The organism is Phaeodactylibacter sp., assembly GCF_022763345.1.
Lineage (GTDB): Bacteria > Bacteroidota > Bacteroidia > Chitinophagales > Saprospiraceae > Phaeodactylibacter.
Map to the genome: position 1 here is coordinate 1 of NZ_JALEGS010000066.1, position 57671 is coordinate 57671.

General features: G+C 45.2%; 60 protein-coding genes (1 of these 60 running past the window's edge). 49 read left to right on the top strand and 11 right to left on the bottom strand.

Going from position 1 to position 57671, the window contains the following annotated elements; genetic code table 11:
• Positions 1–169: 169 nt before the first annotated feature.
• From MRY86_RS18130 to ppgK, 4 genes are all read left to right on the top strand, one after another.
• Positions 170–541 carry a hypothetical protein gene (locus MRY86_RS18130; RefSeq protein ID WP_293566380.1) on the top strand — a complete coding sequence of 124 codons (372 nt, stop codon included), beginning with the start codon at positions 170–172 and terminating at the stop codon, positions 539–541.
• A gap of 10 nt (positions 542–551) precedes the next feature.
• Positions 552–1214 carry a peptidylprolyl isomerase gene (locus MRY86_RS18135; protein ID WP_293566379.1) on the top strand — a complete coding sequence of 221 codons (663 nt, stop codon included), beginning with the start codon at positions 552–554 and terminating at the stop codon, positions 1212–1214.
• Entirely contained in the window at positions 1214–2101 is an 888-nt protein-coding gene (locus MRY86_RS18140) for a peptidylprolyl isomerase (RefSeq protein WP_293566378.1), read from the top strand. The genes MRY86_RS18135 and MRY86_RS18140 overlap by 1 nt, the downstream gene beginning before the upstream one ends.
• Positions 2102–2214: 113 nt before the next feature.
• Entirely contained in the window at positions 2215–2970 is a 756-nt protein-coding gene (ppgK, locus tag MRY86_RS18145; RefSeq protein WP_293566377.1) for a polyphosphate--glucose phosphotransferase, read from the top strand.
• 17 nt (positions 2971–2987) lie between these two features.
• Here ppgK and MRY86_RS18150 read toward each other — a convergent pair whose 3' ends face one another.
• The 6 genes from MRY86_RS18150 to MRY86_RS18175 form a co-directional block, all read right to left on the bottom strand.
• The gene (locus MRY86_RS18150; RefSeq protein WP_293566376.1) at positions 2988–4403 is read right to left on the bottom strand and encodes a tetratricopeptide repeat protein; all 1416 of its coding nucleotides are present in this window, start codon (positions 4401–4403) and stop codon (positions 2988–2990) included.
• Positions 4404–4747: 344 nt separating this feature from the next.
• Positions 4748–5215, bottom strand: a complete 468-nt coding sequence (locus MRY86_RS18155) for a hypothetical protein (protein WP_293566375.1) — start codon at positions 5213–5215, stop codon at positions 4748–4750.
• 19 nt (positions 5216–5234) lie between these two features.
• The gene (locus tag MRY86_RS18160) at positions 5235–5723 is read right to left on the bottom strand and encodes a hypothetical protein (RefSeq protein ID WP_293566374.1); all 489 of its coding nucleotides are present in this window, start codon (positions 5721–5723) and stop codon (positions 5235–5237) included.
• The gene (locus MRY86_RS18165) at positions 5720–6277 is read right to left on the bottom strand and encodes an RNA polymerase sigma factor (RefSeq protein WP_293566373.1); all 558 of its coding nucleotides are present in this window, start codon (positions 6275–6277) and stop codon (positions 5720–5722) included. The genes MRY86_RS18160 and MRY86_RS18165 overlap by 4 nt, the downstream gene beginning before the upstream one ends.
• Before the next feature lie 62 nt (positions 6278–6339).
• A complete protein-coding gene (locus tag MRY86_RS18170) occupies positions 6340–7959 on the bottom strand; it encodes a VWA domain-containing protein (RefSeq protein WP_293566372.1) in 1620 nt (539 codons plus the stop codon).
• A gap of 42 nt (positions 7960–8001) precedes the next feature.
• Positions 8002–8922: a hypothetical protein gene (locus MRY86_RS18175; protein ID WP_044220232.1), complete on the bottom strand. Its 921-nt coding sequence runs from the start codon at positions 8920–8922 to the stop codon at positions 8002–8004.
• A gap of 194 nt (positions 8923–9116) precedes the next feature.
• Between MRY86_RS18175 and MRY86_RS18180 the strand changes: the two genes are divergently transcribed.
• From MRY86_RS18180 to MRY86_RS18195, 4 genes are all read left to right on the top strand, one after another.
• Entirely contained in the window at positions 9117–9434 is a 318-nt protein-coding gene (locus MRY86_RS18180; RefSeq protein WP_293566371.1) for a YbaB/EbfC family nucleoid-associated protein, read from the top strand.
• A gap of 55 nt (positions 9435–9489) precedes the next feature.
• A complete protein-coding gene (locus MRY86_RS18185) occupies positions 9490–10728 on the top strand; it encodes a LamG-like jellyroll fold domain-containing protein (RefSeq protein ID WP_293566370.1) in 1239 nt (412 codons plus the stop codon).
• Positions 10729–10841: 113 nt separating this feature from the next.
• Positions 10842–12275 carry a hypothetical protein gene (locus tag MRY86_RS18190; RefSeq protein WP_293566369.1) on the top strand — a complete coding sequence of 478 codons (1434 nt, stop codon included), beginning with the start codon at positions 10842–10844 and terminating at the stop codon, positions 12273–12275.
• Positions 12276–12461: 186 nt separating this feature from the next.
• On the top strand, positions 12462–12743 hold the full coding sequence (locus tag MRY86_RS18195; protein ID WP_293566368.1) for a hypothetical protein: 282 nt from the start codon (positions 12462–12464) through the stop codon (positions 12741–12743).
• 23 nt (positions 12744–12766) lie between these two features.
• Here the strand turns inward: MRY86_RS18195 and MRY86_RS18200 are convergent, their stop codons facing one another.
• The 4 genes from MRY86_RS18200 to MRY86_RS18215 form a co-directional block, all read right to left on the bottom strand.
• A complete protein-coding gene (locus MRY86_RS18200; RefSeq protein WP_044220218.1) occupies positions 12767–13219 on the bottom strand; it encodes a PIN domain-containing protein in 453 nt (150 codons plus the stop codon).
• A gap of 14 nt (positions 13220–13233) precedes the next feature.
• Complete coding sequence (locus MRY86_RS18205; protein ID WP_044220215.1) at positions 13234–13467, bottom strand: hypothetical protein; 234 nt, start codon at positions 13465–13467, stop codon at positions 13234–13236.
• A gap of 164 nt (positions 13468–13631) precedes the next feature.
• Positions 13632–15617 carry a 4Fe-4S binding protein gene (locus tag MRY86_RS18210; RefSeq protein WP_293566367.1) on the bottom strand — a complete coding sequence of 662 codons (1986 nt, stop codon included), beginning with the start codon at positions 15615–15617 and terminating at the stop codon, positions 13632–13634.
• A 33-nt stretch (positions 15618–15650) separates the two neighbouring features.
• The gene (locus tag MRY86_RS18215; RefSeq protein ID WP_293566366.1) at positions 15651–16994 is read right to left on the bottom strand and encodes an FAD-dependent oxidoreductase; all 1344 of its coding nucleotides are present in this window, start codon (positions 16992–16994) and stop codon (positions 15651–15653) included.
• A gap of 159 nt (positions 16995–17153) precedes the next feature.
• Between MRY86_RS18215 and MRY86_RS18220 the strand changes: the two genes are divergently transcribed.
• The 10 genes from MRY86_RS18220 (at position 17154) to MRY86_RS27215 (ending at position 23533) form a co-directional block, all read left to right on the top strand.
• Positions 17154–18284, top strand: a complete 1131-nt coding sequence (locus MRY86_RS18220) for a hypothetical protein (protein ID WP_293566365.1) — start codon at positions 17154–17156, stop codon at positions 18282–18284.
• A gap of 410 nt (positions 18285–18694) precedes the next feature.
• Complete coding sequence (locus MRY86_RS18225; protein WP_293566363.1) at positions 18695–18979, top strand: nucleotidyltransferase family protein; 285 nt, start codon at positions 18695–18697, stop codon at positions 18977–18979.
• Positions 18979–19173, top strand: coding sequence for a HepT-like ribonuclease domain-containing protein (locus MRY86_RS27205; RefSeq protein ID WP_363325400.1), 195 nt, complete (start codon positions 18979–18981; stop codon positions 19171–19173). The genes MRY86_RS18225 and MRY86_RS27205 overlap by 1 nt, the downstream gene beginning before the upstream one ends.
• Positions 19174–19198: 25 nt before the next feature.
• Positions 19199–19327, top strand: a complete 129-nt coding sequence (locus MRY86_RS27210; protein WP_366145570.1) for a HepT-like ribonuclease domain-containing protein — start codon at positions 19199–19201, stop codon at positions 19325–19327.
• An 85-nt stretch (positions 19328–19412) separates the two neighbouring features.
• A complete protein-coding gene (locus MRY86_RS18230; protein WP_293566361.1) occupies positions 19413–19592 on the top strand; it encodes a hypothetical protein in 180 nt (59 codons plus the stop codon).
• 326 nt (positions 19593–19918) lie between these two features.
• On the top strand, positions 19919–20200 hold the full coding sequence (locus MRY86_RS18235; RefSeq protein ID WP_293566359.1) for a hypothetical protein: 282 nt from the start codon (positions 19919–19921) through the stop codon (positions 20198–20200).
• Positions 20181–21830, top strand: coding sequence for an Omp28-related outer membrane protein (locus tag MRY86_RS18240; protein ID WP_293566357.1), 1650 nt, complete (start codon positions 20181–20183; stop codon positions 21828–21830). The genes MRY86_RS18235 and MRY86_RS18240 overlap by 20 nt, the downstream gene beginning before the upstream one ends.
• 185 nt (positions 21831–22015) lie before the next feature.
• Positions 22016–22744, top strand: a complete 729-nt coding sequence (locus MRY86_RS18245) for a T9SS type A sorting domain-containing protein (protein ID WP_293566355.1) — start codon at positions 22016–22018, stop codon at positions 22742–22744.
• Between the two features lie 219 nt (positions 22745–22963).
• A complete protein-coding gene (locus MRY86_RS18250; protein WP_293566353.1) occupies positions 22964–23200 on the top strand; it encodes a DUF433 domain-containing protein in 237 nt (78 codons plus the stop codon).
• A gap of 3 nt (positions 23201–23203) precedes the next feature.
• Positions 23204–23533 (top strand): DUF5615 family PIN-like protein, encoded by a 330-nt coding sequence (locus MRY86_RS27215; protein WP_363325398.1) that lies wholly within the window; start codon positions 23204–23206, stop codon positions 23531–23533.
• Between the two features lie 667 nt (positions 23534–24200).
• Here MRY86_RS27215 and MRY86_RS18255 read toward each other — a convergent pair.
• The gene (locus MRY86_RS18255) at positions 24201–24608 is read right to left on the bottom strand and encodes a 6-carboxytetrahydropterin synthase (RefSeq protein ID WP_293566351.1); all 408 of its coding nucleotides are present in this window, start codon (positions 24606–24608) and stop codon (positions 24201–24203) included.
• 168 nt (positions 24609–24776) lie between these two features.
• Here MRY86_RS18255 and MRY86_RS18260 point away from each other — a divergent pair, with 168 nt between their 5' ends.
• From MRY86_RS18260 to chrA, 31 genes are all read left to right on the top strand, one after another.
• A complete protein-coding gene (locus tag MRY86_RS18260; RefSeq protein ID WP_282782923.1) occupies positions 24777–25250 on the top strand; it encodes a glutathione peroxidase in 474 nt (157 codons plus the stop codon).
• Between the two features lie 39 nt (positions 25251–25289).
• On the top strand, positions 25290–26438 hold the full coding sequence (locus MRY86_RS18265) for a hypothetical protein (protein ID WP_282782921.1): 1149 nt from the start codon (positions 25290–25292) through the stop codon (positions 26436–26438).
• A gap of 40 nt (positions 26439–26478) precedes the next feature.
• Positions 26479–27858, top strand: a complete 1380-nt coding sequence (gene ricT / locus MRY86_RS18270) for a regulatory iron-sulfur-containing complex subunit RicT (RefSeq protein WP_293566347.1) — start codon at positions 26479–26481, stop codon at positions 27856–27858.
• Between the two features lie 123 nt (positions 27859–27981).
• Complete coding sequence (gene lpdA / locus MRY86_RS18275) at positions 27982–29385, top strand: dihydrolipoyl dehydrogenase (protein ID WP_293566345.1); 1404 nt, start codon at positions 27982–27984, stop codon at positions 29383–29385.
• A gap of 252 nt (positions 29386–29637) precedes the next feature.
• Entirely contained in the window at positions 29638–30840 is a 1203-nt protein-coding gene (locus MRY86_RS18280) for a molybdopterin molybdotransferase MoeA (protein WP_293566343.1), read from the top strand.
• Between the two features lie 12 nt (positions 30841–30852).
• Positions 30853–31332, top strand: coding sequence for a cyclic pyranopterin monophosphate synthase MoaC (gene moaC / locus MRY86_RS18285; protein WP_293566342.1), 480 nt, complete (start codon positions 30853–30855; stop codon positions 31330–31332).
• A 73-nt stretch (positions 31333–31405) separates the two neighbouring features.
• A complete protein-coding gene (locus MRY86_RS18290; protein ID WP_293566340.1) occupies positions 31406–32569 on the top strand; it encodes an NTP transferase domain-containing protein in 1164 nt (387 codons plus the stop codon).
• A complete protein-coding gene (gene modB / locus MRY86_RS18295) occupies positions 32570–33244 on the top strand; it encodes a molybdate ABC transporter permease subunit (RefSeq protein WP_293566338.1) in 675 nt (224 codons plus the stop codon). It abuts the gene before it with no gap.
• Between the two features lie 3 nt (positions 33245–33247).
• A complete protein-coding gene (locus MRY86_RS18300) occupies positions 33248–34120 on the top strand; it encodes an ATP-binding cassette domain-containing protein (RefSeq protein WP_293566336.1) in 873 nt (290 codons plus the stop codon).
• Between the two features lie 400 nt (positions 34121–34520).
• Positions 34521–36668, top strand: coding sequence for a DUF6089 family protein (locus tag MRY86_RS18305; RefSeq protein ID WP_293566334.1), 2148 nt, complete (start codon positions 34521–34523; stop codon positions 36666–36668).
• A 146-nt stretch (positions 36669–36814) separates the two neighbouring features.
• A complete protein-coding gene (mnmE, locus tag MRY86_RS18310; RefSeq protein WP_293571776.1) occupies positions 36815–38203 on the top strand; it encodes a tRNA uridine-5-carboxymethylaminomethyl(34) synthesis GTPase MnmE in 1389 nt (462 codons plus the stop codon).
• A 216-nt stretch (positions 38204–38419) separates the two neighbouring features.
• Positions 38420–38824, top strand: a complete 405-nt coding sequence (locus MRY86_RS18315; protein ID WP_293571778.1) for a helix-turn-helix domain-containing protein — start codon at positions 38420–38422, stop codon at positions 38822–38824.
• A 4-nt stretch (positions 38825–38828) separates the two neighbouring features.
• Positions 38829–39935: a site-specific integrase gene (locus MRY86_RS18320; RefSeq protein ID WP_286493004.1), complete on the top strand. Its 1107-nt coding sequence runs from the start codon at positions 38829–38831 to the stop codon at positions 39933–39935.
• 1 nt (position 39936) lies between these two features.
• Positions 39937–41007 (top strand): DUF6617 family protein, encoded by a 1071-nt coding sequence (locus MRY86_RS18325; RefSeq protein ID WP_286493006.1) that lies wholly within the window; start codon positions 39937–39939, stop codon positions 41005–41007.
• 121 nt (positions 41008–41128) lie between these two features.
• Positions 41129–41431 (top strand): helix-turn-helix domain-containing protein, encoded by a 303-nt coding sequence (locus MRY86_RS18330; RefSeq protein WP_042292012.1) that lies wholly within the window; start codon positions 41129–41131, stop codon positions 41429–41431.
• A 71-nt stretch (positions 41432–41502) separates the two neighbouring features.
• On the top strand, positions 41503–41715 hold the full coding sequence (locus MRY86_RS27220) for a helix-turn-helix domain-containing protein (protein ID WP_286493473.1): 213 nt from the start codon (positions 41503–41505) through the stop codon (positions 41713–41715).
• On the top strand, positions 41708–43993 hold the full coding sequence (locus tag MRY86_RS18335; RefSeq protein WP_286493011.1) for a DUF3987 domain-containing protein: 2286 nt from the start codon (positions 41708–41710) through the stop codon (positions 43991–43993). The genes MRY86_RS27220 and MRY86_RS18335 overlap by 8 nt, the downstream gene beginning before the upstream one ends.
• 104 nt (positions 43994–44097) lie before the next feature.
• The gene (locus MRY86_RS18340) at positions 44098–44391 is read left to right on the top strand and encodes a helix-turn-helix transcriptional regulator (protein WP_286493014.1); all 294 of its coding nucleotides are present in this window, start codon (positions 44098–44100) and stop codon (positions 44389–44391) included.
• A gap of 4 nt (positions 44392–44395) precedes the next feature.
• Complete coding sequence (locus MRY86_RS18345; RefSeq protein ID WP_293571786.1) at positions 44396–45412, top strand: virulence RhuM family protein; 1017 nt, start codon at positions 44396–44398, stop codon at positions 45410–45412.
• A 2-nt stretch (positions 45413–45414) separates the two neighbouring features.
• A complete protein-coding gene (locus MRY86_RS18350; RefSeq protein WP_286493017.1) occupies positions 45415–47736 on the top strand; it encodes an N-6 DNA methylase in 2322 nt (773 codons plus the stop codon).
• Positions 47730–49121, top strand: coding sequence for a restriction endonuclease subunit S (locus tag MRY86_RS18355; protein ID WP_293571789.1), 1392 nt, complete (start codon positions 47730–47732; stop codon positions 49119–49121). The genes MRY86_RS18350 and MRY86_RS18355 overlap by 7 nt, the downstream gene beginning before the upstream one ends.
• The gene (locus MRY86_RS18360; protein WP_286493022.1) at positions 49118–49576 is read left to right on the top strand and encodes a hypothetical protein; all 459 of its coding nucleotides are present in this window, start codon (positions 49118–49120) and stop codon (positions 49574–49576) included. The genes MRY86_RS18355 and MRY86_RS18360 overlap by 4 nt, the downstream gene beginning before the upstream one ends.
• A gap of 6 nt (positions 49577–49582) precedes the next feature.
• Complete coding sequence (locus MRY86_RS18365; protein ID WP_286493024.1) at positions 49583–51100, top strand: AAA family ATPase; 1518 nt, start codon at positions 49583–49585, stop codon at positions 51098–51100.
• A 1-nt stretch (position 51101) separates the two neighbouring features.
• Positions 51102–51779, top strand: a complete 678-nt coding sequence (locus MRY86_RS18370; RefSeq protein ID WP_286493026.1) for a hypothetical protein — start codon at positions 51102–51104, stop codon at positions 51777–51779.
• A 7-nt stretch (positions 51780–51786) separates the two neighbouring features.
• Positions 51787–53814 (top strand): Piwi domain-containing protein, encoded by a 2028-nt coding sequence (locus MRY86_RS18375; RefSeq protein ID WP_293571791.1) that lies wholly within the window; start codon positions 51787–51789, stop codon positions 53812–53814.
• A 9-nt stretch (positions 53815–53823) separates the two neighbouring features.
• Positions 53824–54636 (top strand): helix-turn-helix transcriptional regulator, encoded by an 813-nt coding sequence (locus tag MRY86_RS18380; RefSeq protein WP_293571792.1) that lies wholly within the window; start codon positions 53824–53826, stop codon positions 54634–54636.
• A 77-nt stretch (positions 54637–54713) separates the two neighbouring features.
• Positions 54714–55190 carry a hypothetical protein gene (locus MRY86_RS18385; protein WP_225604074.1) on the top strand — a complete coding sequence of 159 codons (477 nt, stop codon included), beginning with the start codon at positions 54714–54716 and terminating at the stop codon, positions 55188–55190.
• Positions 55190–55768, top strand: a complete 579-nt coding sequence (locus MRY86_RS18390) for a phosphatase PAP2 family protein (RefSeq protein ID WP_225604075.1) — start codon at positions 55190–55192, stop codon at positions 55766–55768. The genes MRY86_RS18385 and MRY86_RS18390 overlap by 1 nt, the downstream gene beginning before the upstream one ends.
• 1 nt (position 55769) lies before the next feature.
• A complete protein-coding gene (locus MRY86_RS18395) occupies positions 55770–56198 on the top strand; it encodes a DoxX family protein (RefSeq protein ID WP_225604076.1) in 429 nt (142 codons plus the stop codon).
• Positions 56195–56740: a phosphatase PAP2 family protein gene (locus MRY86_RS18400; protein WP_225604077.1), complete on the top strand. Its 546-nt coding sequence runs from the start codon at positions 56195–56197 to the stop codon at positions 56738–56740. The genes MRY86_RS18395 and MRY86_RS18400 overlap by 4 nt, the downstream gene beginning before the upstream one ends.
• Positions 56719–57671: the 5' portion of a chromate efflux transporter gene (gene chrA / locus MRY86_RS18405; RefSeq protein ID WP_225604078.1), read on the top strand. The gene runs 163 nt beyond the window's last position; only the first 953 of its 1116 coding nucleotides appear in the window; it begins with the start codon at positions 56719–56721; the stop codon falls past the right edge of the window. Before MRY86_RS18400 ends, chrA begins: the two co-directional genes overlap by 22 nt.

Consider the following 57671-nt stretch of genomic DNA (forward strand, 5'->3'; position numbering starts at 1 on the left):
TAATCTATGAAATTTTCAAAGAACTTGCTCAGATGCTAAACATAGCATCTGACATTGAGTAGGTTTGCTGTGGCAAACCACTTAATCGTCAGTATAATTCAATTATTGCAGGTTTTCTGTAGCACAAAACCAAATCGTGTAAAGTATATTTACGCCTCAAAAAAATGACATGAAGGAGTGGGAGCTGGATTATGAGTGGCTGCGTGTAAGGCACCTGGTCAAGAAAACCTTCGACCGGGCAGACCTTCCGGACCTTAATGCGATACTGTTCCTGATTGGCATTCAAGAGCTGGGGCGCTGGCAGGAAGCCTTCACCAAAGAAGAAAAGCAGGACCTGATGCATATCGCGGTATGCCGGCTGCTGAGTTACGGCGGGCATTATGCCTTTAAGGGCAGAGATGCTGACGGCTGGCCTCACTACGAGCTCCGGCGCCCGGTGGAAGCGCAGGGGCTGAAAGCTCAGGAAACCTTACTCAAGGCATATGCCATTCAATACTTCCGGGAACTTGAACTGGAAAATGGCGGATTAGAAGACGAATAATACCAAATTTATGAAAAGTTACCTTCTTATTTTCCTTACTACGCTGGCTGTTTCAACCGGCCTTTTGCAATGCGCACCGAAAGGTGATGGCTTCACCTACGCTGTTATTAGCACCGAATATGGTGATATGAAAGTCAAACTGTACAATTCCACGCCGGAGCACCGCGACAACTTCATCAAGCTGGCGAAGGAAGGTTTCTACAATGACCTGCTTTTTCACCGGGTCATTCAGGACTTTATGATTCAGGGTGGCGACCCGGACTCTAAAACGGCAGGCCCAAATCAGATGCTTGGGCAAGGCGGCCCTGGCTACACTTTGCCTGCTGAAATCGGCGCGCTCCATTTCAAAGGCGCATTGGCTGCAGCGCGGTTGGGTGACCGGCAAAACCCACAGCGCAACTCCTCAGGTTCTCAGTTCTACATCGTGGACGGGAAGCCACTCACAGAGGAAAACATGGACAACCTGGAGCAAAACTTTGGTAAAAACTACACACCAGAGCAACGGCAGCGCTATCTTGAAGTCGGTGGTTCTCCCGTACTTGACGGCGAGTACACCGTCTTTGGTGAAGTCGTGGAAGGGCTGGATGTAATTGATAAAATTGCTGCGGTACCGACTGGTCAGGCTAACCGCCCGGTCAGAGATGTCCGCATGACTGTAAAATTGGTTGATTGATGAAAAGGACACCTTTATTCTATGTAGTGCTGGCCATTATCCTGAGCAGTTGTGCACGGCCGGTGGCCAATTTCACACTGGAGGGCGAAACGCAGGTGCTCTCCCCCATCGTTTTTGACAATCAGTCAGAAAACGCCACGGCTTACGAGTGGGATTTCGGAGACGGCAACACTTCCGAACGGGCAGAACCCAGTCATACTTACCGGCAGTCCGGCAACTACACCATCTCCTTAAAAGCCATCAATGAAAAGGGCAAGGCGAGGGTGACCGAAAAAGCAATTTCTATTGCCCCGCCAGCAATCTGCCTGGTCGAAATTGAAACCATACACGGTAGTATGCTCGTAGAACTATACGATGCGACCCCTCAGCATCAAGACAATTTCGTCAAACTGGTACAGGAGGGCTACTACGACGGGCTGCTTTTCCACCGGGTCATCGAAAACTTCATGATACAAGGTGGCGACCCCAAGTCGAAGGATGCCCCCGCTGGGCAGGCATTGGGTTCCGGTGGCCCGGGGTATACCATCCCTGCAGAGTTTGTAGACTCCCTGGTCCATATCAAGGGTGCTATAGCTGCAGCACGTACTGGTGACGCAGTGAACCCGCAAAAGCGGTCCTCCGGTTCCCAGTTTTATATTGTACACGGGCGCAACGTGACGGAACAAGACCTTGCTCAATTGGAAGCACAGAAAGGCTTTAGGTATACGACCCGCCAAAAGGAAGCTTATCTGGAGCACGGAGGCACGCCATTTCTCGATCGGGACTACACGGTGTTTGGGCAAGTCGTGGAAGGCTTTGAAGTCTTGGACAAACTGGCAGCAGTGCCTACAGACCCAAGAGACCGCCCCAAAGAGGACCTGAAAATGAAGATACGGCTCATCCGATAAGCGAGCCGTCACCACTCAACTGGGAAACCGTACCCCCCGAGTTTCGGGGCTCCGGTTTGCTCATTCGAACCTAAGGCCCCATAAGGCTTTTATGCAGGAAAAATGAAAAACATATGTACACAGGTAATCTTATTTTGGGCGTAGACGTAGGTGGCTCCGGCATTAAAGGTGCTGTAGTAGACGTCACTACCGGTGCCCTCCAAACCGAGCGGCTCCGGCTGGAAACCCCACAACCGGCTACCCCCGAAGCGGTGTCTGAAACGTTCGCGGAGCTGGTTCGCATGCATAACTACAAAGGCATCATCGGTTGCGGATTCCCTGCCATCATTAAACAAGGTGAAGCGCATTCTGCGGCTAATATCAGCAAGGAGTGGGTTGGAAAGAATGTGATTGAATCCTTTTCCCTGGCGTGCAACAACCCGGTAGAGGTGCTCAACGATGCGGATGCGGCCGGTTTGGCAGAAATGCGCTTCGGCCTTGGCAAGGGGCAAACTGGCGTGGTTGTCTTAATTACAATAGGCTCCGGACTGGGCTCCGCGATGTTCATCAACGGTAAACTTGTCCCCAATACCGAATTCGGCCACATGCGGCTGCACGGCGACATCGCAGAAGCTTATGCATCGAGCAAAGCCCGTAAGATCAATGACTTAAGCTGGACGGAATGGGGCGAAAGGTTCAACGAATACCTGCACTATCTTGCCCGGGTAGTCAACCCCGATTTGATCATTCTGGGAGGAGGGGCCAGCAAGAAGTTCAGTAAATTCGAAGAAGTTATTGACGTGAAAGTTCCTGTCAAACCAGCTGAACTACGTAACGCAGCAGGTACGGTTGGCGCGGCCGTTCATGCGTATCAGATTGCCCGGAGCTAATTCTCAGCGGATTAGCGCTAGAGGGCAAAGTTTTTGATCATGGCCATGACCTCGTTGTCCGCTTGCAGGTCTGGCATCAGGTCAAAGAGAGAAGGGTACATCCCGAAATCCTCCTGAAGTGCTTCTCCCAGCCAGTAAAGTGCTGCATTGCGCTGCCCGATCGCGAATAAGCAGGCAATCCGGCAATAAAGGATCTCTGTTCCTGGCACCGCTTCCATTCCGGATTCCAGTACGTCCATAGCGGCTTCTGCCTGACCGTTTTCCATGAGGAAGGTCGCCAGCAGTATCCAATACCGGGCTTCGAGTTCGTTCAGCGCGATCGCTTCCTCGAGGTGCTCGACAGCCATCTCCGTATTGCCCATATTGAAGTAGGCCTCGCCAAGCGCGGCGTAATATTCTTCCTGCTCTCCTTCCACTTCAATCGCCTTTTCAAAGTACTGAATGGCATTCATCCACTGCCCCTCAGCCGCGTAGCACTCCCCTATTGAGAAAAAGATCTCATCATTCAGCGGGTCCAGCTGTGCTGCCCGGATATAGAAAGTCACTGCGGCTTGTGGGCAGTTGAGCCTCAGGTGGCACTGCCCGATTTGAATGTACAGGTCGCTGTCCGCATCAGATCCCTCCTGTTCCAGAAGTTCCATGTAGTACTTTAGCGCGCGGTTGAACTGTTGCAGTTCCAGGCAGAGGTCAGCACAATCCCGGCAGGCCTGCAGAAAATCCTCATCGATGGTAAAAGCTAAATCATAGGCTTCAATAGCACCTTCGTAGTTGCCAATGTACAGGCGAGACTGTGCAAGGTTGTACCACGCCAGTGCCTGATAAGCATCTTCAGCTAGCAGGGCTTCGTGGAGGGCGATGCTCTCTTCGTATTTCTTACTTTGCACCACACAGATGCCAATGCGCTCCAATGCAGCCTGATTGGAAGCGTCCACAAGCAGAGCTTCGCGGAGGGTATAAAACATTCGTTCGTAAGACTCCTCCTGCTCGTAAGCCAGAGACTCCACCAAAAGAATGCTGCTCATTTCCTCATCATTGGCTTCTTCTCTCAGAAAATCCAGTATCCGAAAACCTTCCTCCGTTTGGTGGTTTACAATTAGCGCCTCTGCGTAAAGTAACTCCACTTCAATTTCACCGGGCGACAGGACACGGGCTCTTTCCAGGAATGGAAAAGCCGCTTCAACGGCTGAGTTATCAAGTAAAAGCTGCGCATGCTTGAGCAGCAGGTCTATTGATAAAGGGTGCTGCTCCATACCCCGCTCAGAAGCTTCCAAAGCTTTAGAATACTGATGGTCCGTCTCAAAGTAGCTGATGATTTGCAGGTAAGCCGCTTCTTCGAAGTAAGCGTGATGATCCATGCTAAATTGCGCTTCGTACCGTTGCAACAACTGCTGAATCGTAGATTTGTGGAAATGAAATTCGTTTTCAGGATACATGGTCGATCTGCTTATTTCGGTGCAGGCTTATTTAGGATAATGATTTGTGCATTACAATTATTTTAAAGATATGGAATTCTTCTCCGGAAAAGCCAGAATTTAACACCCGCATTCATGGCCATTAATGGAACGGTAGGTTTTGAAAAGGAAGTGGCAAATTTTTAACGACAAAACCAGGATAAATCAGATAAAAAAACTTTTAATTTATCATAAACCACATATATTTATTTTTTGATATCAAAAAACAACGAATATGTGCCCGGCTCATAAGCACACCGCTAAAGCACAAAACGCCTCCCCCGAAGTTCAGGGCAGGCGCTTGCTGATTTTACTTTGATAATGGTTTAAAACCGGCCTCCGGGACGGCGGTTTTCCCGTACTTTCTTGAGCAACTCCAGACGGAATTCCCGCTCCGCCTGCTGGAAAAGGACCAGCTTTCGCGGAGGGAGGACCTCCCGGAAGCGGGCGTGGTATTTTTTCCGAAGGTCCAGTAGCTCGGTTTCTGCCTTCAGGCGGTCTTCCAGGTGCCTGCTCGCCTGCTCGTTTGTCATCTGCCCGGGTGCAACGTCCGGCTTATATTTTTCCTCAATGGCTCTTTGTGCAGTCTCGTATTCATTGTTGAGGGCCCAAAAGGCTGAAGATTCCTGAGTGGTCAAACCTAATCGCTGAGTGATATAGGCCACTCGGGCAGCCTCCACCCGTTCATTGCGGGGGCCGTTCCTCATATCGAACGGGCGGCCGGGCTGGGCATAACCTATGGTGCCAACGAGCAGTAGCAGGTTTAACAACAATAATCGATTGCTATTTCTCATGTGCTTTGGATTGATCGGGTTAAAAGTAAGCTTCAATGTCCTCGTACTCCAGGTCTTCCAGGTAGTCCTCCAGCGGGATTTCCTCCAGTTGCGGCAAAACATCCATGTTTTCCACTGTTGCTTCATCCAACAGGTCTGCCTCTTGCATCAGGCTCAGCTCAAAATTACGGATGTTGGAATGGATGTAGGCCGCTGCTTCTTCTCGCTTTAAATCTGCCAGGCTAACTGTTTGCTCTGAATCAGAAGCTCCAAATGGCCAAAGCCCGGCCGCTGCCACCGCCAAAACGGCTACAGCTGCAGCAATCTTAAGCCCGCGCGTCCATTTTTGGTCTCTTTTGGTGTGCACAACCTGGAGAGGTGATGTCTGCTTCTCGCTTGCAGCCGCCAGCACCCGGTCAGACAGGGTGTCAAAATAGCCTTCCGGCACCGGTCCCTTATTTTTCCGGACCTCCGCAAGCAACGGTGCATGCTGGTCCAGCTCTTGCTGTATATTTTCCTTTTCTTTCATAGTCCCTCTTTTAATGCAGCCTCCACTTTCCGGACAGCATGGTGGTAAGAAGCTTTAAGTGCGCCCTGTGAGGTTTTCAGCCTGACCGACATATCCTTATAGCTCATCTCTTCGTAATACCTCAGCCGGAAAACGAGCTTCTGCTTTTCAGGCAATGCCTCGATTGCCGCATCTAGTTTTTGCAACAGCTTGTCGCCGTCAACCGAAGCTTCTGCCTGCAGCTCAAACACAGCAGCCTGCCCGTCAATGGAGTCGGTAGCGCGGCGTTGTGCCTTTTTCAGAAAGGTCAGCGCCTCGTTGGTCGCGATGCGGTAAAGCCAGGTGTACAACTGTGATTTACCCTCGAAACGATGGATGTTGCGGAACACCTTGATCAGGCAGTTTTGCAGCACATCATCCGTATCGCTATGGGTACCGACCATCTTGCGGATGTGCCAGTACAGCCGTTCCTGGTATACCGACATTAACAGGCGGAAACCCTGCTCCCGGCTGTCGGGTTGCTGCAAAAGGACCAGGATTTGTTCGTCGGTTGCTGCTGTCAATGTGGCTTGCAAATTGTTCGTTTTGAAGGTAAGACTTTCAAAATGAACAGGGGTTTAATGCCGCACAAAAATTATCAGTGCCGAATATCCTGCAGTCCTGCGGTCAGCTCCCGGATAATGCCCTTTTGTTTGGGGTTGTACACCCAGTTGGTATCAAAAAACTCCAGGACTTCCGGGTTGGCCTCTTTGCTGAGCGTGAGGCTGTGGAACTGCGTGCCTTTGTTCTGCTGAAAAAAGCGGACCTCACGCAGCACGTCATCGTCGATTTTGTACATGATGAAGTCGGAAATAATGAGCACATCGGCATCTTCGTAGTCGTTGCCTTTGAGCTGCCGGATGGTTTCATACAGCGCCAGGCTGACATCCGTACCTCCGTAAAAGGACATGCGCAGGAAGGCGGCAATTTCATCGATGGAGTCGGCGATATTGTAAAGGTCCAGGGTTTTGATGCCCCTTGAGAAGTTGATCAGGTAGGCTCTGCGGTTCTCATTGATCGCCATTTTGAGAATGCCCATGCACAGGACTTTCGCAATCTGTTCCGGGCGGCCGGTCATGCTCTCGCTCGTATCCACACATACGATGAAAGGCCCTTTCTCTTTTTGCCGCACCCGCTGGTTGATTTCGGTGAGCTGATCCTCGCTGCGCACCAGTTTACGGTCTTCGTAGCGGAAGGTCATCAGGTTTTTGTCGGCGTATTTTTTCAGGAAGAGCAGCTCTGTATCTTCATCACCAAGCAAGCTGGCTTCGGCGCTCAGGAGGTTGTTGAGGTCGTCGCTTTCGTGTACGCCGACGATCTCGGCCTTTGCCGTTTCGTCTACTTCCCATTCCTGCCGGATGATGGTTTTCTCGAAGGTTTCTTCCTCGATTTCGATTTCCGCCTCCCGCATCCGGCCTAGCATTTCTGCCAGTTCCTTCAGGGAGCGCTCATCTTCCAGCAGCTCATTGTACTGCTCCAGGATATCGAAGGAGGTTTCTTCCCAGAGCTCACGGGACATATCCCAGCCTAAGTAGTCCGAAAAGGGCGAGACCAGCTCATAAAGCTTTTGGTATTCATCCACCTTTTTTTCCACCAGTGCGGTGAAGGCTTCTTTTTCCTCGTCCAGCTTTTTGAGTTGGAAGTCCAGGATTTTCGCATGCAGGCGGGCATCCCACTGAGCGAGCACATCTTTGAGTAGGCGTTCGGCACCAGCTTTTTCATCAGCGTTAAGTTCATCGAAAGCCTTGTTCCCAATCAACTGCTGGAACCGGTCCTGATAGAAATTCGAATCAATCTCCTCCCGGCTGTACTGCGTGCGCAGAAAAGTAGGCAGGTTCGGCCAGCGGCGCACAAAGACATGCATGGGGGTTATAGCCCAGCCTTCCAGGCGCTGCAGCTCGTCCTCATAGGGATTCTTAGCACGGGCTTTATCATAGGATTTGCGCAGCCAGCGCAGGATATCCAGCACCACCTGTTTGGTAATTTTGGCATTGCCCTCTGCCAGGTCCAGCAGCCCCGGTATGGAGAACAGCTCATCCAGTGCCTGCTGAAAATAAGCATAGTATTGGTCATTCAACTCTGGAATGATGTGCCGCCCGGGCTCCAGCTTATTCTGAAGGTAGTGCACGAGGTAGCGGCGCATTTTGCGGTCCAGCAAATGGCCAAACTCCACAAATCGCTGATACTCCTGCTCCAGTTGTTCTTGTATCTCTGTCATTGCCATACGCTATGCGTAACACTCAAAAAGGCGTTGTGTTGATTAAGTGAGCTCCCGGGATTCATTGGCGCGATCAGCCTCCAGCCGCCCCATTTTGTTGTACAGGGCCAGCATGAGCGTACCAAACAGCACCCCGATCGTGATCAGCACCGGATTGAACAGCCCCTCGGCCGTAAAAGACAGGCGGATGAGGACCGTTGAAATCACAAAGCCGGCGTTGCGGATGAGCTGACTGTAATTATCGGTATACTGCAGGGAAATCATCAGGATGAGCACGTCAAAGAGGATCATCAGAGTGAAAAACTCGTTGTAGAACACCTTATTTATATCAGGCAGCTCCTCCAATTGCCCGATATTGAATTGCTGCAAGTCAAGTATCCAGGTGCCAAAGCTGTAAATGGCCAGTACGAAGAGCGTTGGGGCCAGTATGCCACTGATGCCCTTTTTCTTCACTACAAACTCATCAATTTTAGAAGGCTGTTTGAGCCGGGGCCGTTGCTGCCGCAGTTTGTAAAACCAGAAAATCAGGCCAAAGAGGACCAAAATACAGAGCATATCCGCTGCCAGCAGTTGGTTGCGATAACTGATGCCCCAGCTTTCTGAAATATCCAGCTTGGAAATATCCTTGAAGATACGCCGCACGACGATCAGGGAAATGATTTCATACTGCTTGCCGATGGAAATGGTAAAAGAATCAGGCAAGTGGTATACCAACATATACACCTCGAAGACGAGGATAAAAGAAAAGGGCGTGTAAATCGCTGTAATCGGGCTGATGAACAGCTCATCTGCTGACTGCCCGAAGTCCACCCACTGCAGGTCATGCAGAAAAATCAGCAGCAGGTGCAGGAGAAAACTGCCAATGGACAGCCCCAGAATGACCCGCTCGAACCGGTGCCGGAAGGATGGGTTGAAGAAAAAGCGAAACAGCTTTTCAGCAGCTTTCCGGGCGCTCGGATTCATGATGCAACGGTAATTTGATACGCTAAGGAAAGAAATTACTTTGCAGAATGTTCATTTGCAGCATGCTCATACTCCTTTATCTTAAAGCCAGCCAAATATGCTCAAAGCCGGGGGGACCAGCATTCGCAGGCAGGCTAACGTAAACCTCATGAGATTTACCTACCTTTGTGCCCGGATTAAAAATGATCAGAACGATGTTTGGAAACATGCTCGGCGATATGGAAGAACGCCAAAAAGAGATGCGCCAGCAACTGGCAGAAATTATGGTGGAAGGCACGGCTCAGGGCGGCGCGGTAAAAGTGGTCGCTAATGCCAACCGGGAGATTACAGATATTCAGATCGACCGTGAAAAGCTGGACTGGGAGGATGTGGAAATGGTGCAGGACCTGGTCTTAGACGCCACCAACAAAGCCTTGTCTGCCGCTGCCGCAAAAGAGGCCGAAGCCACTCAGGAAATGGTAAAGAACATGCTGCCTCCCGGCATGGGTAATTTGGGCAATCTGTTTGGGTAGCCCAAAATATCAAACCGGCATTTCCGTTAGATACTGGATGAAAAGCAATCTGTACATGAAGACGATCCCAATCACTGTTACCTTTATTTTGGCGCTGGCTGCCCAGCTTGCTGCTCAAACCACAGCTGGCCTTGTAGCGCACTACCGCTTTGACGGCAGTACCACCGATGCCACCGGCAATACAGCCAACACCGGAGCCATTACCGGCAACCCTTACTACACCTGCGGGGCGGAAAACGAAGCGATTTCCTTCAACGGGCAGGAAGATGAGATCGTCATTCTGGGCGGCCCGGTCAACGATGAGTTTGACAATGAGGATGTCTCGGTCAGCTTTTATTTCAAGCCACGGGGCGGGGCCGGTACGCAGTACCTTTTGTCCAAGCGCAGCCCCAGCTGCTTCGGCGGCAATGAATTTTACATTATCTACACGCCTTCCAGCCGGACCATCAGCGCATTTTTCTTCGAAACCAATGACCGGAGGACCATTGCCACCCACCAAATCACCAATACGGGCTGCTGGCAACACCTGACGATCGTACGGCAGGGCGGGCGGGTACGCTTGCACCTCAACGGGGAGCTCATCAATGTATTCAGCACCCTGGAGCGCATCAATGTAAACAACGATGGGGACCTCATCATCGGCGACAGCGATTGTAAAAATGCTACGGAATTCCCCTTCAACGGGCTGATCGACGAGCTACGGGTATACAACCGGGCCCTGAATGAACTGGAGGTCCGCGAATTGTACGAGGCCCCGGACCGTATCGAGCGGGACGCCAATATCGTCAACCTCTTTCTGGGAGATGACTTCAATGTGGAGTTGAGCAAAACCTGCGGTACGGTCTTCAGCTGGTCGCCTACCGATGGCGTTTCTGACCCATTTGCGGCAACGCCGGTCATCACCCCAACCGAAGCCGGTGAGCTCAGCTATGAAGTCTCCATTTCTGATACCGTTACTTCCTGTATCGCCCGCGACCGCATCATCTTCAATGTAATTGACCCGGACGATCTGGATTGCAATACCATCTTTTTGCCGACGGCTTTCACGCCCAACAACGATGGGCTGAATGACACCTATGGCATCAGCAACCCTTACGCTATACCGGAGCTGCTGACCTTTGAAATCTATGACCGCTGGGGCAACCGTATTTTTGCCACCCAAGACCCCTTTCAGCGCTGGGATGGTTTCTACCGGGGAGAGCCCGTGAACGCCGGTGTGGTGCAGTATGCCTTGCAATGGGTTTGTCAGGGAGAAGAGCAGGTTCAAACCGGGGAAATTGCCATTCTCAGGTAAAGGGCAGGCAGCATTCAAAATGGCTTAGGTGGGAAATCTATCCCCAACATCCATCAGACCGTCCCGATAAACTCTTTATTTTTGCGTATGTTTCAGCAAAAATCAAAGGGATAATGATAATGAATCAACGCTGGTGGGCATTCGCGGCACTGCTTCTGCTCGCCGCTGCCTGTACGCCTAAGACGACAGAGCCTGTAACCGAAACGACGACTGAAGTTCCTGCACCCGCGCCGGAACCGGAGGAGGACCTCAGCCCCTGCCCCAAATTCCGCGACGCGCCAAGCCCGGACGATGCGGAGACCAACTACGTGCTTTACCGTGACTTTTTGCGGGCCGGCGACTGGGATCAGGCGTTTGCATTGTGGAAAAAGGTCTATGCTGTAGCTCCCGCAGCCGATGGGCAACGCAACACCGTTTATGCCGATGGCATCCGTTTCTACGAATACTTCATCAGCCAAACCCAGGATGAGGCGCTGAAGAACGCCTATGTGGACACGATCTTCAGCATTTACGATGAGATCGACCGCTGCTATCCGGAAGGCGGCTATATTCAGGGGCGCAAGGCTTTTGACCTGTTCTATAAATACCGCGACCGGGCCTCTAAAGAAGAAATATACAGCATGTTCAAGTCGGCTATTGATCAGGATAGCCTGGACGCACCGGACTTTGTAGTCAACCCAATGGCATCCCTGCTGGTCGACTTGTACGATGCCGGCCAAATAGAGCAGGAGGAAGCCTATCACTATCAGGGCATACTCCGGGCCATGATTGAGAAAGGGTTGGAAGACTGCAAAGGCACCGCCTGCGAGCGCTGGCAGATCATCGAAGAGTATACACCGGTACGGCTGGAGTACTTCGAAACGGTCAAAGGCTTTTACCCCTGTGATTACTACATGGACAAGTACTATCCCGACTTTGAGGCCAATCCTACCGATTGCGATGTGGTGCGTACGGTCTACAGCCGCCTGAAGTTTGCCGAATGCTCCACCGATGACGAGCGCATGAAACAACTGATCCGCATCGGCAACGAAAACTGCCGCCCGGAAGCAGGCAAGGCCGATTCGGCCTACATCTATCTGCGGGAAGCGGAGTATGCCAAAGCCATCGTCGCCTTTGAGAAAGCGATTGAAGAGGAGGAATCCGTCGAAAAGCAGGCCAAGTACGCCATCAACAATGCCAAAATCTACGAGGTCCATCTGCGCAACTTCCCCAAAGCCCGGCAGTGGGCGGAGCGTGCTGCGGAAATTCGCGGGGACTGGGGCGAGCCCTATATCCTCATCGGCCGGTTGTATGCTTCAAGTGGACCGCTTTGTGGCCCTGGACGGGGCTGGGACAGCCAAATCGTCACCTGGCCGGCTATTGATGCCTGGCAGAAGGCCAAACAGGTAGACCCCTCTGTAAGCGAAGAAGCCAATAAATTCATCAGCCGCTACCGGCAGTATATGCCGAACCGGGAAGATGTCTTCATCCGCAACCTCAAAGCGGGTGAATCCTTTTTTGTGCCTTGCTGGATTCAGCGGTCTACGGTGATTCGTACGGCGGATTAAAGAATGGAGGCAGGTTGCTTTTGGAATGGCGTTTCCTGGTGGCTTAGTGCTCAGGTTAAGGTCTATTTTTGAAAGCAGCCTGGCTTTTCTGCTTAAAGAAGGTATTTCGAAACTGATTTATCAGAAAACTTGTTCTTCAAAGTTGTAAAGTTTAAGTACAGCAAAAACCACTTAAATGGTCCGTATATGAGCAGTTTAGAAATCAAAGGTGGAATATTAGAGATGATAGCCAATATTGATGATGTCGAATCCCTGGAGGAGCTCAAGAAACTGGTTACTGAATTCATTGGCAACCGGGTCAAATCAGATACGGACTTCTGGGATGAACTCAGCGAAACAGAACAAGCGGAACTGGAGCAAGCCATTACCGAAAGTGCAGACCCTGCTAACCATATCACCCATGATGTTGTAATTCAGAAGTACAGGCAATGGCTAGGGAGACCGTTTGTACCCTCTGTTAAAGCATAAAACAAAAATGACAAGGTCCCACTTCAATCAATATCAAACAGCTCTTTTATCTTTTCGAAGTTGACCACTTTACTGTACCCTCTGTTCTCTAAAGCATAGTATAACTCTTTGTCTCCTGTCCACAATAAGGTTGAATCCAAATACTCGTTCAGCGCTACAAAAACTAAGTCATCCATATCGACACCTCTTACCAGAGGCACGGATTTTGCATAAAACTCAAAGGGGATTATTTGGTCAGATACAAACTCAATCTTATCAAAAAGAACCAGTAACAGTCTCCTGATTTCGGCTTCCTCCATACCTGATATCTGGATGATCTTAGGAAAATGCCTTTCTATCTCAATGGACAAATACTCAGGCGCGTAAAACTTAACCTTGTCAATATTTGATGTAATAATAAACTTCCCTAACGGGCTCTTGCTATTAAGAAGAGCTGAGAATATGATATTGCTATCCAGAACAAAGGATCTTCTCATTTCTCTCTAGGGATTCATACGATATCCTCAAATCCTGGCTTGCCTTTAAAGCGATCCTTGTTCCGCTCCCACCAACCTTTGTTCACCTCCTTTGCCAGTTCATCAATTTGTTCCTGTTTAGCCTTGCTTTTGCCTACTAAGTCAATGTAAGTAAAGTACTTTAGAATCTGTTGGATATCTTCCAAGCTGGAATCTATAGGTAATTTGATCGTTATCTCCTTTGAATTACTCTCTATTGTTACTGCCATTAGTAAGCGTTTTAATCCACATTTTAACATTTATCCCGAGGGATTAGTTCTTACTTTCAAAACATTGCTTACCCCAATAAGCCATCGTTGTCTTAGAGATCAGCAGTAGGCACCAACAAGACTCCTGACTGGGAGTACTGTACCATAATAACCTGCATAAACCTTTAATACAACTCCACCCCACGCTCCTCCGAAATGTGCAGCGCCCGCACTTCCGTAGCCCGCTCATCAATATCCACACTGCTGTTCTCCAGCCGGAGTACACCGCGCGGGCAGACCGCCGAGCAGACGCCGCAGCCTACACAAGACGACCGTACGATATCCTGCCCCCGCTGCGCATACCAGCGCACATCGATACCCATTTCACAGTAGGTAGAGCAATTGCCGCAGGAGATGCACTGCCCGCCGTTGGTGGTGATGCGGAAGCGAGATTTGAACCGCTGCACCAAGCCCAGATAGGCAGCCAACGGGCAGCCAAACCGGCACCATACCCGGTTGCCCATGAGGGGGTAAAACCCAGTGCCCACCACGCCTGCAAATGCTGACCCAATCAGGAAGCCATACCACTGACGGGTCTCTCCGCTGCTGAGAAAGAAAAACTGCTCGCTTTCCGTTGCCCAGTGGTAGCCTGAGATACCGATGAGCAGGACGGTAACGCCCAGCCCCACATACATGCCCGCAGCACCGATGTCCACGCCTCCTTTCCGCCAGCGGTACCAGGCGTAGCCCATGGCGCCGGCTAAAGTGAATATCATAAGCAGCAGGAAGTTGCCCCGGCTGAACCATACTTCATTTTTGGGCAGGTAGGAATAAAGCACGCCCATGGTCATGATCACGGCAAAGACCAGGACCCCGTGGATAATCCAACGCTCGTACTGCCAGGCGCGCAGGCTTTTGTCAGACAATTGCCGGTAAGGATCGCCCACCGTCTCGGCCAGCCCTCCACAGCCGCACACCCAGGAACAGTACCAGCGCTTACCGTAAAAATAGGTGATGATGGGCACGCCCAGTACAATCAGCGCAATGCCCCAACCCAGCATAAAAATGCCCAGCCCCCCGCTGTTGATGAGGTTGTCCAGGTTCCAGTCGAAAAAGAAGGTGTAGTTGAGCGGCCAGATGTTCTTAAAGTCGTAATACGGATAGTTGAGGCGCACTAATATTTCCGGAATCAGAAACGCAAAGGCCGTCTGAAAAAACATCACCGATGCCGTACGGATTTGCTGATATTTGTTGTGCATGTACTTGGCAAACATACGCACGCCCATGACCAGGATGACCAGGGTGTACAGCATGCCGTACAGAAACCACTGACTGGCTTCTCCCCCATTCAAAGTGTAGCTCAGCGGATCTGCCAGAAGCATCCAGCTCATGATGTGCTGAGGCGACCAGTACAGCAGCACATAAAAAGCGATAAGGTACAAGCCCGCCCCTACGCCCAGCCAGCCCGTAATGTCCGGTGCTGCAGACTTAGCCGGGGTGCGCCAGGCAGAACGCTGCACCCAAAATACCAGCCCGGTGATCAACAGTCCGATCAGCACCGTGATGCCCGGCCAGAAATAGTCTTTGCCCATGTAGTAAATGCCGTACACCAGCACACCCAAAATAGTAGCTCCAAGGAAAAAGCCGCGCACACTCAGGCGCAAACCCCGGGTGAGGCTGCGGTGGTAAAGGTGATCGTGCTTAATGCCGGGAATGAGATTGAACTTAGGCAGTATGTACAGCAGCCCGCCCAGTATCCCCAGCCCAACGGTCAGCCACCAGAACAATACCGGCTGAGCGGAAACAGGCCCTGTACTGGCTTTTTTCACCACCGGCAGGAGGTAGTTTTTGGCTTTCCAGGAAGGCAGCTCGTAATCGGCACGGTTGCCATCTGCCGGGAAGTTGGCCGGGGGCGTAGTCTTTAAGTTTGCCCCTGCTTCCCGGAACAAATCTTCCACCACCGGCACAAAGCTGAAACTTGATGCATAGTTGTTGCCCAGAATGCCTTCCTCTTTAGCGGCCGCAACGATGGCATCCACGTGATACGTATTGTCAATGGCATTGCTCAGCCGCGCCTCCGACAGCTCGTATTTTTCCAACCCCAGGGTTGCAGTAAACAGCAGTAATGCCGCCGCAAAGAGTGCCAGTCCGATTTTTTGTAAAGTATGCATGGATGATTATTGATCGGTTTGAAATAAAAAGTACTAAGCCCGCCCCCTAAGGAAAGCCAGGGCCCGAGACAGCCCCCGCTTTTGCCGCAGCTTTAGGTGCCTGCCCGTCTGCTGATTGTACTGCGCCACCACTTCGCGCTCAAACTGTTGGTAAAACTCGGGGTCGAAATTAGCAAGCCCAAGGTTTTGGAGGACCGCTTCAACAGATGCCTTTTGCAACAGCCACTGCTCACAGACTTCGTGGCGGTACCGCACGCCCATCAGGTTGAAGCCCACGACCTCCTCTGTATTTTGATCGTACACGATGCGGATGCTCTTGCGCCCATCAGCATGCTCCCAATAGACTGAGGCGTAGTGGTCTGGCATACGGCCGCTCACATCGCCGTACACTTGGTATTCGATATCCATAAACTTGGCGGAGTTGAACCAGATGCCCGGGTCATATTCCACAGCCTGCCCACCGATGGTATGCGCCACCGTCTCGCCCATCATGCGCCCGGTGTACCAAACGGCTTCGATCGGCCGCCGGCCAGGCTTAGGGTTTCGGATTTGTGCACAGTCGCCGATTGCATAGACATCCGGCAGATTGGTCTGCAGGTAGTCGTCGACTAAAATGCCCTTGTCCGTTTCCAGAGCCGTTTCTTTCAGCCAGCTGATGCTGGGATGTACGCCCGCCGTAAGGCCCACATAGCCACAATCAATCCGTTCCCCCGCACCGGTGATCACCGCACAAGCCCTCCCTTCCCCATCGTCCACGATCTCCTTCAGCTCGGTGGACAAGCGGAGGTCGATGCCATGCTCCCGGATGTGGCGGGTCACCATTTCCGACTCTTCCCTGGGCAGCACGGCATTCCAATAGGCAGATTCTCTTACTAAAAAGGTGACCGGAATGTGGCGGGAGTGGAACATCTCTGCCATTTCGATGCCGATCAGCCCGCCGCCCACGATGACGGCGCGTTTCAATCCCTCGCTATGCGCTTCCATGTATTCCAAATCCTGATAGCTGTACAGCCCCCGCACGCCCTGCAGGTCCTGCCCCGGCCAGCCAAACTTATTGGGGGTGGAGCCAAGGGCAAGGATGAGCTTGTCATATCCCAACTGATCGCCCTTACGGAAATGCAGCTGTTTTTGCTCAAAATCGATCTGCTCCACGTATCCCCGCTTCAGCCCGATGCGGTTTTTTTCCCAAAACCAGTCTTCGTAGGGTTTGATGTCTTCGTACCGCATATGCCCCATGTAGACATACATCAGTGCCGTGCGGGAAAAGAAGTGATCGGTTTCTGCCGAAATCACCGTTATTTGATGGTCGGTCAGCTTCCGTAAAAAACGGGCAGCGGTAATGCCGCTAATGCCGTTGCCGAGGATGGCGATATGCATAAGTGGTACAGTATTTAAAACACATTGGATTCAAATATAAGCAGACCGAAGGGAAAAAGGCAGACTGTACGGGATTGATGTCTTTACGGGGACAGATCAAAACTGCATTGTCGGCGATGAAAATTTTCTTTCCCTATATTGGCAGGCAAAAAACAAATCATGCGGTTACCCTCTACCCTTTTCCTGGGCTTGTTGTTGCTCAGCATCGGCTTATTGCAAAGCTGTTCTTCCCTCTCCCCGACTTCCAGCGCCAGCAAAATCCCGGTCTATGCCTGGGACGGCGGGCTGAATGACAAAACCGACGATGAGGTTTTGAAAACCCTGAGCGGCTGGAAAGCCAAAGGGGTGGACACCCTCATGTACAACGGCGGACAGGACCCGGCTGACTACGCGCGCATTGGGAAACTGGCGCAAGCCGCCGGCCTCGGGCTCCACGCCTGGATTCCCACTATGGTGCAAAAGCCCCGCCCCGAACTCAAGCCGGAATGGTACGCTGTCAACCGGGCCGGGGAGTCGGCTTATGACAAGCCTGCTTATGTGCCGTACTATACTTTCCTGTGCCCGAATGAACCCGGCGTATACCAATTTCTGGAGGAGCTGTACACGAGTGTCGCTGAAGTGGAGCAGGTAGCTGCGGTACACCTCGACTACATCCGCTTCCCGGACGTCATCCTGGCGCGCGGGCTGTGGGACAAGTACGGCCTGGTGATGGATAAAGAGTACCCCAAGTACGATTATTGCTACTGCGACCGCTGTACTTCAGGCTTCGAGGAGCAGAGCGGCATCGATATCCAATCGGTGGAAGACCCCACACAGGTACAAGCCTGGAAGCAGTACCGTTACGATCTGATTACGAGTATTGTCAACCGGCTGGCCGAGCAGGTGCATGCTAAGGACAAGCGCATCAACGCTGCCGTCTTCCCGGGACCGCACTCCGTAGCCAAGCGTATCGTGCGGCAGGAATGGGACCAATGGGACCTTGATCAGGTCTTCCCCATGCTCTACAATGATTTTTACCTGGAAGATGTGGAATGGATCGGCGAGATGACAGCAGAGGGTGTGGAAGCACTTGACGGCCGGGCTTCGCTTATCAGCGGTTTGTTCATCTGCCCGGACCCGAAGAGCAAGGCCCGGCAGCCGGACCCGGAAAACCACGGCCTGATCCCGGAGGAGTTGGGAGCGGCAGTGCAGGTCTCTATGGATAATGGCGCGGCGGGTATCTGTCTGTTTACTCCCGGACGGATGACGAAAAAGCACTGGAAAGCGTTACGGCAGGTGATTTACCGGTAAGGAAACTGCAACGTTGGAGACTAGTGGTCTGTCAAGGCTAAAACTAGGGGTTGCCTGCGGCGACTTTTGAGGCTACTCTTCGTTGGATAACCCCTTACGTAGCGCTGCTATGCGCGGGAACATCCGCCTTGATTAGCCTCAAAATTCGCTCCCATTCAACCCATAAATTAACACTTGACAGACCACTAGGCAAGTGAGGTTATCATTTTTTTGACAGCGTTAAACCGTTCTAAGGTTTTGGGGTTGGTAAGCGTGCCACCTTCAGAGCTTCAATGACTTCTGGAAGATGCAGGGATTCTTTCGCTACTGTTTTGCAGCGAAAGAACCCCTATGGCACAATGCCTGCTTCAACAAAGATTTCATGCCTTTGCCTACTTGCTACCCAATGATAAAAAGATTATACTTGCAATATGACAAATGAAGAGGTTCACCGTATCATTAGAAACTATCTTGCTCAATATCCAATTTCCAGGATTGGGATATTCGGGTCTTTTGCCAGAAACGAACACACACCGGAAAGTGATATTGACATCTTAGTAACCTATGATGAACCTGTTAACCTTTTCATACTGGCACGCATGCACCGGGAACTATCAGAACTACTTGACCGCGAAGTAGATATCGTTAGTGAAAAATACCTTGACCCCAGAATAAAGCCGGAAGTGGAGCAGGACCTAAAAATTATTACTGTGTGATGAGTGCCTTTCGTGATCTTACCTATCTGGAACACATTGAGGATTCAATTGAAAAGATTCAATCTTACACAAAAGGCTTATCCGAGGAGTCCTTCCAAAACTCCACCTTAGTTCAAGATGCTGTAGTCCGTCAGTTTGAAATAATTGGCGAAGCCACAAAAAGACTATCTGTGTATATCCGGAGAACATCCTGATATACCTTGGAAAGATATGGCTGGAATGCGAGATGTACTAATTCACGATTATATCAATGTCGAAATTGATATTGTTTGGAAGACAGTCGTAGACTACCTCCCTACACTGAAAGAGAGCGTTCGACAAATCATCGACAAGCTAAACAATGTCTGATCAGGGAAAGAAGAAAAGCAACCAATTTTATTTAGCCCACTAAACACTTTTTAGTCTTTTTGTTTAATGGGTTAAACAAAATAAAATGCAAAAGCTTTTCCTCCGGTCTCAGGCTGCCCTAAAAATGGCAGAAACAGCGTACCGCCGCCCGCTATACGATAGCCTCGACTGGAGCACCGCCCCTCATCATTACGTAGTTGTCGATTCTGCTGCCACCGCTCACCCACAGCGTATCCCGCTTTGGATGTTTGGGCTGCTGTACTAAGAGAGGATCTCACTTTCCCGCTCCTTACCAGAGCGGTTTGGGTATGTATTCCAGCAGGAGTCATTGCTATAGTTTCGGCTTCTGAATGCCCATCTCATCTCCATAAAGCAGGGGTGCTTCGGGCCCGACTATGCCCGTTCTTAAATGTCAGAAAGGTTACAAATCATAGAAAAGCGGTAAACAAACTGTACATTCTTAAAAACAGTAACCACCACCCTAACCCAAAATCCAATTTTTACTTTAGCTTTGCTGCGCTAGTAATTGGTGGCAGGAAAGCCTGTTGCCATGATTTTATTTCAGAATATTAACTAAATCCTTTTTTAGGTATGAGAGCAGCTATACTCTTTATTCTCGCATTATTTATGCTGCAGGCGACTGAAACGACTGCGCAGGTCTTCTTCGAGCAAGACTTTGAAAATGGCATTGAGCCTATGACACTGATCGATGTGGATGGACTTACGCCACACCCTAATGTTGCCGCCTACCCAGATGCATGGAATGCGGCCAACCCTGCATTCGGCAATGGTACAAACGTAGCCGTTTCAAACTCTTTCTTGGTACTCTCCGGCTGGGGCAGCAGACGATTGGATGATTACACCAGCTATTGAAATCACCAATGAAAACACCGTTGTGAGCTGGTCCGCAAAAGCACAGGACGCCAGTTTTCCGGATGGGTATGAGGTTCTCGTATCTACAACTGGAAATGAAGTGGCTGACTTTACTGATGTTATTTTCAGTACTGCGGCTGAGGTAACCGAATTTACTGAGCGTAGCGCAGCGCTTGGTGACTACGTGGGTCAAACTATTTATATCGCTTGGCGAAACAACTCCACCGACCAATTCTTACTACTGGTGGATGACATCAAAGTTGAAGCGATACAAGCCCTGGCTGTAAGTGCTACTGCATTTTCAACAACTCAGTACCATCAAATTCTTGATGATGTCGAAATCATCACCACTATCACCAATGATGGTGCGAATACCATCAACACATTGGATGTTACATGGACAGATGGCACAAACACTTACACTGACAACCTCACCGACCTTGGTTTGGGTAACGGTCAGTCTATTGATTATGCGCATAGTACAACTTTCATGCCTACAGCGGCTATCACTTACGATATTCAAGTTACCGTTTCCAATCCTAACGGTGAAACAGATGATGAAACAGATAACGTAGTTGATGGAAGGATTTCTGCTGTTTCTGTGGTTCCGGTAAAGCGGATGGTTCTCGAAGAAGGTACAGGTAGCTGGTGTGGTTGGTGCCCCCGCGGATTTGTTGCCATGGAAGACCTGATTGCTCAATACCCTGAGACCTTTATCGGTATTGCCGTTCACAATGGTGACCCTATGGCTTTTGCTGAGTATGACAACAATATAGGGCTTTCCGGGTACCCAAGCTGTAATGCAGACCGGGTATTATTGGACGTTGGCGTCTCTACTGCAGATTTCCAGTCTTACTACAACCAATTAACACAGCGGGTTTCTCCTGCATCAGTTGATGCGACAGCTGCTTTTGACCCTGCGACCGGAGAGGTAACAATCGAAGCAAAAGCAACCTTCCGCACGTTAATCGACGATTTGGACATGCGTATGAATGTAGTCATTTTGGAAGATAGCATTCAGGGAAGCGGCAGTGGATACAACCAAGCCAACTTTTACAGCTTCCAGTCACAGAATATCCCTCTCGTAGGTGCTGGATTGGACTGGCAAGCTGCTCCGAACCCTATTCTTGCAGGCGATATGTACTACAATCATGTAGCACGTGCAATCATTGGTGGCTACTTTGGAGAGAATGTCTTCCCGGATAATGTAACAGCAGACCAGGAAGTAACTCAAACGTACACTTACACAGTACCCGCTAGTTACAACCCAGAGCTAATGTCGGCAGTAGTGATGCTCATAGACGGCAACACAGGCGCGATCGTCAACGCAGGCAAAGCGCACTTCGATATCCTGTCCAGTAATCAGCCTGAACTGGCTAACGAGCGGTTGGATATTTTCCCTAACCCTGCAACGGACATCGTTAATATTGCCCTTAACCTTGATGGCGCTACCTCCGTAGACCTGACGGTGTTCAATGCAATGGGGCAAACCGTTGCAACCCAATACCTGGGTACCCTGAACGGAGAAGTATCTGTTCCTTTTGATGCCTCCAGGCTGACTGCTGGCGCCTACACGTTCCGGATCAACCTCGGCAATCAGGTAGCAGTTAAGCAGGTCATTGTAGAATAAGCTATCGAACTTAAGCCGGGCTGGCATTTGTTTCCCCGGATGGTTCACGGTCAGGTCAGTACCCCAAATTGGAGTGCTGACCTGACTTTATTTCGTCGCAGCCACTACTTTAAAGTTTATTTAGCACTTGAGATGTTGATATTTCTATAATTTATTCGGACTTTTGTTTAATAAAATTAGAATCCATGAAGCAAACTATACTCCTTTTTGCATTTATCCTTTCCACTGCACTTGTGATCGAAGCACAGGTTTCCTTGGTTTTCACTCCGCAAACCATTGAAAAAGAAGGCATAGCCGATCCCAACGATCTCTTTATGGAAATTGTCGGTAAAGCCTATGTTGTTAATGAAGGAGACGAACCTGTCTCTATCCAATGGGTTAGAAACCCTGACATTCTTGAAGAGTGGGAAACCATGATCTGTGACAATAACCAGTGCTATCCTGCTCAGGTATCCTCCAACATCATGGAAGACCTAGGGCTTAATGCACCTATTACACTTAACCCCGGAGACACAACGAACATTGATGTCCATTTACGCCCCAGAGGTGTAGCGGGTGAAGGCACCGTCATTATGGAGGTTTACGACCTTGCCAATCCTGATGAGGTGGCAGTATCAGCTGATTTTAATTTTACAGCTTCGCTGCCAAGCAGCACCAACGACCTCAACACAACCCCACTCACCGTCTTCCCCAACCCCACCGCTGATTACTTCAACATCCGCGGTGGCAATGGCGTAGACCGGGTGGTACTGTACAATGTGTTGGGTCGAGAGATGCGTAGCTTCAACGTAGCGCCCGGGCAGCGGTACTACATCGGTGACCTGCCGAATGGCCTCTACCTCGCTAGCATGGTGGACAACAACAAGGGCATCGTGAAGACGTTGCGCCTGAAGAAAAGCACGGTGCGTCCGTAAATTTTACAGCCTTACCAGCTTAAAAAGCCCCTGTGGATTGCCGCAGGGGCTTTTTTTGTTCTATGAATAGCACAACTATTATGAATGATTGGTATTTTCATCCTGACAATTAATCAAACTAAGCATTATAAGTGAGTTAGATTACTAAAGTCCCAAATCTTGCCAGGCTTAATTAAGGGAACTAACAACCCTGAAGAATTGTATAGCTAAAAAAAGAAGATGGAATATATATTCGAGAGAATTACATTGGATGCTGAGCTGTGTGATGGTAAACCTACAATAAGGGAATTAAGAATTACAGCTCAAACTATACTGGAGTATTTGTTTAATGGAACAACCGAAGAGGAAATTTTAGAACAATATCCGATTTTAGAAAAAGGCGACATTGAGGCCTGCAAGAAATTTGCACTTGAAATGATGAATAAAAATTACCGGATAAAAGATGTGGCAGCCTGATATTTGATTGACGTAAACTTGCCTTATTATTTTGGGTTGTGGAATACACATGAATATATACATCAAATTGATATTGATGCGGGGATGAAGGACAAGCATGTTTGGAGTTATGCAAAAAAACATGACTTAACCATCATTATAAAAGATAGCGATTTCTCAAATCGAATAATGTTTAAAGAACCTCCACCAAAAGTGATCCATATCAGATTTGGGAATATGAGTATGAAAGAATTCCACAAAACAATGAAGGAAGTTTGGAGTGGAGTTCTTGAAATGAACAAGGATTACAAATTAGTCAATGTATATAAAGACAAGATAGAAGGGATCAGGTAAAACCCTTTGGGTGTATGCCAGAGCGCTTTGGCCCGCCTTCGCACAGGGGCGCAAATCAAATTGTCGATCACGCGGCCCATTGATGTCCCATCTGATAGTTGATGATTCGATGTATCCCTTCGCGGGGCGCAAACCGGATTGTCGCATCGGCTCTCATTTTCTTCGGTATGTTTGACACCTACGGCGTCAATTAAAAATATTGATTGCTGTTTTTTTACTAATAGCCGACCCCTATTGGGGGTCGTACATCAGTAAAAACAAGCTTAAATCTTGGAATAGACCCCAGCGGGGTCGCACTTATCGATCGAAAGATTTACCTAAAAAAATCCACGTTAGCTGCGACAACTTGGTTTACGCCCTCGCACAGCTATGGCGTACGGAGAAAAAGACCACCCTAACTGTCCAGCAAACATTAGGTGGGTGTTTTTACCCACAGCCACCTAATTTTAACGTTTAAGTTAAGGCACTCTGCCCGCCTTCGCACAGCTATGGCGGACGGAGAAAAAGACTGCCCTAACTGCCTAGCCCCCATTAGGTGGGTGTTTATTTCATCAGTCGCTGCGCTCGTGTACCACAGCCACCTAATTTTTAAAGTTCATAATTTAGGGCGTTCTGCCCGCCTTCGCAAGGCTACGGCGGACGTAGTAAAAGACCTCCCTAACTGGCATTACGCCGGATACTCCACATAATTCCGTGGCGTCTCATACAGGCGCACACCGATGTCATACTTCTCATCCAGGTGCTCACGCAGGATTTGCCAGATCACGTAGCAGATATTTTCGGCAGTAGGATTGAGGTTTTTGAACTCCTCCGTATCCAGATTCAGGTTTTTATGGTCGAAGCGCCGCTCGATTTGCTCTTTGATGATGTCTTTGAGCACTTTCAGGTCGATCAGGTAGCCCGTCACAGGGTCTACTTCTCCGCTGACCTTGACCTCCAGCTCATAATTATGGCCGTGGTAATTGGGGTTATTGCACAGCCCGAAGACCTCCTGATTCTTCTCATCGCTCCAGTTGGGATTGTACAGCCGGTGGGCGGCATTGAAGTGGGCGCGACGGAAAACAGCTACTCTCATGCTTGATTTGGATTAGATTCGCCTACCACAACAAAAAAGGGCAGGCTTGGTTGGAAAAAGACCGGGAAGTTCTCCGCTATGCAAAGCGAAAAGACACGCAAACCTTTTCAATCCTCCCCAAAAAGCGTAATTTAGCCCGCATTATTAATACGCTGAACAGCAAATACCGTGAGGCATTTTCACACCTTTGAGGTGGACAGCATCAGTGGACAACAGATCGACTTTTCCGACTTTTCGGGAAAGAAAATCATAGTAGTTAATGTTGCTTCGGAATGCGGTTACACCCCGCAGTACCAGCAACTTCAGGAATTATACGACGAATTCAACGATAAACTGGTCGTTATCGGCTTCCCCTGCAACGATTTTGGAGGGCAGGAGCCGGGCAGCGAAGCCGACATTCAGGCTTTCTGCGACCGCAACTACGGGGTGACCTTCCCGATGACCGCCAAAATCGGCATCAAAAAGTCGCCCCACCCCATTTACCAATGGCTGCAGCACAAAGCCGAAAATGGCGTGCTCGACCACGCCGTACAATGGAATTTTCATAAATTCCTGATTGATGAAACCGGGCAGCTCCAAGCCGCCTACCCTTCTTCAGTCAGCCCGTTTGATGACCGTATACTTTCCTGGATAACTTCCTGATCCTCACCTTTTCTGCTCAGCGCTAAATCAGCATAAGGCATGCGCTTTAGCGACATCATAGGGCAGCCCGCAGTAAAAGACCGGCTCCGGCTTATGGCCGGCGGTGGCCGTATGCCCCATGCGCTGCTATTGCTCGGCCCTGAAGGTTCGGGTAAGCTGGCGATGGCGATGGCCTTTGCGCAGTATGTGCTTTGCGCTAATCCCAACGAATCCGATGCGTGCGGGAAATGCCCCAGCTGCATCAAAGCGAGCAAGCTTGTCCATCCTGACCTCCACTTTTCCTACCCTACCGTGGGCAGCAAGATGACCAGTGAGGCCTTTCTGCCGCAGTGGCGGTCTGCTATAGCCGAAAACCCCTACCTCAATGCTAATGAATGGTTGCAGCACATCGGTGCGGAGAACAAACAGGGCAATATCACTAAGGAGGAGTGCGTAAACATCATCCGCAAGCTCAGCCTGAAAACCTTTGAAAGCACCCACAAAGTGCTTATCCTGTGGCTGCCGGAATACCTGGGCAAAGAGGGCAACCGCCTGCTCAAGCTCATCGAGGAGCCGCCCGAGCGCACCCTGTTTGTGCTGGTGGCTGAGCGGCAGGAACTCATTCTGAATACCATCCTCTCCCGCTGCCAGATTGTGAACGTGCGCGCCCTGAGCGACGAAGCCATTCAGCAGGGGCTGGTACAAAGCGGGGTGGCTGAAGCACAGGCTGCCGGTATCGCCTATCTGGCCAATGGCAACTACAATGAAGCCCTGAAACTGGCTCAACATAACGAAAACGACCACGCCCGGCTATTTTTACAGTGGATGCGCAATGGCTATCAGGGCAACCCCGTTAAAATGGTCAAATGGTCGGAAGACTTTGCCGGGCAAGGCAGAGAAAACCAAAAGCATTTCCTGCAGTACGCCCTGCACTTCCTCCGGGAAATCACCCTGCTCATCGCAGCAGGCCCCGAAGTGAAAGTACGGCTGCAAAATCAGGAATTAGAGTCGGCCAAAAAGATGGCCGGCGTGATGGACCTCGATCAGGCAGAACAGCTGATGCAACTCTTCAGCGACTGCATCTTTGCGGTGGAGCGCAATGCCAACCCCAAAGTGCTCTTCCTCGATGCGTCCATACAAATGAACCATATCCTAAAACGAAAGCAACCGGACACCTACAAGGGCCTGAGCGCCCAGCGGCTGTATTAGCACGCGTGGCGTCCGTATATATAAATTGACAATTGACATTATGGGATGTACAGGATGTACGACATGCGGAACAGGCACCCCAAACGGCTGCAAAAGCAATGGCGGCTGCGCTACCGGGGGCTGTAACCGACTCAATACCTACGACTGGCTTTCGAGCATGGACGTCGTGGATACCGACCCTTTCGATATCGTGGAAGTCAGCTTCAAAAACGGTGCGCACAAAGGGTTTTACCGCAATCAGGACCACACCCGCTCTATTACCGGCGATGATGTGGTGGTGGAGACCGGCACCGGGCTCGACGTCGGCAGGATTACCCTGTCGGGAGAGCTGGTGCGCTTGCAGATGAAGAAAAAGAAGACCTCCGAAAAGGATGTCCTCCACAAGATCATCCGCAAAGCCAATGAACGGGACCTGGAGCGCCTGGCAGAAGCCCGGAGCCTCGAAATGACGACCATGGTCCGCGCCCGCGCCATTGCCCGCAACCTAAAGCTGGAGATGAAAATCGGCGATGTGGAATACCAAGGCGATAAGCGCAAGGCCACCTTCTACTACACAGCCGACGGAAGGGTCGATTTCCGGGAACTCATCCGGCATTATGCCAAGGAGTTCCGGGTGAAGATTGAAATGCGGCAGATTGGTGCCCGTCAGGAATCAGCCCGTATTGGCGGACTGGGGTCCTGCGGGCGGGAGCTGTGCTGCTCCACCTGGTTGACGGATTTTAAATCTGTCACCACCGCCGCTGCCCGCTACCAAAACCTGGCGATCAATCAGTCTAAACTATCCGGCATGTGCGGCCGCCTGAAGTGCTGCCTCAATTACGAACTGGACACCTATCTCGATGCCTTGCAGCAGTTCCCCAAAAACGCCGACAAACTACAGACGGAAGCGGGTACCGCCATTCTGGTTAAAACGGATATCTTCAAAGGGCTCATGTACTATGCCTATCAGAAAGAATCGGGCCGGGGCAAGCTCTACACGCTTGAAGCCAGCCGTGTGAAGGACATCAAAGCCATGAACAAAAAGGGTGAAAAACCCGCTGACCTGGTCAGCCTGCAGGTCATCTTCGAGACCGATAATGAGGAAGAGACTGATATGGGCTTTGAAGACGTGACTGGCGTAATTGAATTGCCAGAAGAAAAGCGTTCCAAAAAGCGCCGCAAGAACAAGAAAAAGCCGGGCAACCGGAGCAAAGGCGGCAACAGTACCTCCAAAGGAAGCAACAATAGCCAGGGGCAAAACAAAAGCAGCCAGGATAAAGGCAGCAACAGTCCCAGCAATAAGGGAGGTGACAACAAAGGCAGCCAGGATAATAAAAAAGGCGGTGGCAAAAGCCGTTCGCGCGGCCGGCGCCGCAAAGGCGGCCGGGGCCGTGGCAATAACAACAATAACGGGAACAAAGGGGATGGTGATAAGTCCTAAGGCTGGTATAGGCTGAACTTGTGCCCGTACATTTACAAATTTTACAAACCATTGATGGGGTTGACGCTTTTTTGATCAACCCTACAGGGTTACCTTTGGTATTCATTGATAAAAAACAACGCCATGAAATACGATGTTACCGTAATCGGCTCCGGGCCGGGCGGTTATGTGGCAGCCATCCGAGCTGCACAGTTAGGGAAGAAGACCGCCATCATCGAGCGCTACAACACCCTCGGTGGCACCTGCCTCAATGTAGGGTGTATCCCTTCCAAGGCCCTGCTCGACTCCTCTGAGCACTACCACAATGCCAAGGAAAAATTTGAGCAGCACGGCATTGAGCTCAAGAGCCTCAAGGTCAACATGCCGCAAATGATCAACCGCAAAAATGAAGTGGTTGCCCAAACGGTCAAAGGCGTGGAGTTTCTGATGAAAAAGAACAAAATCGACGTTTACCACGGGCATGGCTCTTTTGTGGATAAGAATACGGTAAGCATTTCCAAAGAAGATGGCTCCAGGGAGGAAATCACCTCGGACAAGATCATCATCGCAACGGGCTCCAAGCCCATCGTACCAGCCGCGTTCAACTACGACAAAGAGCGGGTCATCACCTCTACCGAAGCCCTAAATATCGATGAAGTGCCTAAGCGCATGGTACTGGTGGGCGGTGGCGTCATCGGGCTGGAACTGGGCTCTGTTTTTGCCCGCCTGGGCACCGAAGTGGAAGTGGTGGAGTTCATGGACCGCATCCTGCCCACTATGGACAAAGACTGCGGCAAGGAGCTGATGCGCGCGCTGAAGAAAACCGGTGTGAAGTTCCACCTCAAGCATAAGGTGAGCGACGTCAAGGTCAACAAAAAGAGCGTAACCGTAACGGTGGAGAAGCGGGACTCAGAAGAAAGCTTCACCATTAATGCGGACTACTGCCTGGTCGCTATTGGCCGCCACGCCTACACCGACAAGCTGGGGCTCGAAAACGTAGGCATTCAAACCGACGATCGTGGCCGTATAGAGGTAGACGCCCACCTGAAGACCAACGTGGACAACATCTACGCCATTGGTGATGTCATCCGCGGGGCCATGCTTGCCCACAAAGCTGAAGAGGAAGGCGTATTCGTTGCCGAAGTCATTGCCGGTGAAAAGCCGCACATCGACTACAACCTCATCCCGGGCGTGGTGTATACCTGGCCGGAGGTGGCAAGCGTTGGCCAAACTGAAGAACAGCTCAAGGAAGCAGGCATCCCTTACAAGTCCGGCAAATTCCCATTCAAGGCACTGGGCCGGGCACGGGCAAGCACCGACACCGAGGGTATGGTGAAAATCCTGGCCCACAAGGAGACCGACGAGGTACTAGGCGTACACATGGTCGGCCCACGTACCGCCGATATGATTGCCGAAGCGGTGACTGCTATGGAATTCCGGGCATCCGCTGAGGACATCGCACGGATGAGCCACGCCCACCCCACTTACACTGAAGCGACCAAGGAAGCGGCACTGGCAGCTACGGCTGACCGGTCGTTGCATGTATAAATCCTTCCTGTCAGATACAGTGAGCGGGAGCGGGCATAAGGTGCCTGTTCCCGCTTTTCTTTTGGCAGGGTCTGAAAGCCTGGAACGTCCATAACAAATTGCACTTTTTGAATAGCCTGGCAGCATTTGCTGTTTGCCTCTTGGATAAGCTGGAGCAGAGCGGGAAGCTCTACCCCAGCAGCCAGCGCTTAAGCCTATGCCTAAACCCCAACCTCAGTTCATCTGTTAGACAGTCATCTAATCAACAAGACCATGATCGATATACAAGAGGCCACGCAGCTGGTCCTCAGCCGGAAACGGGATTTTGGTACAGAAAAACTGCCCCTTGAGCAATGCAGCGGGCGCATATTGCGGCAGGATATTCGTGCCGACCGCGACTTCCCTCCCTTCACCCGGGTTACAATGGACGGCATTGCCATTCAATGGGCTGCGTATGAGAAAGGGCAACGCCGCTTTCCTGTGGAGGGCATACAGGCCGCCGGTAGCCCACAGCTGACGCTAATGGATGCAGGTAGTTGCCTGGAAGTGATGACTGGCGCGGTCTTGCCAGAAAACACAGACACGGTCATCCGCTACGAGGACCTTCAAATTGAAGAAGGGCAGGCGCAAATCATATCGGACGCCAAAGTCAAAGCATACCAAAATGCGCACGGGCAGGGCACCGACCGTCAGGCAGGCGATCTTATTGTAGCCTCCGGTGCCGTGCTGTCTCCGGCCGAGATTGGCGTTGCGGCTACGGTAGGACTGCCCGAGCTGGAAGTCGCCCGTATGCCCAAAGCCGTGATTGTCTCCACCGGAGATGAACTGGTGCCTGTAGCGAGCACGCCGGAGCCCCACCAAATCCGGACCTCTAACGCTTACACTATACAGATGGCCCTCTCCCGCTGGGGCATCCCCACAGACCGCCTGCACATTGACGATGAGCTGGAAGCCACCAAGACAGCACTGGGAAACTGCATCCAAAATTACGACATCATTCTGCTGAGCGGTGGCGTTTCCAAAGGCAAGTACGATTATGTGCCGGCCGCACTGGAAGCGCTGGGCGCAAAGAAGCATTTCCACAAGGTGAAACAGCGCCCCGGCAAGCCGTTCTGGTTTGGGGAAGTGGAAGGACAATGCACCATTTTTGCACTACCGGGCAACCCCGTTTCCTCCTTCATGTGCACACAGCGCTACGTACGCCCCTGGCTGCGCGTCAGTCTGGGACTGGAGCCGATGGGCTATGCCCACGCTGTGCTGGCCAAAGACTTCCACTTCAAGCCCGACCTGACGTACTTCCTGCAGGTCAAAACACACTACGATCCTATTACCGGCCGCCTCATGGCTCACCCCATGGAAGGCCGCGGCTCCGGCGATCTGGCCAACCTCGCGGACGCCGATGCGTTCCTGGAATTGCCCCGTGGGCGCAATGACTTTACCGCCGGGGAAGTCTTCCCACTCCTTTTTTACCGTTAAACCAAGACCAAAATGAGCACATTTACGCACCTTGATGCCGAAGGCAATCCCAATATGGTGGACGTTGGCACAAAAAAAGTCACCCGCCGTACCGCCCGCGCCCGTTCCATAGTCGTGCTGGGCGATGAGATCATGGATCAGCTGGAGGGGCAGGAACTGCATACGAAGAAAGGGCCTGTGTTTCAGACCGCTGTCCTGGCTGGCATCATGGCCTCCAAAAAAACAGGCGAGCTTATCCCCCTCTGCCATCCGCTGGGGCTGGACAACTGCGAGGTCCACATACAAGTGAATGAGCAGCGGGAAGTGGTCATCGACTGCACGGCCCGCATCACGGCGAAGACGGGTGTGGAGATGGAAGCCCTCACCGGCGCCACCGTTGCCGCCCTTACGGTGTATGACATGTGCAAAGCTTTCTCCCATGATATCATAATTAAAGAGACCAAGCTCATGGAAAAGACCGGCGGAAAGCGGGATTTTAAGCGCCCCGGGTAATTGGGGTTTGCTACGCTTTTACTACATTGAGCATTGCGAATTTTGAAACCGGCAGTTTACAAACCACTATGTCATGGCCAATTCAGAGAAGAAGCACCAAAAACACACCAAGCTTGCCCGCCCGGCAATAGGGGAATTCCATCGCAATGAGTGGGCTATACTGGGTACGCCCTGTGGCAACATTCAGCAGCTGGCCTATGCCATCATCGACCGGTTGAGCGAAGTCTACAACGTAGGGTATGTCGACGCCGACCATGCCCACGGCGACGATGAGCCCTCCTACGACGGGGCGATGGCGCACGGTGCCTGCCTGAATTATACGGACAAAATCCACTATCACCGCTTTGATCAGAAAGCGGAGCTGGGCACCCATCAGTTCCGGTGGCGCTTCAACGATCAGGATGCGGTCATCGTCAATGGCAACCACTTCAAAGCCAAGCGGCAGATTGTGGTCATTGACCCCCGAAAAGAAGATTCGCTTCGGCGCAAACTCGACCGCCTGACTGATGTACGGCTCGTGCTGCTGGCAGAGGGCGTCAAGGAGCCCTATCCCTGGCTGCGGGAAGCGCTGGAAGGCTTCAGCAACATCCCTCAAATGAAGCTGGAGGACCATGCCGGTATCCCGCTTTTTGTAGAAAAAGAGCTCAATGCCTCTGCCCCGCCCCTGTACGGGCTGGTGCTGGCAGGCGGTAAAAGCGAGCGCATGGGCGAAGACAAAGGCCTGATTGAGTACCACGGCCGACCACAGCGCGACCACGTTGCCGACCTTATCGGGCATTACTGCAAAGAAACCTTTCTGTCCTGCCGCCCCGATCAGGCCGAAGCCTTGAAAAATCCCCTTACCGACACCTTCACCGGGCTGGGCCCCTTTGGCGGCATACTGTCTGCCTTCCGGCAAAATCCGGATGCAGCCTGGCTGGTGGTCGCCTGTGACCTGCCCCTGTTGGATGACGCCACGCTTTCCCAACTGGTCGGCTACCGCAATGTGTCCAAAGCAGCTACCGCATTCAACAGCTCGGTTACCGAGTTTCCTGAGCCCCTGATCACGATCTGGGAGCCCCGCGCTTATCCTATTTTGCTGCAATTCCTGGCCCAGGGCTACTCTTGTCCGCGCAAGGTCCTCATCAATTCCAATGTAGAACTGCTGGATGCAGAAAACCCGGAGGCGCTGCGGAACGTCAACAGCCCCGAAGAGCGGGAGGAAGTCCTGAACATCATCAAAGAAAAGACCGCATAGATGGACAGCGGATTTGCGCAAACCCTGTTGCTCACCTTTCAGTTGGCGGCGGTCACAACCGTGCTGCTGCTGTTCATAGGGGTGCCGCTTGCTTTTTTGCTATCCCGCACCCAAAGCCGTTTCAAGCCTATTTTGGAAGCCCTCATCAGCATGCCGCTGGTGCTGCCGCCTACGGTCCTTGGCTTTTACCTGCTGCTCGCTTTCAGCCCGCGCTCGGCACTGGGCAACTGGCTGGTGGAAACGGCCAATATCCGCCTGGTCTTTTCCTTTGCCGGGCTGGTCATAGGTTCCCTGATCTACAGCCTGCCCTTCATGGTACAGCCCATTCAGTCGGGGTTTGAAAGCCTGCCGAAGCACCTGCGGGAAGCCTCCTACAGCCTCGGCAAGTCCGTATGGCAAACCCTGCTGCGGGTGGAACTGCCGAACATTAAGCCGGCGGTACTGACTGGTGTTGTGCTCGCCTTTGCCCACACGGTAGGCGAATTTGGCGTCATCCTAATGATCGGTGGCAACATCCCCGGAGAGACCCGGGTCGCCTCTATCGCCATTTATGATGAAGTGGAAGCGCTGAACTACGGGATAGCGAATCAGTACGCGCTGGTGCTGGTCCTATTTGCTTTTGCCATCCTGGCCCTCGTTTACACCATCAATCGCCGAATGCTCCGAACGGCATAGCTTATGATTCAGACCTCACTGCGCAAAGCCCTGCACGCGGCGACTGGCCCCATGACATTAGATATCCAACTGGATGTTCTGACCGGGGAATTCCTGGCCATCACCGGGGCCTCGGGGAGTGGGAAAACCACCCTGCTGCGCCTCCTGGCCGGGCTTGAAAAGCCGGAGGAAGGCCGCATTCTGGTGGACGGCACCGTTTGGCTGGACTCCGCCCGCGGCATACAGCTACCCATACAGGATCGAAGAGTTGGGCTGGTTTTTCAGGAGTACGCTCTCTTTCCCAACATGACGGTACGCGAAAACCTGGAATACGGGCTGGGCAAAGGGCAGTCGAAAGCCATTATAGATGAGCTGATCGGCATCACAGAACTGGAGCAATTGCTCGGCCGTTATCCGGCCAAATTATCAGGTGGGCAACAACAACGGGTCGCCCTTGCCCGGGCGCTGGTCCGCCGCCCCAAGCTCCTCTTACTGGATGAACCGCTTTCCGCCCTGGATTCCCGTATGCGGGAGCGGCTACAGAACTACATCCTGAAGGTCCATCAGGCTTTCTCCCTCACCACCCTGCTCGTCAGCCATGACCACCGGGAAATTTTCAAACTTGCCGACCGCGTCATCTCTCTTAAGCAGGGCAAAATTTCTCAGCCGGACCTGCCGGAAACTGTGCAGTATGCAAATGTCAGCGACGGCACCTTCAGGCTAAGCGGAGAAGTGCTGCAACTGGAAGAGGCCGGCAGTGGATTTTCTATAAGCGTTCTTATAGGCACTAATGTCTTGCGCGTACCGGCAAGGATGGAGGACCTACGCCGCCTGCAGCCCGGTGACCGGGTAGAAATCCTGGTCGATACCCAGCACGCGATGTTGATTAAAACCTGATAGTGAAGCCTGACTTTTCAAAAACCTTTCTTCCTGGTTTTATTTTCCATATAAAAAATCTACATTTGTGAGGCATACAATCAGCAAACGAGCTTAAGCAACCGTAACTTTTATAATGCTTAGCCGTAATTAGTCTATCCATCGCCGCTACTCTTACAGACTAAACCACACCATTCCAAGCCTACAAGACTTAGGTAGTAAAACAGATGATGCACAACTACCCAAAAAACAGGTGACGCCCCCCGTTACCCCCTGTATCTTAATTCCATTAACTAACTACTTTGCTAAAGTAAGCTGATCACCTATGCAAAGAATTCAAACTCCCAAACCCATTCCCAACCGATTTCTTCCCCTTCTGCATGTTGCCAGCCTTAGCAAAGGCACAACACTTTTCAACACTATGAAACATTTTTTCTCTTTAAAAGCACTAATCATGGGTGCCTTTTTGGTTGCGGTATTGCAACTACAGGCACAGGAAGCAAACCGCAACGAAGCAACACCCGAAGAAGCATTTACCGTCCACAATTATGCACCCTGGGAAGTAGGGCTGTTTGCCGGGGCGGCGAATGCTTATGGCGATCTTGTCGACACCCGCTTTATTCAATTCAACCGCACCAACCTGGCTTACGGCGGCTTCATCCGTTACAATGCCAGCCGCAATCTGAGTATCCGTGCCAGCTACCTTCGTGGCAAGCTGGAAGGTTCCGACATGGACTCTGAGGAACTTTCACAGCGCGGGCTCAGCTTTGAGTCCACGATCAACGAAATTGCCCTAGTCGGGCAGTGGGATTTCTGGGGCCACAAACGGTACGATGACCGGGGCGGGTTTAGCCGGACCATATCGCCCTATGCTTTCGCCGGGTTTGGCGTGGGCATGACAGACCTTACCACTGATTACTCCAGCGTCATGGGAGATCCTGCTATGGAAGAAAAGGCGGCACGGGACCAGCAAAACACCCAAAGCACACAGGTAGCCTTTCCCCTTGGAGTGGGCGTCAATATGGACCTAAGCGAACGTTTGCTGTTCTCCTTCGAGTTTGGCTTCCGCCCTGTCTTCAACGACTATCTCGACGGTGTAAGTGCGGTTGGCAACCCCAATCGCAACGACTGGTACAGCATGGCTGGTGCCAGTATGGCGTACCGGATGACAGGCCAGGATAAGGACCGGGACGGCTTTCCTGACCACAAAGACCCCTGCCCTAACCGCTGGGGCTCCAAAGACAACCTGGGTTGCCCGGACAGCGATGGGGATGGCATTGCAGACCGACTGGATGAATGCCCGGAAATGGAAGGCTCCGGAGCAACAAAAGGATGCCCGGATATGGACGAAGACGGTGTTCCTGATCATGAAGACGAGTGCCCAAGAATCCCTGGCTCCAAAGCCACGAACGGCTGTGCCGATTCTGATGGAGATGGCATACTGGATGCCGTGGATGAATGCCCGACCGTCGCTGGCGTGGCTCAGTTCAATGGCTGCCGGGATACCGATGGGGACGGGCTACCGGACTCCAAAGACCGCTGCCCATATGAGAAAGGCCCTGCCGATGCCGACGGCTGTCCTCCCCCGCCAGATCCTAACGACCCTACGCTGGACAGTGATGGAGATGGCGTGCCCAACATCAAAGACGACTGCCCTTTTATGCCCGGGGATCCAAACCTGAATGGCTGCAAGGATATCGACAAAGACGGCATTGCTGATCAGCACGACCAATGCCCCTACGAGAAAGGCACGCCCGAGCACAAAGGCTGTCCGGACCCCAACGATACGAACCTGGACTCGGATGGAGATGGTATTCCCAATGTTGAGGACCAATGCCCAAGTATTCCAGGCACCAAAGCTTTCAATGGCTGCCGCGATAGCGATGGAGACGGCATCGGAGATGACAAAGACAAATGCCCGGATGAAAAAGGGCTGGCTAAGTACGAGGGTTGCCCAACGCCCGACCGGGACAAAGATGGCTTCCTCGATGCAGAAGACCGATGCCCGGACAAGCCCGGCACCATCAGAGGATGCCCCGATACCGATGGCGATGGTTATGCTGATCATGAGGATCTTTGCCCCGAGAAGCCCGGAGAAGCAAAGGGCTGCCCAGACTCCGATGAGGACGGGCTAACCGACGATATTGACGATTGCCCGCAGGTAGCCGGGCCGAAGAGCCGTCAAGGCTGTCCCGAGCTCACCGCAGCAGACAAGCAGGTGCTCAAAACTGCCGTGGATAACGTGAGCTTCAATCAAGGCAGCTACAGCCTGCTAAGCTCTTCTCATCAGACCCTGGACCTGGTCGCCCAGCTGATGCAGCGCTACCCCACTTACCACCTCAAAATAGAGGGGCATACGGACAATCAGGGTAACCCCCAGGCGAACAAACAGCTGTCTCAGCTCCGTGCCAAGGCCTGCATGGAATACCTGCAGCAGCAGGGCATTAGCCCGGACCGGATGACCTACAAAGGCTACGGAGGGGAAAAGCCCAGGTCTACGAACGACACCCAATCCGGCCGCCGCCGCAACCGTCGGGTAGAGTTCGACCTCTTTGACCCGAAAAACTAAGCTACTGCAAAACAAACTATAGAAGCAGCCCGCTTTGGCCCTTGCCGAGGCGGGCTGTTGTATTTACGGCTCTTATCCGTATGTTTGTTGTGAAGCCCCAACCCAAATCGCCAGTCTGCTGTTGTTGAAATCAAATAGCACTATTCATGAGCCACCACCTTACGGATACGATTGTTGCACTAGCCACACCCTCAGGGGTAGGTGCCATTGGTGTCATCCGCCTCAGCGGGCCGGACGCTATCCGGATTGCCAATAGCGTATTTCATGGGAAAAACCTGGAGCAGCAAGCTTCGCATACCGTACACCTCGGCACCATCCGCAATGACGAAGGCCGGATACTGGACGAGGTGCTGGCTACCGTGTTCGTTGCGCCCCGTTCCTATACCGGTGAAAATGTGGTTGAAGTCTCCTGCCACGGCTCCGACTACATCATACAGGAGCTGATGCAGTTGTTTATTCAGAAAGGCGCCCGCACGGCGAATCCCGGGGAGTATACCCTGCGCGCCTTCCTCAACGGGCAGATGGACCTCAGTCAAGCCGAAGCGGTGGCTGACCTGATCGCCTCCTCCTCCAAATCCAGCCACGCCATTGCCATGCAGCAGATGCGCGGCGGCTTTTCGGATGAGATCAAAAAACTGCGGCAGGAACTGATCGACTTTGCCAGCCTGATCGAACTGGAACTCGACTTTTCTGAAGAAGACGTGGAGTTTGCCGACCGCAGCAAGCTGGAGGATTTGGTACAAAAGATACAGCGCATCATCAAAGCCCTGCTGGATTCCTTCCAGTTGGGCAATGTAATGAAAAACGGCGTCAGCACCGTCATCGCCGGCAGACCCAACGCCGGTAAATCCACCCTGCTCAACGCCTTGCTCAACGAGGAGCGTGCCATCGTCAGCGAGATTGCCGGTACCACGCGTGACACCATCGAGGAGGTCCTCAACATCAAAGGTGTGCAGTTCCGCATCATCGACACGGCCGGCATCCGCGACGCCACGGATACCATCGAAGCCATCGGTGTAGAAAAGACGATGCAAAAAGTCCAGTCCAGCGCCCTGCTCGTCTACGTCTTCGATGTGGTGGAAACACAACCCGAAGAAGTCCGCGCTGATTTGGAAAAGCTCGTCCACGAGAACATCCACGTCCTGGTCGTCGCCAACAAAATGGACCTCAACCCCTACACCAAAAAAGAGCACTACTTTCCGGAGAACAGTACCGTTGACTATCATTGGGTGCCCGTCTCCGCCCTCAACAAAATGAACATCGATTATCTCAAGGAAAGCCTTCACGACGCGGTCCTCTCTAAAAAGATCAACCTGGAAAGCACCATCGTAGCCAACGCCCGCCACTACGAGGCCCTGCAAAAGGCCTACCAAGACCTGGACCGCGTGCTGCAGGGCTTGTCCACCGGCATCACGGCCGATTTTGTGGCAATGGATATCCGGGCGGCGCTACACCATTTGGGAGAGATTACAGGGGAGATCAGTACGGATGATTTGTTGGGGAATATTTTTGGGAGGTTTTGTATCGGAAAGTAATTATCTTTCTTTTGTTTTCTAACTACTTGTTTTTATTGATTTTATAAGATTTTATCATCTCTTTTTTGTTGCCCAATTGCTCTTTATTTCTTATATTTGTTGTTCAATTGTTGCCCTAATAGCTTATCTGTTGCCCAAATCATAAAGCAACAAATCAAAGCGAAATGATGCACCATATAGCACCACCAAGCAACATTGAGCTACAAGTAGCACCAAATGAGCAGTACAATTAAAATACCGAAATTCTGTCAATTCTGTGGAATGGCTTTTGTTGCACAAAAGACCACCACTAAGTATTGCGGTCATACGTGTGCAAGTAGAGCCTACAAACAACGTAAGCGAGAAGAAAAAGTACAATCCACCCTATCCGAGCAAATAAATAATAGCAAGCCTACATCTTCCGAAAACTTGCAAACTCTGCAAACCTTACCTACACAAGCAGGAAATCATATCAATCTAAGAGATAAAGAATTTCTAAGTATTAGTGAAGCTGCCAATTTATTAGGTGCAAGCAGATGGACTATTCAGCGGATGATAAAACGCAATCAATTGAGCATTGCAAAATTAGGTAGGCGTACTATTATAAAACGGACAGAAATCGATAATCTCTTTAAAATTTAGCCTTATGAAAGTAACATTAAGAAAACGCAAGAAAGGAAACAAAATCAGTTTGTATTTAGATTACTATGCCAATGGTAAGCGAGAATATGAATACTTAAAATTGTATCTAAAACCTGACCCAGAAAAAGGTTCACTTACTAAGGCAGAGAAAGACCAAAATAAAACGATACTACAATTAGCTGAAAGTATCAGAGCCAAAAGGCACTTAGAAATTCAGAATAACATTTATGATTTTCAAGACAAGGAGAAACTAAAAGGAAGTTTCCTATTATACTTTGATGCACTCACAGAAAAGAGAAAAGCCAGTTTAGGTAATTATGGCAATTGGGATAGTGTTGGTAAGCATCTAAGAAAATACAGTCCAAGAGATATTTCATTTGATAGAGTTAATCGTGAATGGGTACAGGGCTTTAAAGATTATTTAGACAATGAAGCTAAAACCAAAAGTGAAAACGAATTATCTCAAAATTCCAAGTACTCCTACTTCAACAAATTAAAAGCAGCATTAAAACAAGCGGTTAGAGATGGGATTTTAAAATACAATCCTGCAGAGCAAGTCCAGGGATTTAAACAAGGAGAACCACAAAGAGAGTTTTTAACCTTAGAAGAAGTTCAAGCATTAGTAAAAGCAGATTGCGAAAGCAAGCAGCTAAAAACTGCGTTTTTATTCGCTTGTCTTACTGGTTTAAGATGGTCAGATATAAATAAGTTAATTTGGTCAGAGGTGCAACATTCTGATGAAATGGGCTACTACATTCGTTTCAGACAACAAAAAACCAAAGGAGCGGAAACCCTACCAATATCCGAGCAAGCTCGTAATATGTTAGGAGAAGAAAAGGAAAAAACGGAGCGTGTATTCAAAGGCTTAAAATATAGTGCTTGGCACAATGTTAAATTAGCTCAATGGGTACTTCGTGCAGGTATTACTAAAAACATCACGTTCCATTGTGCAAGACACACCTATGCAACCCTACAGCTTACAATGGGTACAGATATTTACACCGTATCAAAATTATTAGGTCATAGAGAACTGAAAACTACTCAGATATATGCCAAAGTAATAGATAACAAGAAGAAAGAAGCAGCTAATAAAATTCAACTCGATTTATAATATGGAACTAACTATTTTTAAAAGCATCATTTATGGCGACCTAAAACCTTGGGCAAGTGATGCGGTCAATGAAAAGTTTTACAGACAAAATTTGTCTGCAAAATTTATGAAGCCTACACAGACTATAAACGAGTATTACAAAGCGTTAAAAGAAATCCACAAAAACAAGCCTAATCTATTCAAGGAAGATGGTTTGGAAATCTACCTACTGCAAGCAGATACAGATATTAGCCACGACATTCTGCATCCATTAGTTGAAATCCAATTAGAAGAACCAATCACAGCAACACAAAGGTTTTATCATTACTTGCTTTTAAATGAAGCTACAAGACTATCAGACAGAGTTTTTAAGTGTGTAAATAAAGACATTGGAGAGATTCAGAAAAAAGAGATAGTTCAAAACGTAGTGAAATCTTGCAAAGACCTATTATTAAGAATAGGAACAGACCAAGACAGTTTTACCAAAACCGACTTAACAGCTTATGTTGTTCCTCAACTCATTACTAACGTAATTCGTTTTCTAAAGGAAACCGAAAAGTTATATCCTCAATTCCTTTCGGAATTACCGTCAAATAAAAATGAGCTTTACGGAGAACTACTTCAACAGCCTATTCCAGATATAGATATTGACAAAACAACGCCTGAATTTGAAACTGTAAACAATATTCTTTTAGGTATTGATGATTATAAGTTTGAAAAAGATACTCGTTTGTCTTTTGGTTTTACTGGAGATACAACAAAGCTAAAATCCACCTTATCAGCTTTAAATATACACGTAGAGTTATTGAATGAAGATAAAACCACAGTAGAGCAATTAGTAAGTGTATTAACAAGCAAAGATTTAAAGATAGGTGCTCCTCAAATTCATTTAGGTTGTGAGACAACACAATTCAGTTACATAGTTTCAAAAATGGAGCAACACTTTAGCAATTTCAATCCTACAACTATTGAACAATCAAACCTCTTTTATTCTAAAAAAGGAACGGATTTGAAACGTAATAATTTGTATAAAAATAAGAACAACTACCCTAAAGAACAAGACACTATTGATGACATTCTCAGACAACTGTAAATAAAAACAGTAAGATGAGTAAGATATAGTAGTAAGACGTTACCTTCTTACTGATTACCAACCTGTTACGATAGAAGTTTGCAATAGAATTTATTGTAAAACTTTTAAAAATCGTAACAAAATGAGTAACGAAAATTTAATTTTAGAAAAGCTCAACAGACTTGAGCAAAAGATAGAGGAACAAAACCTCTTAAAGAAAGAAGTACTAAACTTCAATGATGCTTGTAGCTATTTAGATATAAGTGCTTCACATCTCTACAAACTTACCAGTCAGAAATCCGTTCCGCATTTCTGCCCACAGGGTAAAAAACTCTATTTCAATCGTACCGAGTTAGACGAATGGTTACAGCGTAACCGTCAATCTTCTACAGACGAAATCGAAAAAGCAGCAGCCAATTATCTAATTCAAAACAAACGCAGTTAGATATGGGCTTTTATCATCCTTTAGACGAAAAGTTAGAGCAGATAGACGATAGACTATCAGAACTAACGCTTATGCTTAAAGACAAGCAAAGAAGCAATCCTGACCAAGTGTTTTTCGACACCCAAGAGTTTCTACAGATAATGAATGTAAGTAAGCGTACCGCTCAATATTGGCGAGATAGCGGACTCATAGGCTATTGCCAAATTGGGTACAAAATCTATTACCGCTTATCAGACATACTCCAATTGTTAGATAAAAATTTTAAAGCACCTATCAATGGATAATAATCACATAAATACTTCTAAAATGGCATCATCAACTATATATAAACATTTCAATCAACCCATAGAAAATAAAGCCTTACTACTAATAGTAAAGGACGTTATTGAGGGCAAATACAAAGAACCTATAGAAGCTATCCGTATGGCTATTGGAATGGGTAAACCAGAACGAGCAGACCAATTCAAAAAAGAATTAGTAGCCTTTACACCTTCAGCAACTTTTGAAGGCGGTCGTAAAAAGGAATACTTTAAAATGTACAGCGGATTTGTACACTTAGATTTTGATAAGTTAGAACCAGACGAGCTTCAAGAAGCAAAACAGAAAATACAATCCATTCCTTACACTTTTGCTTGTTTCACAAGCCCAAGTGGTAATGGCCTAAAAGTTTTTATTGAAGTAGATTCTACTATGGAGAAGCATAAAACCGCTTATGCACAAGTGCAAGCGTTTTATGAAAAAGAAGTGGGTATTGAAGCAGACCCAAAATGTAAAGACATTACAAGGTTGTGTTTTGTGTCTTATGATCCTAACGGATATAAGAATATACAAAACGAAAAGTTCAAGGTAAAAACCGAAAGGGTTTTAGAACCAATCAAACCAACAGCACCCAATACAGTAGTAACCCAAAATCTAAATTCTAATGAAAACAATAATAGTTCAGAAATCTTTACCGAGTGTATCACATTCACCGAAAACAAAGAAAGCTATGCAGAAGGCAACCGAAACAATTTCATATATCAATTGGCTTGTAATTGCAACAGGAGAGGAATCGTGTATGATGATACTTTGCATCTTATTCTAAATACTTACGACCTAAACCAAGAAGAAATAAAAGCATCTGTAAAATCGGCTTATGATAACAACGTTATGCAATTTGCGAGCTATCCAAGTCATAAGAATACAATACAACCAACTGAGATAGTAAACAATGAAGACTACCTAAAAAATACACCCACTTTTGACGAACAATTATTTGATAATCTACCAGAGATTTTAAGAAAAGGAACAATGGCATTTACAGACCCAAGAGAACGTGACGTGTTCTTTACTGGTGCATTGTCTATTCTTAGCGGTTGTTTACCTAATGTATCGGGCGTTTATGCTCAACAGACGGTATTTCCTAATCTGTTTTCGTTTATCATAGCTCCAGCAGCAAGCGGAAAAGGTGCTTTAAAATTTGCCAAAATATTAGCAGACCCATATCAAGAAAGTGTATTAGAACAAAGCAATCAAGATAAGTCCATTTATGAAGCTGAATTAGCCCAATACAAGGTAGAACAACGTAACCGAAAGAAAGACGACACAGAAACTCCAGAAGAGCCTGTAAAACCACCTTTTAAAGTCGTATTCATCCCTGCAAATACATCTTATGCAGCAATTTTACAACACATACAACAAAATGAGGGTAAAGGAATTATTTGCGAAACAGAAGCTGATAGTATGGGAGCGGTTTTTAAACAAGATTGGGGCGGATATTCTGATATGCTCAGAAAAGCGTTTCATTCTGAAACCATTTCTGTTTCAAGAAAAACAGATAATGAATATGTAATTATCAAAGAGCCTAAAATATCTGTGGCGTTATCAGGTACGCCTGGTCAAGTTGCCAATATCATTGCATCCGCAGAAGATGGTTTATTCAGTCGCTTTTTATTCTATACATTTAAAGTAGAGCAACTTTGGAAAGATGTATCGCCTTTCGGCAATACCTTAAATTTAAACGACCATTTTGAAGCCTTATCGCAGAATGTATTAGAAATGATAAACTTCTTAGAAGCGAATCCAACGCAAATACACTTATCCAAAGAACAATGGCAAACGGTTAATTATACAGGGCAACAATGGTTAACAGAAGTAACCACCTTTACAGCAGAAGAAGCTGGAAGCGTAGTAAAACGATTAGGCTTAATTCTGTATCGTATTTGTATGATATTATCCACGCTTCGCAAGTTTGATAATGGCGATTGTACCGAAAATGTTACGTGTACAGATGAAGATTTTGAAATGGCGTTATTGATTGCAAATGTCTATCTACAACACAGTTTGTTAATGTATAACAACCTACCAAAGAAAGAAGAAACAGGCGTTTTTAAAGGTGCTAATAATAAAAAGCAATTTTTTGAAGCCTTACCGCAAAACTTCAAACGTGAAGAAGCCATCATCATAGGAAAGAAATACCAACTTAAAGACCGTTCTATTGATAATTTGCTCAAAACCTTATTAGGTTCACATCTCTCGCAACCCAGTTACGGACACTATCAAAAAACTACAGATAAACTGTAGTTTGCAATCTTTGCACTTTTTTCAATTCTTCTTGTGGTTTTTGTTCTTGTTTATTTTTTATTTGTCTATATTTGACAAATGCAATTAACACAAATAAGCAAAGGATGAACAAGTTTGGAGACTTAATACGGTCTAAAAGAGAAGAACAAGAAATGCTACTCAGGCACTTATCCGCAGAGTTAGACATTGATACCGCAATGCTTAGTAAAATAGAAAGAGGAGAAAAAACCGCTAAACGTGAACATATAGAACCTTTAGCAAAACTTTTTAAACTCGACTATAATGAACTGTTTTCGCTTTGGTTAGCAGACCAAGTATTTCAGTTGGTAGAAAATGAAGAACAAGCATTAAAAGCTCTACAAATTGCAGAAAAAGAACTCCTAAAACTCAAAAAATAAACAAGTGAGCGAATTAGTACCCAACCACAATAATTTTATTCTGTACACCGCTCCTAATGGAGAGGTAAAAGTTCAGGCTATTTTAAATGATGAAACCATTTGGTTAACTCAAAAAGCAATGGCAGAACTTTTTTCGGTAGGTGTTCCGGCTATTAGCAAGCATTTAAGCAACATTTTTGAAAGTGGAGAATTAGAAGAAAATTCAGTTATTTCCATTTTGGAAACAACTGCATCTGATGGCAAAAACTATAAGACCAAATATTACAACTTAGATGCCATTATTTCTGTGGGTTACAGGGTAAACTCAACCAAAGCTACCCAGTTTCGTATATGGGCGACCAAAACCCTAAAAGAATACATTATTAAAGGCTTTGTTATGGATGATGACCGTTTAAAACAAGGTACATCCGCTTTTGGTAAAGATTATTTTAAAGAGTTATTAGACCGAGTACGTTCCATTCGTACCAGTGAGCGTAGAATATACCAACAAATTACAGACATCTTTGCTGAATGTAGTATTGATTACGACCCAAAATCAGACATTACCAAGAATTTTTACGCTACCGTACAAAACAAATTTCATTTTGCCATTACAGGCAAAACAGCAGCCGAAATTATCTACCTAAAGGCAAATAGCAAAACCGATAATATGGGTTTAACCACTTGGAAAAATGCTCCTGAGGGTAGAATTTTAAAACAAGACACCAAAGTAGCTAAGAACTACCTACAAGAAAAAGAAATTAAACAATTAGAACGTACCGTATCAGGTTATTTCGATTATATAGAAAACCTTATAGAACGAAGAAATACCTTTACTATGGAGGCTTTGGCAGACAGCGTAAACAAGTTTTTAAGTTTCAACGAATACAAAGTATTAGAAGGCTTAGGCAAGGTGTCTCATCAACAAGCCGTCAATAAAGCAGCAAAAGAGTACGATAGCTTTAATAAAACACAAAAAATAAATTCCGACTTTGATAAACACATCAAAGCATTGGAACAAAAAAATAAAAAATCTAAATAACTATGTCATTAGAACTACAAATAAACGGTAACAAAATATTTGCTCCCCTATTAGGGAAAGAGTTGATAATGACTCCTGAAGAACACGTAAGACAAAAATACATTTGTAGATTAGTAAATCATTATGAATACACTTTAGAGCAAATGGCACAAGAAGTAAAACTAACAGGCTCTAAAAGAGGAACAGGAAGAGCAAGTGCAGATATTGTAATATGGAGAAGCAAAGAGGATAAACTCAAAAAACTGAATCCAATTATTGTGGTAGAATGTAAAGCCGATTACATTACCATAAAATCAGAAGATTACTATCAAGGTCAAAACTATGCTCGCTTTGCGAATGCTCCGTTTTTTGTAACTACAAACGAAAAAGAAACCAAGGTTTTTAAAGTCAATTTAGCTGTTACACCAAAAACATTAAGTGATGAAATTTTAGATATTCCAAACGCTAAAGAAGCCAATAGTAATGATAAAATTCAGAAGTTATTAGAGCAAACCAAAGCATTTGAAAGAGACGAGTTTTCTAAACTACTGTTTCAATGTCATAATGTAATTCGTAATAACGACAAACTATCTCCAGAAGCAGCATTTGATGAAATAAGTAAAATTCTGTTTATGAAAATCAGGTACGAACGCAATCCTGATGAAGATAATATTTTCACATTAAAGCAATTTGAAAAACAAGAATCTAATTACGAGAAAAATATTCGTCCTGTTAATGTAAAACGTAATGGTCCAAAAGACGACATCCCTTATATGGATTATTGGTTTGAATTAACTAAAGATGAATTTGAAGAAGATGAACTTTTTGATGTCAATGATAAAATAAGAATCAAACAAGGTTCATTTAAAGAGATAGTAAAGAAACTACAGAAATATAACCTTTCTACAACCTCTGATGATGTAAAAGGTATTGCATTTGAACAGTTCTTAGGCGGAACGTTTAGAGGAGAATTAGGGCAGTTTTTTACACCAAGAACAGTCGTAGATTTTATAGTAGAAGTTTTAGACCCTCAAGAAGATGAAGTAATGTGTGACCCTTGTTGCGGTTCTGGTGGTTTCCTTATTAAAGCATTTGAGTATGTAAGAGAGAAAATTGAAAACGATATTAAATTAGAAAAAGACAAGGTTAATAAAACCTTTGACGAGATAAAAACAGCAGACCAAGATGAAGAGAAGCTAAATGATATTTCTAACGAAATCATTCACAAATTAGGCTTTGAAACACAAATTAGAAAACGTGAAGAACAAGAAAAAGCTAAAAAAGCTGGCAAATACATATCACGTTTAGAGAAACTATCATCCGCTTGCATCTTTGGTACAGATGCCAATCCTCGAATGGCTCGTACTGCCAAAATGAATATGATTATGCACGGAGATGGTCACGGAGGTGTGCATCACAGAGATGGTTTATTAAACATTAACGGAATCTTTGAAAACCGTTTTGATGTAATTCTTACCAATCCGCCTTTTGGTGCAAGAGTAGAAAAATCATTATTGATTACTAAAGCAGACCAACTAACAGATGAAAAGCGTATAGCAAAATACAAGCAGATGTATGGAGAAGAAACATACGCTAAAGCTATGCTTCAAGTAGATAATAATGTAGATAAACCATTACTAAACACCTTACATATTGGTAAAAACGGTATGAGTGGTTTAACAGAAGTTTTGTTTATAGAAAGATGCATCCGCTTATTAAAACCAGGCGGAAGAACAGGTATTGTATTACCTGAAGGCGTTTTAAATACGCAAAACTTAGCAAAAGTTAGAGAATACTTTGAGAGTACTGCAAAAATCATCTTAATTACCTCTATTCCGCAAGATGTATTTATGAAAAGTGGAGCTACGGTAAAATCCAGTTTAGTATTCTTAAAGAAGTTTACCAATGAAGAAGCAAAACAATGGAAAGATTACACAGCCCAAGCCACTAAAACAGTAAAAGCAAAATACAAAGACGAGTTAGAGGAGATTAAAACCAAATTAGCTCTCAGAGGTAAAGATGCTTTGGATGCAACTACTAAAAAGGAACTACGCCAACAGAAAAAGAAAATAGAAGCCCAAATACAAGAGGAAATAAAAGCGATTGTAAAGGAAAAATTTGATTACGACATACCTATTGCAACAGTAGAAAAAGCAGGTATTAGCAGTACTGGTGGTGTAATAGATAATGAACTTACAGACATACAAACAGAATATACACCTTACCGCATTAAAAATGAATTATGGAAAGAACTTAAACCTAAGTTTGAGTACAAATGGAGTAGCAAAACTGGTAAAGTAGAACGTATTAAAAACGATACCGAAACCCAATTAATAGAATGGTAATGGAAGTAGGTACTATGCAAAATATAAATCTCATTAGGTTTTCTGAACTCTATAATTGGAGTGTTAGCCATTTATTGGGTCAAGACTTTGAATACAACAAAAATTTCCCATTGGTTAAAATTGGTAAGTTTCTTACCAAAAACAATAATGTAATAAATCTTGACAATGATACCATTTACAAAAGAGTAACAGTAAGTGGAAACAATGGAGGTGTAAGGCTAAGAAATACAGAAGTAGGTAAAAATATTGGTACAAAAAGACAATTCATTGTAGAATCTGGTCAATTTATTTTATCTAAAATAGATGCTCGTAATGGTGCAATGGGTTTAGTTCCAGAAGATTTAGAAGGTGCTATTGTTACCAATGATTTTCCAACGTATGATGTAGATACTAAAGCTATTTTACCTCAGTTTTTATTACTAATAACGACAACTAAAAAGTTTATTGAGTTTGCTCAAACCTGTAGTAGTGGTACTACCAACAGACAAAGAATAGACCTTAAAAAATTCTTAGACGTTCAAATTCCTTTACCTCCTTTAAATGATGCAGATGCTATAAAACAAGGTTTACCTACAGATATTACCCAAGAAAAACTCGTAGCTGAATACAATCAAAAAATAAAAGAAGCGGAACAAGCCAAACAGAACGCAATAGAAAAAGAAGCGGAAATTGAAACCTATTTGTACAAAGAATTAGGAATACAAAAGGCTGAAAAAAAAGAAGCTAAAAAAGGATTGCATTTTGTGAGATTTAAGGATATGGAAAGATGGGATTCTGAATATTTATTGACTGAATTAATAGAATTAAATAGTGATTTCCCTTTAGTCTCGTATAATAATCTTTTTATTGATTTGTATAATGGTATACCTGCAAGACATTACTCAACTGAAGGAGTACGATTTTTAAAAGTTGCTGATATTAGACCTAACCATATTTCTAATCACAATATAAAGCATATTAATAGTTATAAAAAGACTGACTTAATAACTGAAAACACTTTACTTATTACAAGAAAAGGTACTGTCGGTAATTCTATTTTTATAAAGGACAATAATAAATATACAGCATCTTCTGAGGTGTTTATTATAAAATTAGATACCCAGAAAGTTAATGGAGATTATTTGTCTATTATTAACAATTCAGAGTTTGTTCAAAATCAATACAGAGAAAAAAACACAGGTACAATAATGCCTTCAATATCTCAAAACAAACTGAAAGAAATCAAAATCCCATTACCTAAATCTTTAGAAAAACAAAATGATATTGTTGAAAAAGTTTCATTAATAGAAAGAACCGCTAAAAATTATCTTGACTTATCAGAAACTCTAAAAACAAACGCAATAAAAGATTTTGAAAATATCATTTTTAAAACAGCAGTAGAATGAAACAAAAAACTATCATACAAGTATGGGGCAAACAAGGTTGTGGTAAATCAGGCACTATCAAAATCCTTAGAGAAGAACTCATAAAAAACTATGTTAATACTTCGCATAGTTACACCTTACCATTACCAGGAGGAGAAATTTCAGATGTACTAAATTGTTTAGGTTACACAGTTGGTATTGAAAGTATGGGCGATTATTTGTGGGCTTATAATTTACACGACCGCTTAAACGATTATGTTTTAAAACATAATTGCGATTTAATAATTTGTGCCAGTAGAGTTAGAAATGACGTATCTCGTCATATCAAACATTTGGCAGACACACACGGCTATAGAATTATTAAAGTCACTAATTACAGAGGAGATGAGCCACCTTTTATGCCTGATAGTTTAAATCAACCTTCAGCAATTCATTTAGCTAATTTAGTACATCAAATTTTAACAGGATTAATTTAATGAGCTATGCAACTATTAAACTTATATATAGAAGATTATAAAGTACTGCAACAATTTAATATTCAGTTTTCAGAAGAATTTTCAGTAGATGATAGCCTTAACGTGATTATTGGTAAAAATGGTGCAGGTAAAACAACATTAATTGAGTGTTTGCTAAAAATATTTTCTTCATTGTACAGTTGCAATAAAGTAGAAGATGTATCAAAAATTACAAATAAAAAGTTAGGTTTTCAGTTTACTTTATCCTACTTCATAAGAACCGAAAAAATAATTGAGGCTGCATCTACTTTTTCTGAACACAAGGTTGATTATGTCAAAATAACCCTTAGTAATATTAATAAAGAATGGTTCATCTTAGAATATGAGAATAAAAAATTAATTAATCAAGATGTTAATAATTTCCTATTCAAATCGCAATACACGCTACAAGATTTATTGCCTAAGAACACAGTTTTATACTATGCAGGTTTTGACAGTAGGTTAAGTGGTTTTGTTCAAAATTATACTTCTGATTATTTTAAAGAGTGGTTCACATTTTTAGAAAATGATAGCAAAGGATTAGATATAAATGCACCTGTTTTTTATTTCAATCCTATTCAGTTCAATTTATTATTGTTTTCAATTTTTTGTAATCAGAGTTCAGATATTGCAGTATTTTTTAAAGATAAATTTGGTATTGTCGGTTTTACAGAAGTTGTATTAAAACTAAAAATGCCTACTTGGCATAGAAGCAATCCTGCAAGTGAATATTGGGGTGCAAAAGGTATTTTAAAAGAAGCCTTATTGAAATTTGAAAAAGCAAGTCAAGACACAGAAGTTTTAAAAAGGAGCATAACGCATTCTTACTTTATTCCTGATGTTCTAATTGGCTTGGTCGGTTTTAGGAGTGAAGATTCATTTACAAGTGAAAAGGAGGTTTTTCAATCTTTAGTAGCATTAGATGTAATGGGTTTATTAGACGAGATTCAAATAACATTAGTTAAAGAAACTGACGGTATAAATAGTGAAATTTCAAGTCAAGATTTAAGTGAAGGAGAAAAGCAATTAATCTCTATTTATGGGCTAAAACAAATTCTATCATCAAATGAAGAATCTTTATTTCTATTTGATGAACCGGATACTTTTTTACACCCAAAATGGAAAAAGGAGTTCTTCAAAAACATTTACTACGACCAACAGAATACGAAAATTCATTACGGAGATTTTGATATAATCACCACCCATTCACCTGAAATTATTGGAAATATTGATTTAAACACTTCATTAAAAAGGTTGGTTGATGGTAAAATATACGATAGCCCATTGTATGTGAAAGGAAGAGATTATAATTCAATCTTATATGAGGCATTTGATTCAGTCAAAAGAGGAGAATTTGGAAGAGAATTAATAGATGAGTTTTATAAACTTCTTGAAAGCAAGCAAGTAGAATTAGCAAAACAAAAATTGGATGAAATTATAAATACATTCGGTTTAGATGATATAGAGACACAGAAAGCAATTGATAATTTTGATGATTACAATTGATATGAAATACATTAATAAACAAATAGCGTTAGAGCCTCAAACTTTAACATTATATCGTAATACTACGCCAAATGCGAATTATAAGGGTTTTGTAGATACAGATAGTTTATTGAAACAGGCATTATTAAACGAACAAGGTTATTTATGTGGCTACTGTATGAAAAAAATACCTGAAGCTAATGGCAAATATGTATCTGTTGAGCATTATATATCACAAGAAAAACACGTAGACTCTAATCTTACTGAACTTAGACATAGTCAGTCTTCTTTACGCTATAATAATATGCTTGCAGTATGTGTAAATAATGGTATTCATTGTGATAAATCAAGAGGTAATATACCTTTTAAAGTACTAAATCCACATCATATTTCTTGCGAGCAAAGAATAACATACTCATTAACAGATAAAGTTGAAAGTAAAAATAATGTATCTGTAGATTTTGATATAGAGTTATTAAAACTCAACTGTCAAAATTTAAAAGAGTTAAGAGGTTTTTTTTGGCTTGAAGCCAAAGAAAAATTAAAAAGAAAACATCCAAAAGGTACTTGGACTAAGCAAATTATTGAAACCGAGCGTCAAATTTATATAGATAAAAAAGCTGGTAAGTATAAAGCATTTTGCAATTACATAATTTTTAGATTCAATCATCTTTTGAGCTTGCCAAAATATTCTAAATGATTAGCTTATGAAAAACCTTACTATAAATATCATCCCATTCAAACACCCTTCTATTCAGAAGGAGTTTGGATTTTATACCGAGAAAAAAGAAGGTTATTTCCCTATACACAGAACCGAGCTTCCCAATGAGTTATGGGATAATCAAAAAGAAGAAGTTGTAAAACATAAATTCTACTATACCAATTTTGAAGATACAGAAGATTGCATACTCAAAACAAAAGTAGATTTATACAGCAGTACCAAGTTTGCAAAGCACCTTTATACACGTTTGATATATCAGTATTTCAATGCTATTGCAGATGCAATACAATTCAATTATGTAGGCAATATAGAAATATGGTTATTAGATGCTAAAGCATCAACAACCAAATACAACAGCTATAACAAATACACCCTAAAAATTGAATTTTCAGGCTTAACTAAAAGTCCTGCATTGCTTTTATCTTATGATAGCACTTCTAAAGTTGCTACCACAAGTATTGATGAAATCAATATTCCTACGGAATATTTCAAAACAGTAGTTTACAACAAAGAAATACAACGTTTTAAGTACCTTACAGAAGATGCAAAACAACATTTAGACCAAGTATATCCATTACTCAATATACCGCTTAAAAATCATTTAGAAATACCGCATACTGTACCAAGAAAAGGCAATAGATACAAGCCTTACTTTAATCACATAACCACTTTTTACAACAACTATCTAAATACAGATGAATTTAGAGCCATACTACCATTAGATGAAAATGGATTTTTTAATATTCCAGAAGATGAAGTACTGCAAACACATTATCACTCAAACAATTTAAGGTTTTATGATGGCGTAGGTATAGACCCAAAAGCAGGAATGAAAAATCCTGGTCCTTATAAATCAAGTCCACACGATAATGTAAGGTTCTTTTTTATATACCATAAACCTGATAGAGCAGACTATGTGGTTAAATTATATAACTATTTTGAAAAAGGATATAAATCGTTCTTTCCACCGCTAAAAAAACATATTCGTCAGCCATTTTATATGGATAGCGATACCAGTTTAGCTTTTGAAAGTCCAGATACTGCAATCAAAGAAATCAAACATCATCTAATCAATTTAGAGAAGCAACCAAATACAAGGTATGTAGCTGTTTACGTAAGTCCAATTCATAAAGAAGATGAGGATAATAAACATCTATATTATCAAGTAAAAGAAGAGCTTTTAAAGCACGAAATAACCTCACAAGTAATTTACAAAGAGAGTATCAATAACGCCTATTTTGGTGCATTCTTAGAGAATATCACGCCTGCATTATTGGCTAAAATAGACGGTATTCCTTGGCGTTTAGATAGAGAACTCAAACAGGAATTAATTGTGGGTGTAGGTGCGTTTAAATCAATGGAAACCAATACTCGTTTTGTGGGTAGTGCATTCTGTTTTAACAACAAAGGAGAGTTTAAAGGATTTGATTGTTTTAGAGATAATGAATTTGACTTAATAGCTGGAGCAATAGGAAAACAGATTTTAAAATTTGTTGTGGATAATGATAACAAAGCAGAAAGGCTAATCATTCACTACTATAAGCCAATAAGCAAAGATGAAATAGACCCAATTCAAAAAACTTTAGGTAGATTAAAATTAGATATTCCAATAGTTATAGTAACTATCAATAAAACAGAATCAAGCGACTATGTAGCGTTTGATACCAATGATGATGCCTTAATGCCTTTAAGTGGTACAATCATAGAAATTGCACATCTAAAATATTTGTTATTCAACAATGCCAAATACAGTAGTAACGGTTTTGCAAAAGACCATCCGTTCCCTGTAAAACTAAGTCTATATTGTACAGAACAAGACTATTTTGAGGATATAGCAATTGTAAAAGAGTTGATAGACCAAGTATATCAATTCAGCAGAATGTATTGGAAATCTGTAAAACAACAAAACTTACCAGTAACCATAAAATACCCAGAAATGGTAGCTCAAATATTCCCTCATTTTGAAGGAGATAAACTACCTGACTTCGGTAAAAATAACCTTTGGTTTTTGTAGTAAATAAAGATGGATATTCAAATACAAAATAAGGCTAAAGATGTTTCCCTTTTTAAAATTGCAAAATTTAAGAAGCATATTAGAAAAACATCACCCCACAAACATAACAGTTATTTCGAAATCATTTTTTTAACCAAAGGATCTGGTTCACATACAATTGACACAATAGAATACAAAATTCAACCACCTGTAGTATTCAATATACGTAAAGAACAGGTTCATTTTTGGGACATCAAAACAGAACCTGAAGGGTTTGTTTTAATTATTAAAAAAAACTTTATTGACAACTGTATAGATAAAGATATTAAAAAGCTAATTTCAGAACTGAGTGCCTTAACTTGTCTATTTCCTAATAATACCACAGTAATTGATATGTCAAATATATTATTAAAGGAATATGAAAGTGCAAAAATTAAAAACCATCAAGTTATAGAAGGATTGTTAAAAGCTCTGTTAGCAAAGTTTCTTGAATCGAAAATTGTAAGTAGTCCTAAAATAAAATGTAGCTCAATCTATCAAGAACTTATTTTGCTTTTAAGTAACGAAAATGAACTTACAAACAAGGTAAGTCATTATGCAAAATTACTAAATACCACTCCACAAAACTTAAATGCTATATGCAGAAAAGAATCAGGTCAATCTTCTGCAGAGGTAATTTCCAATTATATTATTAACGAAGCTAAACGCCTTTTGCTTTATACTGACTTAACGGTTAGTGAAATTGCAGGCAAACTTGACTTTAAAGATAATTCTCATTTCACTAAATACTTTAAACGAAACGTAGGTGATACCCCAATTGCTTTTCGTAAAGCAAATGATTAAGTACCATACGTTTTTCAAATAGACCATATTGTTAGTCTTGTGTTGTATAATTTTACACTATAATTAAATCACAACATATGAAATGGCTAATATATATTCTCACAGCATTTCTACTTTCTTCTTGTGGAGAAAAACAACAACAAATAGTAGAAGGAAATTGGATAAAAGGTACAGAACAAGAAAAAATTGAAACCATCGAAAACCAATTTAGGGGTTTTGATATGGCAATGGTAGAAACAGGATACCGCTATCAAGAACTGTATTGGGCAGGACAAGATGAAAATTGGGAATATGCTGATTACCAAATTGAAAAAATCAGAAAAGCGATTGAGGACGGCTTGAAAAGAAGACCCAAACGTGCAAAATCAGCAGAACATTTCTTAACCGTTGCAATTCCAGAAATGGAAAAAGCACTCGAAAAAAGAGATACCCTTGTATTCAACAAAAATTTCCAAATCTTCACCAATAACTGCATTAGTTGCCACGCAATGGAAAAAGTGCCAAGCTTTACTATAAAAAAACCGCTTTATAGACAATCACCAATTAGAAAATAATGATAGAATTTATTAATCAGATAGATATTGAAATTCTATTATGGCTGAATGGTAATCACAATCTATTTTGGGATGCTGTAATGTGGTTTGCAACAGGTACATTCACTTGGCTGCCATTTTATATGATATTGTCATTTCTGTTAATATGGAAATATAAAAGGGACGCAATATTGATGATTCTGTTAATAGCATTACTGATAACAATAAGTGACCAATTAGCTTCAGGCATATTTAAACCATTTTTCGAAAGATTGCGACCAAGCCATAGTCCTTATTTGATAGGTAAACTTCATTTAGTAAATGATTATAGAGGTGGTAAGTTCGGTTTTATTTCTTCTCACGCAGCCAATGTATTTTCATTAGCATTTTACTTGACATTAGTGACTAATGAGAAATTAAAATGGATACCATACGTGCTTATTCCTTGGGCAATCTTTGTAAGCCTTAGTAGAGTTTATCTTGGTGTTCATTATCCATCCGACATAATAGTTCCAGCGATTTTAAGTATACCAATAGCTTGGATAGTAGCTCGAATTTATAAAACGTATAATCCCATATTGATAAAAAAAATTGCTTAAAATGTTTAAAAAAACAATTAGTACTGATATATCAAAAACAACCATCATTATTCGCTTAATGGTTGGTGCTGTTTTTCTATCGGAAGGTATTCAAAAATTTCTATTTCCTGCCATTCGGGGTGCAGGACGATTTGAAAAAATCGGACTTCCATCACCAGAATTTCTCGGTGCATTTGTCGGCACGTTTGAAATTGTTTGTGGCACGTTGATTTTACTTGGCTTGCTTACCCGATTGGCAAGTGTTTTAACACTCGTAATTATGTTGGTTGCCATTGTTACAACAAAATCAGACATTTTAGCCAATGATGGATTTTGGATAATGATGCACGGAAGTCGAACTGATTGGGCAATGCTTTGGGGAAGTCTATTTTTAATTATTAAGGGCGGTGGGAATTGGTCGATAGATAAAAATATGTACAAAACCAAATGAATTTCTTTTTACAAATCGATTATGAATTTTTAAGATGGATTCAAGCAAATAGAATCGTTTTTTTAGATCCATTATTTTATTGGATTTCTTCATATACCTTCATTATTTCAATTATGATATTAGGTTTTATTGGTCTATTTTATATTAAAAATAAAGTAAAGTCATTCCAAATAAAGTACTACAGCCTTTTATTAATATTTATAGCTTCCTCAACATTCAGTTTAATTTTAAAATATATTGTAAAGCGGCCACGTCCATTTGTAGTACATCCTGCCATCATTCAATTGTATGAAACAAGTACCTTTTCATTTCCATCAGGTCACACTTCAATTGCTTTTACCTTAGCATTTAGCTTGGTATTCTTTTCATTAAAAAAATACTATGTGATACTTATTTTTATTTGGGCTCTTTTAGTAGCCTATTCTAGAATGGTATTAGGTGCTCATTATGTCTCTGATATAGTAACTTCAATTTTAATAGGTTTTATGTTTAGTCTATTAATCAAACCAATTTCAAAAGAATGGATAGTAAGAAAAACTTAAAAGAAGTAGCAAAACTTTTTTTTAAATTAGGAAGCATTGCTTTTGGCGGTCCTGCCGCCCATATTGCAATGATGGAAGATGAAGTCGTTAAAAAAAGAAAATGGATGAGTCATCAACATTTTCTTGATTTAGTTGGAGCAACAAATTTAATTCCAGGACCTAATTCTACCGAAATGACAATGCATTGCGGTCACGAAAGAGCAGGTTGGAAAGGCTTGATTGTAGCAGGTGCTAGTTTTGTTTTTCCAGCTGTTGTTATTACAATGATTTTTGCGTGGTTATATCAACAATACGGACAACTTCCAAAAGTTGAACCTTTCATTTATGGAATAAAACCAGCGGTAATTGCCATTATTCTTGGAGCAGTTTACCGACTTGGAAAAAAAGCACTCAAAAATGTAGAACTCGGTATTTTAGGAGCATTGACATTGATTGCTTGTTTGCTTGGTGTCCACGAAATTTTGGCGTTGTTTGCTTGTGGTCTTTTAGGTTTAATTCTATACTTTGTTAGAAATTCAAAAAACACATTAAATAGTTTTACTCCATTTCTTTTATTACAAGTAGTTATAACACCGAGTACTCTAAAGATTCTATGGACGTTCTTTAAAGTAGGTGCTTTGCTTTATGGTAGTGGCTATGTATTATTTGCATTTTTAGATGCTGAATTGGTTTCTACAGGTACATTGACTCGTCAAGAATTGATAGACGCTGTGGCTGTTGGTCAATTTACACCTGGCCCAGTTTTATCAACCGCTACATTTATCGGGTGGCAATTAGGCGGTTTTTGGGGGGCGATTGCAGCAACCGTTGGTATATTTCTTCCATCATTTATCTTTGTTTCTATATTAAATCCATTTGTTCCAAAAATGCGAAAATCAAAAATATTTTCGGCATTTTTAGATGCGGTAAATATTGCAGCAGTTGCTGTTAT

Excerpts from the sequence above, each read along its gene's own strand:
- MRY86_RS18130 (WP_293566380.1), top strand. The coding sequence starts at position 170 with ATGAAGGAGTGGGAGCTGGATTATGAGTGGCTGCGTGTAAGGCACCTG.
- MRY86_RS18135 (WP_293566379.1), top strand. The coding sequence starts at position 552 with ATGAAAAGTTACCTTCTTATTTTCCTTACTACGCTGGCTGTTTCAACC.
- MRY86_RS18140 (WP_293566378.1), top strand. The coding sequence starts at position 1,214 with ATGAAAAGGACACCTTTATTCTATGTAGTGCTGGCCATTATCCTGAGC.
- ppgK (WP_293566377.1), top strand. The coding sequence starts at position 2,215 with ATGTACACAGGTAATCTTATTTTGGGCGTAGACGTAGGTGGCTCCGGC.
- MRY86_RS18150 (WP_293566376.1), bottom strand. The coding sequence starts at position 4,403 with ATGTATCCTGAAAACGAATTTCATTTCCACAAATCTACGATTCAGCAG.
- MRY86_RS18155 (WP_293566375.1), bottom strand. The coding sequence starts at position 5,215 with ATGAGAAATAGCAATCGATTATTGTTGTTAAACCTGCTACTGCTCGTT.
- MRY86_RS18160 (WP_293566374.1), bottom strand. The coding sequence starts at position 5,723 with ATGAAAGAAAAGGAAAATATACAGCAAGAGCTGGACCAGCATGCACCG.
- MRY86_RS18170 (WP_293566372.1), bottom strand. The coding sequence starts at position 7,959 with ATGACAGAGATACAAGAACAACTGGAGCAGGAGTATCAGCGATTTGTG.
- MRY86_RS18175 (WP_044220232.1), bottom strand. The coding sequence starts at position 8,922 with ATGAATCCGAGCGCCCGGAAAGCTGCTGAAAAGCTGTTTCGCTTTTTC.
- MRY86_RS18180 (WP_293566371.1), top strand. The coding sequence starts at position 9,117 with ATGTTTGGAAACATGCTCGGCGATATGGAAGAACGCCAAAAAGAGATG.
- MRY86_RS18185 (WP_293566370.1), top strand. The coding sequence starts at position 9,490 with ATGAAGACGATCCCAATCACTGTTACCTTTATTTTGGCGCTGGCTGCC.
- MRY86_RS18190 (WP_293566369.1), top strand. The coding sequence starts at position 10,842 with ATGATAATGAATCAACGCTGGTGGGCATTCGCGGCACTGCTTCTGCTC.
- MRY86_RS18195 (WP_293566368.1), top strand. The coding sequence starts at position 12,462 with ATGAGCAGTTTAGAAATCAAAGGTGGAATATTAGAGATGATAGCCAAT.
- MRY86_RS18200 (WP_044220218.1), bottom strand. The coding sequence starts at position 13,219 with ATGAGAAGATCCTTTGTTCTGGATAGCAATATCATATTCTCAGCTCTT.
- MRY86_RS18205 (WP_044220215.1), bottom strand. The coding sequence starts at position 13,467 with ATGGCAGTAACAATAGAGAGTAATTCAAAGGAGATAACGATCAAATTA.
- MRY86_RS18210 (WP_293566367.1), bottom strand. The coding sequence starts at position 15,617 with ATGCATACTTTACAAAAAATCGGACTGGCACTCTTTGCGGCGGCATTA.
- MRY86_RS18215 (WP_293566366.1), bottom strand. The coding sequence starts at position 16,994 with ATGCATATCGCCATCCTCGGCAACGGCATTAGCGGCATTACCGCTGCC.
- MRY86_RS18220 (WP_293566365.1), top strand. The coding sequence starts at position 17,154 with ATGCGGTTACCCTCTACCCTTTTCCTGGGCTTGTTGTTGCTCAGCATC.
- MRY86_RS18225 (WP_293566363.1), top strand. The coding sequence starts at position 18,695 with ATGACAAATGAAGAGGTTCACCGTATCATTAGAAACTATCTTGCTCAA.
- MRY86_RS27205 (WP_363325400.1), top strand. The coding sequence starts at position 18,979 with ATGAGTGCCTTTCGTGATCTTACCTATCTGGAACACATTGAGGATTCA.
- MRY86_RS27210 (WP_366145570.1), top strand. The coding sequence starts at position 19,199 with ATGCGAGATGTACTAATTCACGATTATATCAATGTCGAAATTGATATT.
- MRY86_RS18230 (WP_293566361.1), top strand. The coding sequence starts at position 19,413 with ATGCAAAAGCTTTTCCTCCGGTCTCAGGCTGCCCTAAAAATGGCAGAA.
- MRY86_RS18235 (WP_293566359.1), top strand. The coding sequence starts at position 19,919 with ATGAGAGCAGCTATACTCTTTATTCTCGCATTATTTATGCTGCAGGCG.
- MRY86_RS18240 (WP_293566357.1), top strand. The coding sequence starts at position 20,181 with ATGATTACACCAGCTATTGAAATCACCAATGAAAACACCGTTGTGAGC.
- MRY86_RS18245 (WP_293566355.1), top strand. The coding sequence starts at position 22,016 with ATGAAGCAAACTATACTCCTTTTTGCATTTATCCTTTCCACTGCACTT.
- MRY86_RS18250 (WP_293566353.1), top strand. The coding sequence starts at position 22,964 with ATGGAATATATATTCGAGAGAATTACATTGGATGCTGAGCTGTGTGAT.
- MRY86_RS18255 (WP_293566351.1), bottom strand. The coding sequence starts at position 24,608 with ATGAGAGTAGCTGTTTTCCGTCGCGCCCACTTCAATGCCGCCCACCGG.
- MRY86_RS18265 (WP_282782921.1), top strand. The coding sequence starts at position 25,290 with ATGCGCTTTAGCGACATCATAGGGCAGCCCGCAGTAAAAGACCGGCTC.
- ricT (WP_293566347.1), top strand. The coding sequence starts at position 26,479 with ATGGGATGTACAGGATGTACGACATGCGGAACAGGCACCCCAAACGGC.
- lpdA (WP_293566345.1), top strand. The coding sequence starts at position 27,982 with ATGAAATACGATGTTACCGTAATCGGCTCCGGGCCGGGCGGTTATGTG.
- MRY86_RS18280 (WP_293566343.1), top strand. The coding sequence starts at position 29,638 with ATGATCGATATACAAGAGGCCACGCAGCTGGTCCTCAGCCGGAAACGG.
- moaC (WP_293566342.1), top strand. The coding sequence starts at position 30,853 with ATGAGCACATTTACGCACCTTGATGCCGAAGGCAATCCCAATATGGTG.
- MRY86_RS18290 (WP_293566340.1), top strand. The coding sequence starts at position 31,406 with ATGGCCAATTCAGAGAAGAAGCACCAAAAACACACCAAGCTTGCCCGC.
- modB (WP_293566338.1), top strand. The coding sequence starts at position 32,570 with ATGGACAGCGGATTTGCGCAAACCCTGTTGCTCACCTTTCAGTTGGCG.
- MRY86_RS18300 (WP_293566336.1), top strand. The coding sequence starts at position 33,248 with ATGATTCAGACCTCACTGCGCAAAGCCCTGCACGCGGCGACTGGCCCC.
- MRY86_RS18305 (WP_293566334.1), top strand. The coding sequence starts at position 34,521 with ATGAAACATTTTTTCTCTTTAAAAGCACTAATCATGGGTGCCTTTTTG.
- mnmE (WP_293571776.1), top strand. The coding sequence starts at position 36,815 with ATGAGCCACCACCTTACGGATACGATTGTTGCACTAGCCACACCCTCA.
- MRY86_RS18315 (WP_293571778.1), top strand. The coding sequence starts at position 38,420 with ATGAGCAGTACAATTAAAATACCGAAATTCTGTCAATTCTGTGGAATG.
- MRY86_RS18320 (WP_286493004.1), top strand. The coding sequence starts at position 38,829 with ATGAAAGTAACATTAAGAAAACGCAAGAAAGGAAACAAAATCAGTTTG.
- MRY86_RS18325 (WP_286493006.1), top strand. The coding sequence starts at position 39,937 with ATGGAACTAACTATTTTTAAAAGCATCATTTATGGCGACCTAAAACCT.
- MRY86_RS18330 (WP_042292012.1), top strand. The coding sequence starts at position 41,129 with ATGAGTAACGAAAATTTAATTTTAGAAAAGCTCAACAGACTTGAGCAA.
- MRY86_RS27220 (WP_286493473.1), top strand. The coding sequence starts at position 41,503 with ATGCTTAAAGACAAGCAAAGAAGCAATCCTGACCAAGTGTTTTTCGAC.
- MRY86_RS18335 (WP_286493011.1), top strand. The coding sequence starts at position 41,708 with ATGGATAATAATCACATAAATACTTCTAAAATGGCATCATCAACTATA.
- MRY86_RS18340 (WP_286493014.1), top strand. The coding sequence starts at position 44,098 with ATGAACAAGTTTGGAGACTTAATACGGTCTAAAAGAGAAGAACAAGAA.
- MRY86_RS18350 (WP_286493017.1), top strand. The coding sequence starts at position 45,415 with ATGTCATTAGAACTACAAATAAACGGTAACAAAATATTTGCTCCCCTA.
- MRY86_RS18355 (WP_293571789.1), top strand. The coding sequence starts at position 47,730 with ATGGTAATGGAAGTAGGTACTATGCAAAATATAAATCTCATTAGGTTT.
- MRY86_RS18360 (WP_286493022.1), top strand. The coding sequence starts at position 49,118 with ATGAAACAAAAAACTATCATACAAGTATGGGGCAAACAAGGTTGTGGT.
- MRY86_RS18365 (WP_286493024.1), top strand. The coding sequence starts at position 49,583 with ATGCAACTATTAAACTTATATATAGAAGATTATAAAGTACTGCAACAA.
- MRY86_RS18370 (WP_286493026.1), top strand. The coding sequence starts at position 51,102 with ATGAAATACATTAATAAACAAATAGCGTTAGAGCCTCAAACTTTAACA.
- MRY86_RS18375 (WP_293571791.1), top strand. The coding sequence starts at position 51,787 with ATGAAAAACCTTACTATAAATATCATCCCATTCAAACACCCTTCTATT.
- MRY86_RS18380 (WP_293571792.1), top strand. The coding sequence starts at position 53,824 with ATGGATATTCAAATACAAAATAAGGCTAAAGATGTTTCCCTTTTTAAA.
- MRY86_RS18385 (WP_225604074.1), top strand. The coding sequence starts at position 54,714 with ATGAAATGGCTAATATATATTCTCACAGCATTTCTACTTTCTTCTTGT.
- MRY86_RS18390 (WP_225604075.1), top strand. The coding sequence starts at position 55,190 with ATGATAGAATTTATTAATCAGATAGATATTGAAATTCTATTATGGCTG.
- MRY86_RS18395 (WP_225604076.1), top strand. The coding sequence starts at position 55,770 with ATGTTTAAAAAAACAATTAGTACTGATATATCAAAAACAACCATCATT.
- MRY86_RS18400 (WP_225604077.1), top strand. The coding sequence starts at position 56,195 with ATGAATTTCTTTTTACAAATCGATTATGAATTTTTAAGATGGATTCAA.